Here is a 55,807-nt window from a genome sequence, read left to right on the forward strand (position 1 = left end):
GGTCCGCAACTGTTCGCTGGCCAGCTTGCGCTCGTCCGCCACGCTGACCCGCAGGCGGGTCAGGGCGATGCTCTGCACTTCTCGCAGGTTGTCGGCACCGCCCAGGGCGCCGAGCCAGGCCTGGGCTTCCGTGGCGTCGACGGCGGCCTGCGGCGGGGTCTCCTCGGTCGCGCCGGGGTTGTCCCGCGCCTGTTGCACTTCGCCCGGCTGGGTGGCGAACGGCAGGACGCGGCGGATCTCGTCGGCGATGCTGTCGGCCTGCGGGCCCACCACCACCTGCAGGCTGCCGGCCTTGCCCGGGCGCACCACGGCCATCGCACCGAGGGCCTTGAGCTGGGCGTCCGAGGCCTTGTCGCGATCCACCAGGCGCAGGCGCAGGCGGGTGGTGCAGGCGTCCACCACTTCGAGGTTGGCCGCGCCACCCAGGGCGCGGATGAACGCCGGGGCGCGCTCGGCCTCGGCGTTGTCGCTCGCCTCGCCGCTCGCGTCATCCTCGCGGCCCGGCGTCTTCAGGTTGAAGCGGCGGATGCAGAAGTCGAACACCAGGTAATAGATGCCGGCGTAGAGCAGGCCCAGCGGCCAGAGCATCCAGCCGTGGGTCGAGCGGCCCCAGCCCAGCGCCAGGTCGATGGCGCCGCCGGAGAAGGTGAAGCCGAGGCGGATATCGAGCAGGTCGGTAAGGGCCATGGACAGGCCGGTGAGCAGCGCGTGCAGCAGGTAGAGCAGCGGCGCGAGGAACATGAAGGCGAACTCCACCGGTTCGGTGACGCCGGTGAGGAAGGCGGTCAGGGCCATCGACAGGAGCAGCCCGCCGATCAGCTTGCGCCGCTCCGGGCGGGCGTTGCGGTACATCGCCAGGCAGGCGGCGGGCAGGCCGAACATCATCACCGGGAACATCCCGGCCATGAACTGGCCGCCCTTCGGATCGCCGGCGAAGTAGCGCGCCAGGTCGCCGGTGACGACGCGCCCGGTTTCCGGGTCGGTGAAGCTGCCGAAGACGAACCACACCAGGTTATTGAGGATGTGGTGCAGGCCGGTGACGATCAGCAGGCGGTTCAGCACGCCGAAGGCAAAGGCGCCAAGGCTGCCGCTCTCCAGCATCAGCTGGCCGAGGCCATTGATGCCCTGTTGCAGGGGGGGCCAGACCACCCCGAACAGCAGGCCCAGGCACACCGCGCTGATCCCCGTGGCGATCGGCACGAAGCGGCGCCCGCCGAAGAACGCCAGGTATTCGGGCAGCTTCACGTCCTTGAAGCGGTTGTACAGGGCGCCAGCCACCAGGCCGCTGATGATCCCGGAAAGCACACCCATTTCGATGCCCGGATCGATCACCTTGAGCACCGAGATCATCACCAGGTAGCCGATGGCCCCGGCGAGGCCGGCGGTGCCGTTGTTGTCGCGGGCGAAGCCGACCGCGATGCCGATGGCGAAGATCAGCGCCAGGTTGGCGAAGATCGCCTTGCCGGCGTCATGCACCAGTGGAATGTCGAGCAGGTCGACATCGCCCAGGCGCAGCAGCAGGCCGGCGATCGGCAGGATCGCGATCGGCAGCATCAGGGCGCGGCCCAGGCGTTGCAGGCTTTCGATCAGGAACGGGGGCATGGCGGGGTCTCCGGTTGTTCTTGTCAGGCCAGCGGCCAGTGTTGCAGGCAGGCTTCGCGCACCGCCCGGGCGCTGCCCAGCTCCAGCAGCGAGCGGGCCTTGTGCCGGCAGTCGGAGGCGTCGAGCTGGCGCACCCGCGCCTTGATCTCGCCGACCAGGCCCGGCCCCACGGAAAGCTCCTCGACGCCGAGGCCGACCAGTACCGGCGTCGCCAGCGGGTCCGAGGCCAGCGCCCCGCAGACGCCGACCCAGCGTCCGTGACGGGCGGCGCCGGCGCAGGCCTGGTCGATCAGTCGGAGCAGCGCCGGGTGCAGGGCGTCGATGCGGTCGGCGAGGCCGGCATGGCAGCGATCCATGGCCAGGGCGTACTGCGACAGGTCGTTGGTGCCGATCGAGAGGAAGTCGGCGTGCTCGGCCAACTGGTCGGCGAGCAGGGCGGCGGAAGGCACCTCGATCATCACGCCGAGTTCGGGCAGGCGCGCGATGCCCAGTTGCGCGGCCAGTTCGCCGAGGCGCTGGCGGATGGCGAGCAGTTCGTCGACCTCGCTGACCATCGGCAGCAGGATCCGGCAGCGCTGCAGCGGTTCGACCCGCAGCAGCGCGCGCAGCTGCTGGTCGAGCAGTTCCGGGCGCGCCTGGCCCAGGCGGATGCCGCGCAGGCCCAGCGCCGGGTTTTCCTCGGCGGGCAGCGGCAGGTAGTCGAGCTGCTTGTCGCCGCCGACATCGATGGTGCGGATGATCGCCTTGCGCTCGCCCATGGCGTCCAGGACCTCCTGGTAGGCGCAGCGCTGCTCCTCTTCGTCGGGCGCGGCGCGGCGCTCGAGGAAGAGGAACTCGGTGCGTAGCAGGCCGACCCCGTCGGCACCGTTGGCGAAGGCTTCGGCGGCCTCCTGCGGCGAGGCGACGTTGGCGCCGACTTCGATGCGCCGGCCGTCGCGGGTCAGCGCCTGGCGCTGGGCCTCGGCCTGCTGGCGCTGGCGTTGCTGCGCGCGGCGCCGGACCTCGGCGGCGACCTGCTGCAGTCGTTCGGGCGTGGGCGCCAGTTCCAGGCGGGCCTGCTCGCCGTCGAGCACGACCGGCCGGCCTTCCTCCAGTCCCAGCAGTGACGGGCCGAGCGCCACCAGGCAGGGCAGGCCCTTGCTGCGGGCGAGGATGGCCACGTGGGAGGTGGCGCCGCCTTCGACCATGCACAGGCCGGCGGCGCCGGCCTCGACCAGCGGGCCGAGGTCGGAGGGGGTGAACTCGTGGGCGACGACGATGGCGCCGGCCGGCACCTGCAGTTGCGCGGCGTCGCCGAGGAGCACGCGCAGCGCGCGTTTCTCCAGGTCGCGCAGGTCGTTGGCGCGTTCGGCGAGAAACGGGTTGCCCAGTGCCTGGAGAATCTCGCACTGCGCCTGGATCGCCCGGTGCCAGGCATGGGCGGCGCCGACCCCCTGGTCGATCAGCATGTCGGCGGCATCCAGCAGCCCCGGGTCCTCCAGCAGCGCCAGATGGGCGGAGAAGATCGCCGCTTCGTTTTCGTCGCCGCGCAGCCTGGCCTGCTGCAGGTTGCCCTGGACGTCGTCGCGCACCCGCTGCAGGGCCTGGTCCAGGGCGATGTGCTGCTCCTCGGGCCGATGCGGGCCGCCGTCGGCGGGCAGGTTGACGGCGCCGAGCCGGGCCAGGGGTCCGCTGGCCAGGCCGGGCGCGGCGCAGACCCCGGCCAGGGTACCGGCGGCCGCGGCCTCGGCTGGCGTGGCTGGTGGCGCATGGCGTGGCGAAGCGTCGGACGCTGTGGCCGGGGCGCCACTGGCGAGCGCCGCGAGCAGCGCGTCGAGTGCCGCCTGGCTGTCGTCGCCGCGGCAGATCACTTCCACTTCGTCCTGTTCGGCGACTCCCAGGCCCATGATCCCGACCAGGCTGTCGACGCTGGCCACCTGGCCGGCGAAATGCAGTTCGGCCTGGCTGGAAAAACCTTGCGCGGTCTTGCGCAACAGCGCCGCCGGCCGCGCATGCAGGCCGCCGTGGTGGGCGACCCGCGCAAGGCCCCGGGCCTGGGGCGTTTCGCCCGTGGCGGCGGATGCCGCGGCGGGACGCGCTTCGCTCTTTTCCGGACTCAATTGCAGCAACGGCGCGCCGACCTCCACCGGGTTGGTGGTCAGCGGGCGCACCTGGAAACCTTCGCCGTTGCTCAGGATCATCACCGTGATCAGGCTGCGGCTGCCGCGGGCGACACGGTCCAAGTCGAAGCGCAGCAGGGGCTGGCCCTCGATCACCCGCGCGCCTTCCTCGACCAGTGGCTGGAAGCCTTCGCCCTGCAGTTGCACGGTGTCCAGGCCGACGTGCAGCAGCAGCTCGGCGCCGTTGTCGGCGCGCAGGCTGAGGGCGTGGCGGGTCCGCGCGAGGTGGCTGACCACCCCGGCGCAAGGCGCGTGCAGGCAATCGTTCAGTGGGTCGATGGCGATGCCTTCGCCCAGCGTGCCGCTGGAAAACACCGGATCGGGGACTCGGCTGAGCGGCATCACGGGTCCGCTCAGGGGTGCTTTGAGGGCCAGGTTCTTGTTGTTCATGGGCGGGCGCTCGGGTTCAGTGGGTTCGGGTGACTTTGCTCAGGTGTCGTGGCTGGTCGGGGTCCATGCCGCGGGCTTCGGCCAGGCTGGCGGCCATGACGTAGAAGCTCTGGATCGCGAGGATCGGGTCGAGCGCCGGGTGCGCGGCGCGCAGTAGCGGCAGGTCGCGTCCGGCGACGTCGTCGGGGGCCGCGAGCAGGACCCGCGCGCCGCGCTGGCGCATGTCCTCGGCGAGCGCCAGCAGGCCGTCCTGTTCCGGGCCACGGGGGGCGAACAGCAGCAGCGGATAGCGCTCCTCGACCAGCGCCATCGGCCCATGGCGGACCTCGGCGCTGCTGAAGGCTTCGGCCTGGATCGCCGAGGTTTCCTTGAATTTCAGCGCAGCCTCCTGGGCGATGGCGTAGCCGGCGCCGCGACCGATCACCATCAGTCGCTGGCAGTCGCGCAGGACCTCGATGGCGGGCGACCAGTCGAGCCTGGCGGCCTGCTCCAGGCCGGTCGCCAGTGCCTGGCCGGCGTCCAGCAGGGCGGCATCGCGCTGCCAGTGGGCGAGCAGGCGGGCGCTGGCGGCGAGGGTGGCGATGAAGCTCTTGGTCGCGGCGACGCTGCGTTCCACGCCTGCGCCGAGCGGCACGACGAATTCACTGGCGGCTTCCAGCGGCGAGTCCTCGGCGTTCACCAGGGCGACGCTGAGCGCGCCGCGTTCACGGAGGGTGCGCAGGCTGTCCACCAGGTCGGGGCTCTGCCCGGATTGCGAGAAGGCGAAGGCGACCTGCCCGGCGACCCGCAGCGGCGAGCGGTTGAGGGTCACCACCGACATCGGCAGCGAGGCCACCGGCAGCCCGGCGTGCTGCATGGCCAGGTAGGCGAAGTAGCTGGCCGCGTGGTCGGAGCTGCCGCGCGCGACGGTCAGCGCCAGGTTCGGGTCCACTTCCCGCAGGCGCTGGCCAAGCGCCGGCAGGCGGGCATCGAGCACGGCCAGTTGGCGGCTCGCCACCGCGGCGGCGGAGAGCGCTTCCTCGAGCATCAGCGAAGTCATTCGAGTTCTCCTTCCACCATCACGGCGTCGAGCTCCAGGGAGCGGTCCAGGCGCACCACGTCGGCCCAGGCGCCGGGCGCCAGGCGGCCACGCTCGGCGAGGCCGAGGTAGTCGGCGGGGAACTGCGCGAGGCGTTGCGAGGCTTCCGCCAGCGGCAGGCCGATCTTCACCAGGTTGCGCAGCGCCTGGTCCATGGTCAGGGTGCTGCCGGCCAGGGTGCCGTCGGGCAGCCGCACGCCGCCCAGGCACTTGGTCACGGTGTGGCTGCCGAGCTTGTACTGGCCGTCGGGCATGCCGGCGGCGGCGGTGGAGTCGGTCACGCAGTACAGGCAGGGGATCGAGCGCAGGGCCACCTTGATCGCGCCGGGGTGCACGTGCAGCAGGTCGGGAATCAGCTCGGCGTAGCGCGCATGGGCCAGGGCCGCGCCGACGATGCCCGGTTCGCGGTGATGCAGGCCGGTCATCGCGTTGTAGAGGTGGGTGAAGCTGCTGGCGCCGGCTTCCAGGGCGGCCACGCCGTCCTCGTAGCTGCCCAGGGTATGGCCGACCTGCAGGCGCACGCCGCGTTCGGCGAGGGCGCGGATCAGTGGCTGGTGGCCGGCGATCTCCGGGGCGATGGTGATCACCCGGATCGGCGCGCGGCGCAGGTAGTCATCGACCTCCTCGAGCACCGCGGCGTGGGCGAAGTTGGGTTGCGCGCCGAGTTTTCCGGAGTTGATGTAGGGGCCTTCCAGGTGCACGCCGAGCACTCGTGAACCACCGGCCAGCGGCTTCCGGCAATACTCGCCGAGCTGGCTGAGGATGCCGGCGATTTCCTCGTGCGGGGCGGTCATGGTAGTGGCCAGCAGCGAGGTGGTGCCGAAACGCCGGTGGGTACGGGCGATGGTGGCGAAGGCGTCGCCGCCTTCCATGATGTCGCGGCCGCCGCCGCCATGCACGTGCAGGTCGATGAAGCCCGGCAGCAGATAGGGCAGGGAGTTGCCGGCTGGATCGACGGGATCGCCGTCGATCCGCTGGATGCGACCGTCCTGTATGTGCAGGCGGCCGAGGACCCAGCCTTGAGGGGTGAGGATGTTGCCTTCGAGCATGGCGGCTCCGTATCGGTCAGCGTCGCAGTTCGGCGACGAAGTCGTAGTAGTCGTTGCGGCAGTAGGTGTCGGTCAGCTCGATCGGGGTGTTGTCCTCGAGGTAGCCGATCCGCGTCATCAGCAGCATCGCGGTGCCCGGCTCGATGCCGACCAGCGCGGCATCGGCGGGCGAGGCGTTGATCGCGCGCACGTGCTGCAGGGCGCGGACCACCGGGCGGCCGATGCTGTCCAGGTATTCGTAGAGGGAGTCGCCGATCGCCGTCGGGTCGCTGAGCAGGCGTGCCGGCAGGGTGCTGTGCTCGATCGCCATCACCGTGCCGTCGGCCTTGCGCAGGCGTTTCAGGCGCGCGACCTTCTCGGTGGGCGACAGGCCGAGGCGGATCAGTTCGTCGTGGGTGGGCAGGGCGATGCCGCGCTCCAGCCAGGTGGAGCCGGGAGTGAAGCCTTTCAGGCGGAGCATCTCGCTGAAGCTGGAGAGGCGCGACAGCGGTTGTTCCAGGCGCGGGGTGATGAAGGTACCCGAGCCCTGGTTGCGACGGATCAGGCCCTGCTCGAAGAGGATTTCGAGAGCCTTGCGCGCGGTGACGCGGGAAATGTTCAGGGTTTCGCTGAGGCTGCGTTCGGAGGGCAGCGCTTCCTCGGCCTTCCACTGTCCGGCATGGATCGCGCTTTCGAGATTGCGCGCCAGTTGCAGATAGAGCGGAGTGGGCTGCGCCTCGTCGGGACGCAGGGCCAGGAGCAGGTCGTGGGCTGTCTTCATGGAAAGGTTCCAGTGCGGATTGCGTTGTTGTCGCCCGGTAATGGCGGAAAAATTAATACCACTTGAATACCACGTCAATGCCAGTTGCACGGAGCGCGCGCGTCAGCCTGCCGTCTCCTCGAGCGAGACGGCCTGGGTACGGGATGCAAGGGCTTGACGGAAAAAAGAAAACGCCGCCGGAAAGGTTCGCGGCGGCGTTCGTGGCGTGGCTGACGGCTGACGAGTGGTATCAGCCTGGTTCTGTCAGGGGCGGATCTCGATCAGCGTGCCGTCCTTCACGACGCTCCAGACTTCGCGCATGTCGGTGTTGTTCATGGCGATGCAGCCATTGGTCCAGTCCAGGGTGGAGAAGTACCACTCCGGGTATTCGTCATCCAGCGGGGTGCCGTGGATCATGATCATGCCGCCGGCCGGCAGGCCCTTTTCCCGGGCCTTGGCCACGTCGCGGGCGTTGGGGTAGGAAATGTGCATGGACAGGTTGTAGTTGTTGCTGGTCTTGCGCCAGTCGATCCAGTAGAAGCCTTCCGGCGTGCGGTTGTCGCCTTCGGCCAGCTTCGGCCCGGTGGGGCGCTTGCCCAGCGAGACGCGATAGCTCTTGAGGACGTTGCCTTTGTTGAGGAGCAGCAGTTTTCGCTCGGACTTGAGCACCAGGACCTTGTCCACCTTGCCGTCCAGCGTCGGCGCGGCATTGGCCTGGATCAGACTGGCGAAGGTCAAGCACAGCACAGCAAGCAACCAGCGCATGGAAGTGAGATCCCCGATGTTCCCTTGAGCCGCAACGGCGGCGGTGTTCGAGTGTTTGGCGGTCAGTCTTTCTTATGGGAAGCCAGCATAGGCGTGATGGCTTCGTTGCGCACCGGGAAGCATCCTTCGCGGCGATCGCTGAAGTAGCATTCTAAGGTACGGCCGATGGTCGGAAAAGCCAGCTCCGACCAGGGAATCTCCGCTTCGTCGAAAAGCCGCACTTCCAGGCTCTCGTCGCCCGCGGAGAAATCCAGGTCGAGCAGCTCGGCGCGGAAGAACAGGTAGACCTGGCTGATGTGCGGCAGGTCGAACAGGGTGTAGAGCTGCAGGTCGCCGATCCGCGCGTTGGCTTCTTCCTCTGTCTCGCGGACCGCCGCCTGGGCGAGGGTCTCTCCGTTCTCCATGAAGCCGGCCGGGAGCGTCCAGTAGCCCAGGCGCGGCGCGATGGCGCGACGGCAGAGCAGGACCCGGCCGTCCCGCACCGGCAGGCTGCCGGCGACGATCCGCGGATTCTGGTAGTGCACGGTATGGCAGGCGTCGCAGACGTAGCGCAGGCGGTTGTCGCCGTCCGGGATGCGCTCGACCACCGTGGCGCCGCACTGGCTGCAGAATTTCATGCGGGCTTCTTCTTCGGGAAAAGGCCTATCTTGCTCGGCCGGCCCGGGGGCGACAAGGGGCCTGTACGGAAGGGGTGGGCTGCCCGTGGCTTTCGTGCCATGATCTCGGGGAAACGACAAGACCTCGGAAACCCCGGCAGTATGAACTGCACGCTCGACGAGCTGCGCCAACGCATCGAGGCGCACCGCCCCCGCCAACTGGATACCGACCAGCGCTTCCCCGAAGCGGCCGTGCTGGTGCCCATCACCCGCAGCGACGACCCGGAGCTTGTGCTGACCCTGCGCGCCGCCGGCCTGTCCACCCATGGTGGCGAAGTCGCCTTCCCGGGCGGCCGACGCGACCCGGAAGACGCCGACCTGGTGCGCACCGCCCTGCGCGAGGCGGAGGAGGAGATCGCCCTGCCACCGGGCCTGGTGGAAGTGGTCGGGCCGCTGAGTACCCTGGTCTCCCGGCATGGGATCAAGGTCACACCCTATGTCGCCTTCATTCCCGACTTCGTCGAGTACCAGCCCAACGATGGCGAGATCGCCGCGGTGTTCAACGTGCCGCTGAGTTTCTTTCGCGACGATCCGCGCGAGGTCACCCACCGCATCGATTACTTCGGTCGCAGCTGGTACGTGCCCAGCTATCGTTTCGGCGAGTTCAAGATCTGGGGCCTGACCGCCATCATGGTGGTGGAACTGGTCAACCTGCTTTTCGACGACCCGATCGACCTGCACACGCCACCGGCTTCCTTCATCAAACTGAGTTGACCGACGGGGCGCAGACCCCGGCCACGAGGAGATCGCGATGAAATACCGCCTGGGCGACGCCCGCGTCGAAACCCATCCCGACAGCTGGATCGCCCCCACCGCCGCGGTGATCGGCAAGGTTCGCCTGGACGCCGGCGCCAGCGTCTGGTTCGGCGCGGTGCTGCGCGGCGATAACGAACTGATCCATATCGGCGAGCACAGCAACGTCCAGGACGGCGCGGTGATGCACACCGACATGGGGTATCCGCTGAGCCTCGGCAAGGGCGTCACCGTCGGCCACAACGCCATGCTGCACGGCTGCACGGTGGGCGACTACAGCCTGGTGGGGATCAACGCGGTGATCCTCAACGGGGCGAAGATCGGCAAGTACTGCATCATCGGCGCCAACGCGCTGATTCCCGAGGGCAGGGAAATACCCGACGGCTCGCTGGTGATGGGCTCGCCAGGCAAGGTCGTGCGCGAGCTGAGCGAACCGCAGAGGAAGATGCTCGAGGCCAGCGCCGCCCACTATGTGCACAACGCCCGCCGCTACGCCCGCGACCTCGCCGAGGACCTGGGGTGAACGAGCGGCCGGTGGCTTCGCCCTGCGTCCACGTCTGTGCGCTGGACGAGCAGGATATCTGCATCGGCTGCCAGCGCACGGCGTCCGAGATCACCCGCTGGGGCCTGATGAGCGACGACGAGCGCCGCGAGGTGCTTGGCCGCTGCGTCGCACGCGCCAAGGCGCAAGGCCTGCTCAGCGGTTCCGCCTGAGGTGGAACCCGTTTTCCTTCATTTCCGAGGTTCGTCCATGACCCGTATCGGTACCCCCCTGTCGCCGAGCGCGACCCGCGTCCTCCTCTGTGGCTCCGGCGAGCTGGGCAAGGAGGTCGCCATCGAGCTGCAACGCCTGGGTTGCGAGGTGATCGCCGTCGATCGCTACGACAACGCCCCGGCCATGCAGGTGGCGCATCGCAGCCACGTGATCAGCATGCTCGACGGCGCCGCCCTGCGCGCGGTGATCGAGCAGGAGAAGCCACACTACATAGTCCCGGAGATCGAGGCCATCGCCACCGCCACCCTGGTCGAGCTGGAGGCCGAAGGCTACACCGTGGTGCCCACCGCCCGCGCCGCGCAACTGACCATGAACCGCGAAGGCATCCGTCGGTTGGCTGCCGAGGAACTCGGCCTGCCGACCTCGCCCTATCACTTCGCCGATACCTTCGAGGACTACCGCCTGGGCGTCGAGCGCGTCGGCTACCCCTGCGTGGTGAAGCCGATCATGAGCTCGTCGGGCAAGGGCCAGAGTGTCCTGAAAGGCCCCGACGACCTGCAGGCGGCCTGGGACTACGCCCAGGAAGGTGGGCGCGCCGGCAAGGGCCGGGTGATCGTCGAGGGCTTCATCGATTTCGACTACGAGATCACCCTGCTCACCGTGCGCCATGTCGGCGGTACCACTTTCTGCGCGCCGATCGGTCACCGCCAGGTCAAGGGCGACTACCACGAGTCCTGGCAGCCGCAGGCGATGAGCGCGCAGGCCCTGGCCGAGTCCGAGCGGGTCGCCCGGGCGGTGACCGAGGCCCTCGGCGGACGCGGGCTGTTCGGCGTCGAACTGTTCGTCAAGGGCGACCAGGTGTGGTTCAGCGAGGTGTCGCCGCGCCCGCACGATACCGGCCTGGTGACCCTGATTTCCCAGGATCTTTCCGAGTTCGCCCTGCACGCACGGGCGATCCTCGGCCTGCCGATCCCGCTGATCCGCCAGTTCGGCCCGTCGGCCTCGGCGGTGATCCTGGTGGAAGGCAAGTCCGACCGGGTCGCCTTCGCCAACCTCGGCGCCGCCCTGGGTGAGGCGGATACCGCGCTGCGCCTGTTCGGCAAGCCGGAAGTGGATGGCCAGCGGCGGATGGGGGTGGCCCTGGCGCGCGACGAGTCCATCGATGCCGCGCGGGCCAAGGCGACCCGTGCCGCCCAGGCGGTTCGCGTCGAACTCTGAGATGCGCCGGCTGGCATCGCTGGCCTGGTGGGCGGCGGCTCTGCCGTTGCTCCCACTGGTGGTGCCGCTGGCTATCCGTACCCGCCGCCGGGCCTTGCGCCTGGCGCCCGCGGCGGGACCTCGCGAAGGGCTGGCCGGAGAGCCCGGCAGCGGAGAGCCGCTGCGCTTGCTGTTGTTCGGTGAGTCGACGGTAGCCGGGGTTGGCGCCAGTTGCCTGGACTACGCCCTCGCCGGCCGCCTGGCCGCGGCGCTGGGCGAGCGTCTGCGGCGCCCGGTGGCCTGGCTGGCGCTGGGCGAGAACGGCATCACCAGCGGCGAGGCGCGCGAACGCCTGCTACCGCAGGTGGAAGGACGTTTCTTCGACCGGGTGATCCTGGTCTTCGGCGTCAACGACACCACCGGCCTGCGCTCCCTCGAACGCTGGCGAACCGATTGCGCTGCCCTTATCGGAGCCTTCCAGGCGGCCGGCGCGCAGGTGATCTGCACCGCGGTGCCGCCGCTGCGGCATTTCTCCGCCCTGCCCGGTTTGCTGCGGGCCCTGCTGGGGTGGCGCGGGCGGCTGCTCGACGAGGCGTTGCGCGATCTCGCTGGCGCGGCCGGCGCCGGCTACTGCCCGATCTCGCTGGACCTGCTTCCGGGCTACCTGGCCATCGACGGCTTTCATCCGTCGCAACTGGGCTACCAGGTCTGGGCCTCCTCCCTCGCCGACTGGCTGGCGGCGAGGGAAGAGGGTGGCGCCGCGGACCCCTGAGCGGGATTCAGGGTGCTGCGCCGAGGTCGTTGTCGCGGGTCTCCTTCAGGCACAGTACCGCCAGCAGGCTGAGCAGCGCCGCCGCCGAGACGTAGCCGCCGACCCAGCCCAGGCCGCCGATGCCGACCAGCTTCTGGGCGATGTAGGGCGCCACCGATGCGCCAAGGATGCCGCCCAGGTTGTAGGCCGCCGACGCGCCGGTGTAGCGCACGTGGGTGGGGAAGATTTCCGGCAGCAGCGCGCCCATCGGGGCGAAGGTGACGCCCATCAGGAACAATTCGATGCAGAGGAACAGGGCGACGCTGAATGCCGAGCCCTGGCTCAGCAGCGGCTCCATGGCGAACCCGGAGGCGAGCGCCGCCAGGCTGCCGAGCAGCAGTACCGGCTTGCGCCCGAAGCGGTCGCTGAGCCAGGCCGAGAGTGGCGTGGCGGCGGCCATGAAGAGCACGGCGAGGCACAGCAGACCGAGGAACTCCTCGCGGCTGAAGCCCAGGCTGGCGACTCCGTAGCTCAGCGAGAACACCGTGGAGATATAGAACAGCGCATAGCACACCACCATCGCCAGGGCGCCGAGCAGGGTCGGCCGCCAGTGCTGGGCGAACAGCTCGGCGATCGGCAGGCGGACCCTCTCGTGCCTGGCCATGGCCTTGGCGAACACCGGGGTCTCCGCCAGCTTCAGGCGCACATAGAGGCCGACGATCACCAGCGCCGCGCTGAGCAGGAACGGGATCCGCCAGCCCCACTCACGGAATTGCTCCTCGCTGAGCAGCATCGCCAGGGCCAGGAACAGGCCGTTGGCGGCGAGGAAGCCGATCGACGGGCCGAGCTGGGGAAACATGCCGAACCAGGCGCGTTTGCCGGCCGGCGCGTTCTCCGTAGCCAGCAGTGCGGCGCCGCCCCATTCGCCGCCGAGGCCGAGGCCCTGGCCGAAGCGCAGCAGGCAGAGTAGCAACGGAGCCCAGTAGCCGATGCTGTCGTAGCCGGGGAGGACGCCGATCAGGGTGGTGGAGACCCCCATCAGCAGCAGCGAGGCGACCAGGGTCGACTTGCGCCCGATGCGGTCGCCGAAGTGGCCGAACAGCGCCGAGCCCAGCGGACGGGCGAGAAAGGCGATGCCGAAGGTGAGGAAGGCGCTGAGCATCTGCGCGGTGCCGGATGTCTGCGGGAAGAATACCGGGCCGATCACCAGGGCGGCGGCGGTGGCGTAGACGTAGAAATCGTAGAACTCGATGGCGGTGCCGATGAAGCTGGCGACGGCGACCCGGGTGGTCGAGTTGGCCGCTTCCGGAGTGGGGGCGGCGGCGAGGGTGGCGGCGGTCATGGTGGGGAGGTCCCTGGCAGTCAGGGCAGGACGGAGTGCTTCCGTGCGGCCGGATGGTTATGCCAGCGCGCCGATGCGGCGGCGCGGCGCCCGGGTGGGGCGGACGAGGTCGGTCGCGCAGGGAGGGTGAGCCTGCGCGCCGTGCGCCGGCTGGACCGTCGGCGGTGGGCCGGACGGGCAGGCGGGACTGGCGGGTGACTGGCCGGGGCTCGGGCTGCGGGTAGCGGCGGAGCCGGCGGCAGGGCTGGATAAGCTGGGTCGATTATAGAGCGCCGCGGGGCGGGTTCGGCAATCCCGGATCAGGCCCCGGTGTCGCTCTCCAGCAGTGGGGCCAGGGCGCGGGGATGCCAGGCGCGCACGCTCTTCACGCGGTTTTCCGCCGACTGCTGGATCTCCAGGCAGTAGGGGCCGATACGCAGGCACACCGCGCAGTCGGGAATCTGCTCCAGTGCCTCGGTGACCAGGCCGTTGAGGGTCTTCGGCCCGTCGCAGGGCAATTGCCAGCCGAGCGACTTGTTCAGCTCGCGCAGGTTGGCGCTGCCGTCGATGACGAAGCTGCCGTCTTCCTGGGCCTGGATGTCCGGGTTGTCGAGGCTGTCGAGGTCGTTGAAGTCGCCGACGATCTCTTCGAGGATGTCCTCCAGGGTGACGATGCCGATCACCTCGCCGTATTCGTCCACCACCACGCCGATGCGGCGCTTTTCCTTCTGGAAGTTCACCAGTTGGGTCGACAGCGGCGTGCTTTCCGGCACGAAGTACGGCTCGACGCAAGCCTGGCGGAGGTTGTCCTTGGTCAGCCGGCCCTGGGTCAGCAGGCGCGCGATCTGCCGCATGTGGACGATGCCTTCGATCTGGTTGACGTCGTCGCGGTACACCGGCAGGCGCGTGTGGCTGGTGGTGCGCAACTGCTCGACGATGTCCTCGAGCGGGTCGTCGAGGTCGATGCCTTCGACTTCGTTGCGCGGGATCATCAGGTCGTTGACCGTGACCCGTTCCAGGTCCAGCAGGCCGAGCAGCATGTCCTGGCGGCTGACCTCGGTCGCCTGCGGGTTATCGGCGGGGCGCAGGGCTTCCTCGTCGCGACTGCGGCCCTCGTCGCGCTCCGCCGCGGCGACGCCGAGCAGGCGCAGCAGGGCGTTGCTGAGGGCGGTCAGCAGCCACAGCAGCGGCCAGCACAGGCGTTGCAGCAGGAGCAGCGGCAGGCTCGCCGGCAGCGCCACGTGCTCGGCGCGCAGGGCGCCGTAGCGACGCGGCAGCAGCGCGCCGAACAGCAGCAGGAGCAGGGTCAGGCCGGGGATCGCGACGGCCAGGCCGATGACGCCCCAGTGGCGCACCGCGGCCCAGCTGGCCAGGGCGGCGGCGCTGACATTGACCAGGGTGCGGCCGATCAGCAGGGTGCCGCGCAGGCGGTCGTCGTGCAGCAGCAGCCAACTGCTGCGCCGGGCCCCGCGCAGCCCTTGCTTGGCCTGCAGGCGCAGGCGGTAACGGTCGAGGTTGAGCAGGGCGGTCTCGACGCAGGAGAAGAACGCCGAGCAGGCGACCAGGAGAACCAGCAGGCCGACCAGGTACCCGGGGTGCAGCTCATCCATGAAGGAGGCCCATCAGATGTGCAGGATGAATTCCCGCACCAGCTTGCTGCCGAAATACGCCAACATCAACAGGCAGAAACCGGCCAGGGTCCAGCGGATCGCCTTGTGGCCGCGCCAGCCGAGCTGGTGGCGGCCCCACAGGAGCACGGCGAAGACCACCCAGGCGAAGCAGGAGAGGATGGTCTTGTGCGCCAGGTGCTGGGCGAACAGGTTGTCGACGAACAGCCAGCCGGACAGCAGGGACAGCGAGAGCAGCGACCAGCCACCCCAGAGAAAGCCGAACAGCAGGCTTTCCATGGTCTGCAGCGGTGGGAAGTTGCGGATCAGCCCGGACGGGTGCTTGTGCTTGAGGCGATAGTCCTGGAGCAGCAGCAACAGCGCCTGGAACACCGCGATGGTGAGCAGGCCATAGGCCAGGATCGACAGCAGGATATGGGCGAGGATGCCCGGCTGCTCGTTGATCGGCTCGACGGTGCCGTGGGGGATGAATACCGCCAGCAGGGTGGTGAGGGCGCCCAGCGGGAATAAAAGAAGGAGCAGGTTCTCCACCGGTATCCGCAGGGTCGCCAGCAGGGTCAGGAGGATCACCGCGGCGGCGATCAGGCTGGCGGCGTTGAAGAAGTCCAGCACCAGTCCGGCCGGGGTCAGCAATTGCTGGTAGAGGCTGAAGGCGTGGGCGGCCAGCGCGAGGATGCCGAACCCGAGCAGCAGGGGTTTGCCCGGCGTGGTGCGCCTGGCCAGGCAGGCGCCGTGGTAGGCGGTGGTGCCGAGGTAGAGAACAGCAGCGATGAGGCTGGGCAGCAGGGGATGCATAAGTCCTTGTAATCGCGGGCCCGAAAGGGAGGGAGTTTGGCATAGAACGAGCGTCGCGAGAAAGCCGTTGCGAACAGTTCTCTCGTGCCTGTGGCCGGGTTGGCGGACCGCCTGCCGCGGGCGCCGCGACCTCCTGGCCGGGCAGTCGTCCCGGCAAAGACGGAACGCGTCGGCAAATCAAGGACTTGAGGCTGGCCCCCGGTCGTCGCCGGACACACACTCCGTCTTTCATCGCGTGTCCCGCGACGCGCTCTTGGTTATAATCCGCCGCTTGCCGCAACCCCCGTGGAAGGATCGCGCATGTTCGAAAACCTTACAGACCGCCTCTCGCAGACGCTTCGCCATGTCACCGGCAAGGCCAAGCTGACCGAGGACAACATCAAGGACACTCTGCGCGAAGTGCGCATGGCCCTGCTCGAGGCCGACGTGGCCCTGCCGGTGGTCAAGGACTTCGTCAACAAGGTCAAGGAGCGCGCCGTCGGTACCGAGGTCTCGAAGAGCCTGACCCCGGGACAGGCGTTCGTGAAGATCGTCCGCGCCGAGCTCGAGGAGCTGATGGGCGCGGCCAACGAGGACCTGGCGCTGAGCGTCGCGCCGCCGGCGGTGATCCTGATGGCCGGCCTGCAGGGTGCGGGCAAGACCACCACCGCGGGCAAGCTGGCGCGCTTCCTTAAGGAACGCAAGAAGAAGTCGGTGATGGTGGTTTCCGCCGACGTCTACCGACCCGCCGCGATCAAGCAGCTGGAAACCCTGGCGAGCGAGGTCGGCGTAACCTTCTTCCCTTCCGACGTCAGCCAGAAGCCGGTGGCCATCGCCGAGGCGGCGATCCGCGAGGCGAGGCTGAAGTTCATCGACGTGGTGATCGTCGATACCGCCGGTCGCCTGCACATAGACGCCGACATGATGGACGAGATCAGGCAGGTGCACGCGGCGATCAAGCCGGTGGAGACCCTGTTCGTGGTCGACGCCATGACCGGCCAGGACGCCGCCAATACCGCCAAGGCCTTCAATGACGCCTTGCCGCTGACCGGCGTGGTCCTGACCAAGGTCGACGGCGACGCGCGTGGCGGTGCCGCGCTCTCGGTGCGGGCCATCACCGGCAAGCCGATCAAGTTCCTCGGCATGGGCGAGAAGAGCGAGGCGCTCGATCCGTTCCATCCCGACCGCGTGGCCTCGCGCATCCTCGGCATGGGCGACGTGCTCAGCCTGATCGAGCAGGCCGAGCAGAACCTCGACCGCGACAAGGCCGAGAAGCTGGCGAAGAAGATCAAGAAGGGCAAGGGCTTCGACCTGGAGGACTTCCGCGACCAGCTGCAACAGATGAAGAACATGGGCGGCCTCGGCGGGCTCATGGACAAGCTGCCGATGCTCGGCGGGGTCAACCTGGCGCAGATGGGCAACGCCCAAGGCGCGGCGGAGAAGCAGTTCAAGCAGATGGAGGCGATCATCAACTCGATGACCCCCGGCGAACGGCGCGACCCGGAAATGATCAGCGGCTCGCGCAAGCGCCGCATCGCCCTCGGCTCCGGCACCCAGGTGCAGGACGTCGGCCGGCTGATCAAGCAGCACAAGCAGATGCAGAAGATGATGAAGAAGGTCACCGCCAAGGGCGGCATGGCCAGGATGATGCGAGGCATGGGCAGCATGTTCCCGGGGGGCATGCCCAAGCTTTGATCGGACGCGCGGCCGCTGGCCACGCCGGCGGGTCCGCTCCGTCGGCCGGCGGGCGGACCGCGCGCTTCTCGCGCTCTCCGCGCCGGCCGATGGGTGGCCGAAAAAGAGATTTGCAAATTCCCCGATAATCCTTAGAATATGCGGCCTTTCGGGCCGTGGGCCCAGCGTGCATTCATTTTGTAAGCACCGACTACAGGAACGAAGTTCACATGGTAACCATCCGTCTTGCTCGTGGCGGCTCCAAAAAGCGCCCCTTCTACCACCTGACCGTGACCAACAGCCGCAATGCGCGCGATGGTCGCTTCGTCGAGCGCATCGGTTTCTTCAACCCGGTTGCGACTGGTGGCGAAGTGCGTCTGTCCGTCGACCAGGAGCGTGCCACCTACTGGCTCGGCCAGGGTGCACAGCCGTCTGAGCGCGTCGCTCAGCTGCTCAAGGACGCTGCCAAGGCCAACGCCTAAGCCGTCATGAGTGAAATGCCGACACCCGCCGACGACCTGGTCGTGATCGGCAAGATCGTTTCGGTGTACGGCATCCGCGGTGAGGTGAAGGTGTATTCCTTTACCGACCCGTTGGACAACCTGCTGGACTATCGCCGCTGGACGCTCCGGCGCGACGGCGAGACCCGGCAGGCCGAGCTGGTCAGGGGGCGCCTGCATGGCAAGGTCCTGGCCGCCAAGCTCAAGGGGCTCGACGATCGCGAAGAGGCCCGCACCTTCACCGGTTACGAGATCTGCATCCCGCGTAGCGAGTTGCCCTCTCTCGAGGAAGGTGAGTACTACTGGTACCAGCTGGAAGGCCTGAAGGTGATCGACCAGGGCGGGCAGTTGCTCGGCGTGATCGACCATCTGCTGGAAACCGGTGCCAACGATGTCATGGTGGTCAAGCCCTGCGCGGGCAGCCTGGACGACCGCGAGCGCCTGTTGCCCTATACCGGGCAGTGCGTGCTGTCGATCGACCTGGCCGCTGGCGAGATGCGGGTGGACTGGGACGCGGACTTCTGATCATCCATGGACAAGCGTTTGTGGGTGGGCGTCGTCAGCATCTTTCCGGAGATGTTCCGCGCGATCAGTGACTATGGCATCACCAGCCGTGCGGTAAAGCAGGGGTTGCTCACGCTGACCTGCTGGAATCCACGGGACTACACCGAGGACCGCCACCAGACGGTGGACGACCGGCCCTTCGGCGGTGGCCCGGGCATGGTGATGAAGATCAAGCCTCTGGAGGGCGCGCTGGCGGATGCCAGGCAAGCCGCCGGGGGCAGGAAGGCGAAGGTGATCTACCTTTCGCCGCAAGGCCGCCAGCTGACGCAGGCGGGCGTACGCGAACTGGCCGAAGAGGAAGCGTTGATCCTCATCGCCGGGCGCTACGAAGGCATCGACGAGCGCTTCATCGAAGAGCACGTCGATGAAGAATGGTCGATCGGCGATTATGTCCTGTCCGGCGGTGAATTGCCGGCCATGGTGCTGGTCGATGCAGTGACGCGGTTGCTGCCCGGTGCATTGGGTCATGCAGATTCCGCCGAGGAGGACTCCTTCACGGATGGCCTGCTCGACTGCCCGCACTACACCCGACCCGAGGTGTACGCGGACAAACGTGTTCCTGAAGTGTTGCTCAGTGGCAACCATGAACACATCCGGCGTTGGCGTTTGCAGCAGGCCCTTGGGCGGACCTGGGAACGACGCGCCGATCTTCTGGATAGCCGCTCGCTTTCTGGAGAAGAGCAGAAGCTGCTGGCGGAATATATCCGTCAGCGGGACGATAGTTAACGTATCGATGGCTGGCCGATTGCCGGTCTTAGGAGCACAGCATGACCAACAAGATCATTCAGCAGATCGAAGCTGAACAGATGAACAAAGAGATCCCGGCGTTCGCCCCCGGCGACACCGTGATCGTCCAGGTCAAGGTGAAGGAAGGCGACCGTCAGCGTCTGCAGGCCTTCGAAGGCGTCGTCATCGCCAAGCGCAACCGTGGCCTGAACAGCGCCTTCACCGTGCGCAAGATCTCCAATGGCGTAGGCGTAGAGCGTACCTTCCAGACCTACAGCCCGATCGTCGACAGCCTGAGCGTCAAGCGTCGCGGCGACGTGCGCAAGGCCAAGCTGTACTACCTCCGCGCCCTGTCCGGCAAGGCCGCGCGCATCAAGGAAAAACTGGTCTAATCCGGTTCTTCTCCGAGAAAAGCAGCCCGAGGGCTGCTTTTTTCATGCCTGGCGTTCGCCTTTCCGGCGGCGCTTCCTACTGCCCACGGCAGCGCATAACCAGTACAACATCCGCAGCACCCGGGCAGCCACTCCATCCGGTATTCGTGGCATGACCCCCAGAGAGCAAGAAATCCTGCGTCGCACCGAGCTTTCCGAAACCCGTGTGACCAAGGCGGTATTCCCGCCCACCACCAACCACCACAACACCCTGTTCGGCGGTACCGCGCTGGCCTGGATGGACGAGGTCTCGTTCATCACCGCCACGCGTTTCTGCCGCCTGCCGCTGGTGACCGTTTCCACCGATCGCATCGACTTCAACCATCCGATTCCGGCGGGCTCGATCGTCGAACTGGTCGGCCGGGTGGTCAAGGTCGGCAACACCAGCCTCAAGGTGGAGGTCGAGGTGTACCTGGAAAGCATGTACGCCGACGGCCGCGAGAAGGCCATACACGGCCTGTTCAGCTTCGTCGCCATCGACGATGAAAAACGTCCGGTTCCGGTCCTGCCGGGATTCCCGGCCAGCCAGGCGGCTTGAGCCAGGCAACGAAAAGGCACCTTCGGGTGCCTTTTTTCATGGTCCTGGACGACCAGCCTCGGGCGTTGGATTCAGGGCCGCAGGCTGATCTTCAGGGAGGCCTGGGACAGATCGATCTGCTGCAGGCTCACGCTGCCGAAGGTCTGCTCGCGCGGCGCGCCGGCGATGCGGATGTTGTCGAAACGCACCTCGCCGATACTGCTTGGCAGGCGCAGGTTGACCGAGCCGTCGGGGTTGAGCGTGCTCTGCGTCTTGCCGGTGTCGTAGCGCACGTCGCTCATCGAGGTTTCCGCTTCCAGGCTGTCGAGCACCGGCATCACCAGCTTCGCCAGTTGCTTCACCGCGGCCAGGCCGTCGCCGCCCTCGGCCTTCAGGAACAGGCCCTCGAGGCTTTCATTGAGGCCTTGGGCGTTGACGTTGCTCATCTCGACGTCGGTCAGCGGACGCAGGCTCTTCGGCAGTTCCTGGCGGCCCATGGCCGCTGGCGGCTGCATACGCTGGATGTCGGCGCTGGCCATCTGGAACGGGCTGAGCAGGGCGGCGACCAAGGTCGCGGCAAGGCGCAGGCTGGTCTGCTTCTTCAGTGCCTTCCTCAGTTGCCGTTCGCTCAGCAGGCCCTGTTCGATCAGGGTTTCGCCCAGGCGCTTGCGGTTGGTCAACTGTGCCTGGATCGCGGCGTCCAGTTGGGCGGCGCTGATCAGCCCCTTGTTGATCAGGATCTGGCCCAGACGGGAATGTTGTTGATTGGACATGGTGGTGGCCTGATGAAAAAAGAGGATGATGGCTAGATGCAATCATCCTCTTCGTGTGCTTCGTTTGTCACCCAACCTTGGATAGGGTGACGGCCCTCTTTCGTCGACTCGTTGAAGTCTAGTCGGCGATTTCCGTGGCCTGCGACTTGCTGACTGACGGTTCCGCCTCGATCAGCGAGAGCAGCGTCCAGCCTGTGCCGGGCGTGAGCGTGGTCTGCGGGGTGGCGACGTGCATCCGGCCGTTCGGGTCGCGGGCGAACAGCAGGACCGCCGACTCGCCGTGCAGCGCCTGGTACTCGTTCCAGCCGAAATTGTCAGTCAGCAGGGTGGTGCGCATTTCCGCGCCGCGCGACAGCAGGCTGGCGAACTGCGCGTAGGTCAGCGGCCGCTGGCCAAGCGGGCGGCCACGGTGCTCGTCGCTGGAGCGGTGCTTGTCGGTGCGCTTGGCTTCCTGGCTGGTCGGCAGGCCGAACAACTGGCGGTGGCCGAACTCGTGGCGGAAACGCATCGCCGCCAGGGTGTTCAGCTCGCCGGCCGGGGACACGCCCAGCAGGTGGCCGATACCGACCAGGTCGAGGTGGGCTTCGGCATGCTGCGAGGTGGGATTGCCGAAATAGGTGGGCAGGTTGTCCATCCGCGCGGCGCGGATGTTTTCCCAGCTCGAATCAGTCAGCAGCACGCGGCTGCCGAGGCTCTTCAGGGCCTTGCCGATGGCGCGCCCGACCGGATTGGCGCCGACGATCAGGTAGCCGCTGGGCGAGGGCTCGGCGACCTTCAGCAGGCGGGCCAGGGGGCGCGCGGTGGCGCTTTGCAGGACCACCGTGCCGATGATCACCAGGAAGGTCAGCGGCACCAGCAGCGCCGCCTGGGCATGGCCTTCGGCGCCCAGGCGGATGGCGAAGATCGCCGAGACCGCCGCGGCGACGATCCCGCGCGGGGCGATCCAGCTGAGCAGGGCGCGTTCGCGCCAGCTCAGCGGCGACCCCCAGGTCGACAGCGCCACGTTCAGCGGACGGGCGACGAACTGGATCAGCAGCAGCACCAGCAGCGCCGCCGGGCCCAGGCCGAGCAGGGCATTGATGTCCAGGCGCGCGGCGAGGAGGATGAACAGGCCGGAAATCAGCAGGACGCTGAGGTTCTCCTTGAAGTGCAGGATCTGCCGTACGTCGACGCCCTTCATGTTGGCCAGGCCCATGCCCATCAGGGTCACGGCGAGCAGCCCGGATTCGTGCATCACCCGGTTCGAGGCGATGAACACGCCCAGCACCGCGGCCAGCGTCGCCAGGTTGTGCAGATAGTCCGGCAGCCAGTGGCGACGCAGGACGACGCCCAGCGCCCAGCCACCGAGGATGCCGAACAGACTGCCGCAGAGGATCACCCCGCCGAAGGTCTGCAGGCTGTGCAGCCAGCCGTCGCCTTCGCCGCTGGAGATGATGAAGCTGTACACCACGACCGCCAGCAGCGCACCGATGGGATCGATGACGATGCCTTCCCAGCGCAGGATGTTCGCCACCGCGGCCTTGGGCCGGACCACCCGCAGCATCGGGACTATCACCGTGGGCCCGGTGACCAGGGTCAGGGTGCCGAACAGCAGGGCCATTTCCCAGCTGAAGTCGAGCAGGTAGTGGGCGGCCAGGGCGATCACGCCCCAGGTCGAGAGCGCGCCGATGGTCACCATCCGGTGCACCACGGTGCCGATTTCCTTCCATTCGCTGAAATGCAGGGTCAGGCTGCCCTCGAAGAGGATCAGCGCCACCGCCAGGGATACCAGCGGGAACAGCAGGGGGCCGAACATCTCGTCCGGATCGAGCCAGCCGAGCAGGGGGCCGGCGACGATCCCGGACAGCAGCAGGAAAAGAATGGCTGGCAGGCGCAGGCGCCAGGCCAGCCATTGACTGAGCAGGGCGGCGGCACCGATGCCGCCCAGGGCGAGCAGGATAGCGTTCTGGTCCATCGAGGATTCCTTGTCAGCGTCGCCCCGCTCGTCCTGAGCCGGGGCGAACCATCGAGCCACATGGCTCCGCTTTTTCCCGCGGGCACGGGAAGCCGGCCGACCTCCTGTCGACCGGCCTGACTAACCATTACGTGGCGATGACGGCCAACGCTCGCGATAGCGCCCAGGCTATGAAAGACTAGCCGCGCTTTCATTTGGTTCGCAGCCTTCATCCATGAGTACCCTCGAACATCCCCTGATCGACCGTTTCCTCGACGCCCTGTGGCTGGAAAAAGGCCTCGCCGACAACACCCGCGAGGCTTATCGCAACGACCTCGAGCAGTTCAATGCCTGGCTCGACGGCCACGGTCTGCGCCTGGAAGGGGTGGGCCGCGACGCCATCCTCGACCATCTGGCCTGGCGCCTGGAGCAGGGCTACAAGGCCCGCTCGACGGCGCGCTTCCTTTCCGGCCTGCGCGGTTTCTACCGCTATTGCCTGCGCGACGGCCTGATCGCCGAGGATCCCACCTTGCAGGTGGACCTGCCGCAGTTGGGCAAACCGCTGCCCAAGTCACTGTCGGAAGCGGACGTCGAAGCCCTGCTGGCCGCGCCGGAAGTCGACGATCCGCTCGGCCTGCGCGACCGCACCATGCTCGAGGTGCTGTATGCCTGCGGGCTGCGGGTCAGCGAACTGGTCGGCCTGACCCTCGAGCAGGTCAACCTGCGCCAGGGCGTGGTCAAGGTCTTCGGCAAGGGCAGCAAGGAGCGCCTGGTGCCGCTCGGCGAGGAAGCCATCGGCTGGCTCGAACGCTACCTGCGCGAGGCGCGCGCCGACCTGCTCGGCGGACGCCCCAGCGATGTGCTGTTCCCCAGCCTGCGTGGCGAGCAGATGACCCGCCAGACCTTCTGGCATCGCATCAAGCGCCATGCGCAGGTGGCGGCGATCGGCAAGTCGATCTCGCCGCACACCCTGCGCCATGCCTTCGCCACCCACCTGCTCAACCATGGCGCCGACCTGCGGGTGGTGCAGATGCTGCTCGGCCACAGCGACCTGTCGACCACCCAGATCTACACCCATATCGCCCGGGCCCGCTTGCAGGACCTGCACGCCCGCCATCATCCGCGCGGCTGACGCTTTGTCCGAAAAGTCCGGACCTATCCGAAAAGAGGCGCTTTCGTAGCGTTCTGCGACAAGCGTCGGACCCGTCGGGCCGGCGGTCTATGGTAGGCTTCGCCGACCGCACGACAGGAGTGACACATGCGCGTGACCCGTTTTCTGGCTGCTGCCGCCCTCGGCCTGATCAGTACCCTGGCCCTGGCAGACAATGCCGATCAGAACATCCGCAAGACCCTGCAGGCCCTGCAGCCGGATCTGCCCATCGATTCCATCGCCAGCAGTCCGCTGCCGGGGCTCTACCAGGTGCAGCTGGAGGGCGGCCGGGTGCTCTATGCCAGCGCCGACGGCCAGTTCGTCATGCAGGGCTACCTGTACCAGGTGAAGGACGGCAAGCCGGTCAACCTGACCGAGAAGGCCGAGAGCCAGGCGATCGCCAAGGCGATCAACGGCGTGCCCGCCAGCGAGATGGTGGTCTATCCGGCCAAGGGCCAGGCCAAGGCGCACATCACCGTGTTCACCGACACCACCTGCCCGTACTGCCAGAAGCTGCACGCCGAAGTGCCGGACCTGACCGAACAGGGCATCGAGGTGCGCTACATGGCGTTCCCGCGGCAGGGCCCGCAATCGGCCGGCGACAAGCAATTGCAGGCGGTCTGGTGTGCGAAGGAGCCGACCAAGGCGATGGACGCCATGATGAACGGCAAGGAGGTCAAGTCTTCCGAGTGCAAGAACCCGGTGGACAAGCAGTTCCAGATGGGCCAGATGGTCGGGGTGCAGGGTACGCCGGCGATCGTCCTGGCCAACGGCCAGTTGCTCCCCGGCTACCAGCCGGCCAAGCAGTTGGCCAAGCTGGCGCTGGAGGCCAAGTAGCGCCGGGCCTGCCGAACAATTGACTAATAAAGAGCCGCTTCGTAATGTGCGGCTCTTTTGTTTTCATCATTGGCGATCCCGGCCGCCCTCGGCGGCGGAATCCATCGCCAGGATGCTTCGTGGCCCTTACAGTGGTCGCGTCAAACCTCGATTCGATCGGGGAACCATAGCAGGCCGGCGCGTCCGGCCGTCGTAGGTGAGATGGGGAGTTCCAGCGTGAATCCGGTCAAAGTAGGCATCTGTGGGTTGGGGACCGTCGGTGGCGGTACCTTCAATGTGCTCAAACGCAACGCCGAGGAGATTGCCCGCCGTGCCGGGCGCGGCATTGAGGTTGCGCAGATCGCCGCCCGCCGGCCGAACCCGAAGTGCGACACCGGCGCGACCCCCATCACCGCCGATATCTTCGAGGTGGCCTGCAATCCCGAGATCGATGTGGTCGTCGAGCTGATCGGCGGCTACACCCTGGCCCATGAGCTGGTGCTCAAGGCCATCGAGAACGGCAAGCACGTGGTCACCGCGAACAAGGCGCTGATCGCCGTGCATGGCAACGAGATCTTCGCCAAGGCCCGCGAGAAGGGCGTGATCGTCGCCTTCGAGGCCGCGGTCGCCGGCGGCATCCCGGTGATCAAGGCGATCCGCGAGGGCCTCTCGGCCAACCGTATCAACTGGCTGGCCGGAATCATCAATGGCACCGGCAACTTCATCCTCAGCGAGATGCGCGAGAAGGGCCGGACCTTCGCCGACGTCCTCGCCGAGGCCCAGGCCCTGGGCTACGCCGAGGCCGACCCGACCTTCGACGTGGAAGGCATCGACGCCGCGCACAAGCTGACCATCCTCGCCTCGATCGCCTTCGGCATCCCGCTGCAGTTCGACAAGGCCTACACCGAAGGCATCTCGAAGCTGACCAGCGCCGACGTCAACTACGCCGACGCCCTCGGCTACCGGATCAAGCACCTGGGCGTGGCGCGCCGCACCGAGAGCGGCTTCGAGCTGCGCGTGCACCCGACCCTGATTCCCTCGGACCGCCTGATCGCCAACGTCAACGGCGTGATGAACGCGGTGATGGTCAACGGCGACGCCGTCGGTTCCACCCTCTATTACGGCGCCGGCGCCGGCATGGAGCCGACTGCCTCGTCGGTGGTCGCCGACCTGGTCGACGTGGTCCGCGCCATGACTTCCGATCCGGAGAACCGCGTGCCGCACCTGGCATTCCAGCCGGACGCGCTATCCGATCACCCGATCCTGCCGATCGAGGCCTGCGAAAGCGCCTACTACCTGCGCATCCAGGCCAAGGACCATCCGGGCGTACTGGCCCAGGTGGCCACCATCCTGTCCGAGCGCGGCATCAACATCGAATCGATCATGCAGAAGGAGGCCGAGGAACAGGACGGCCTGGTGCCGATGATCCTGGTTACCCACCGGGTCATCGAACAACGCATCAACGATGCCATCGCCGCCCTGGAAGCGCTGGAAGGCGTGTCCGGGCCGGTGGTGCGCATCCGTGTCGAACAACTGAATTGATCGAGCGCGGGCGCCGTTCGCGGTCCCGCGACCACAGCGAAGGTTTTGAACATGCGTTACATCAGTACCCGCGGCCAAGCGCCCGCCCTGAACTTCGAAGACGTCCTCCTCGCCGGCCTGGCCAGCGACGGCGGTCTCTACGTCCCGGAAAACCTGCCGCGCTTCACCCTCGAGGAGATCGCTTCCTGGGCCGGCCTGCCGTACCACGAGCTGGCCTTCCGGGTGATGCGCCCGTTCGTCGCCGGCAGCATCGCCGACGCCGATTTCAAGAAGATCCTCGAGGAAACCTACGGCGTCTTCGCCCATGACGCGGTGGCGCCGCTGCGCCAGCTGAACGGCAACGAGTGGGTGCTCGAGCTGTTCCATGGCCCGACCCTGGCGTTCAAGGACTTCGCCCTGCAACTGCTCGGCCGCCTGCTCGACCATGTGCTGGCCAAGCGCGGCGAGCGCGTGGTGATCATGGGCGCCACTTCCGGCGATACCGGCTCCGCGGCCATCGAAGGCTGCCGTCGCTGCGACAACGTCGACATCTTCATCATGCACCCGTACAACCGCGTGTCCGAGGTGCAGCGCCGGCAGATGACCACCATCCTCGGCGACAACATCCACAACATCGCCATCGAAGGCAACTTCGACGACTGCCAGGAGATGGTCAAGGCCAGCTTCGCCGACCAGGGCTTCCTCAAGGGTACCCGCCTGGTGGCGGTGAACTCGATCAACTGGGCGCGGATCATGGCCCAGATCGTCTACTACTTCCACGCCGCGCTGCAGCTCGGCGCGCCGCACCGCTCGGTGGCGTTCTCGGTGCCGACCGGCAACTTCGGCGACATCTTCGCCGGCTACCTGGCGCGCAACATGGGTCTGCCGGTCAGCCAACTGATCGTCGCGACCAACCGCAACGACATCCTGCACCGCTTCATGAGCGGCAACCGCTACGACAAGGACACCCTGCACCCGTCGCTGTCGCCGTCGATGGACATCATGGTCTCCTCCAACTTCGAACGCCTGCTGTTCGACCTGCACGGCCGCAACGGCAAGGCCGTCGCCGAGCTGCTGGACGCCTTCAAGGCCAGCGGCAGGCTGTCGGTGGAGGACGAGCGCTGGACCGAGGCGCGCAAGCTGTTCGATTCCCTGGCGGTCAGCGACGAGCAGACCTGCGAGACCATCGCCGAGGTTTACCGCTCCTGTGGCGAGCTGCTCGACCCGCACACCGCCATCGGCGTGCGCGCCGCCCGCGAATGCCGGCGCAGCCTGGGCGTGCCGATGGTGATCCTGGGCACCGCGCACCCGGTCAAGTTCCCCGAGGCGGTGGAGAAGGCCGGTATCGGCCAGGCGCCGGCGCTGCCGGCGCACCTCGCCGATCTGTTCGAGCGCGAGGAGCGCTGCACCGTATTGCCGAACGAGTTGGCCAAGGTACAGGCTTTCGTCAGCCAGCACGGCAATCGCGGCAAGCCGCTCTGAGTCTGTCGTGAAAGGAAGGAGCCCGCCTTGATGGCGGGCTTTTTCATGCCTTCTCTAAGGGCGGCGGGCGTATGCCGCCGCGAGGAGGAAGGCGCGCCAGGCGCCACGCAGGGAGCGATGGCAGACATGAGATCCTCGCTGCTCGATGCGCTGGCGGGAAGGCTCGTTGTCACTACCTGGCGGGCGAGCCCGATATTGCCATTTCAGGTGGGTGAGGGCGTTGCGCGCAGGCGGGATGGTTGGCGCTTTTCGCCGGCATTTCCCTTATGTGCTGGTTCATGGCCTTTTGCCGAATTCTGCCGTTAGTCCGGTAAATTCCTGGTTGGACGAACCCAATTCGCGTTTTTTCGGTCTTTGACGAGTCTTATCGTCGAAACAGGAGACCCGACTTGGACAGCCTGAAGCAACGACTGGCCGATGCCTTCGCTCCCCATCCCTTCACCCTCAGCCAGCCCCGGCCCGATGGCGGGCGGGTGGTGACATTGGTCGACCCACAGGGAGAAACCCTGTTGCAGCGGGTCATCGCCAAGGTGCAGTTGAACGACGAAAGCTATCTCGAGGATGCCGTGCAGACCATTCGCCGCGAATTGCAGGTGCTGGTCGGGCGGATGGAGGAAGACGTGCTGGCAACCTTCCGCGAGCGGGATCACGTGTTGCTGTATTCGTCGCGCTAGCGCCGTCTCGTTCGAGAGGCGCGTTTCGCTTCGGGCCGTCAGGCCGCAGGAGCGCGCCGGTGCAGCGGCTCTTTCCGGATGGCGCCATGGCCGTGGAAATGTGCGGATACCCCCCCCTCTCCCTGGATGGACAGGTGGGGGAGAGGCGCCTGCCGCTGGGCACCGGTAGGGGCTCGCGTATCGTTCAGATAGCGCCTTCCCGGCGCAGGGCGGCGATGCGCTCGGTGTCGTAGCCCAGGCCGGCGAGCAGGGCATCGGTATGCTCGCCCAGTTCCGGCCCTACCCAATCCGCCGAGCCTGGCGTGGCAGACAGCTTGGGTACGATGCCAGGCATGCGGAACGGCTTGCCATCCGGCAAGCGTGCCGAGAGGAACATCTCGCGAGCGAGGAATTGCGGATCGCTGAACATGTCTTCGGCGGAGTAGATTCGGCTGGCCGGCACTTCGGCCCGCGCCAGCACCGCCAGTACCTCGTCCAGTGGCAGCGAGGCGACCCAGCGATCGATCACCCCGTAGAGTTCGTCGCGGCGCGCGTCGCGGCCATCGTTGCTCGCCAGTTGCGGATCTTCGGCCAGGTCGTCGCGGCCGATGGCCTGCATGAAGCGGCGGAAGATCGCGTCGCCGTTGGCGCCGATCTGCACATGGCGGCCGTCGGCGCTGGTATGGATGGAGGAGGGCGTGATGCCGGGCATGATGTTGCCGGTGCGCTCGCGGATGAAGCCGAACACGTCGAACTCCGGGACCATGCTTTCCATCATGGCGAAGATCGCCTCGTAGAGCGCGACGTCGACCACCTGTCCCTGACCGCCGTTGACCTCCCGGTGGCGCAGGGCCATCAGCGCGCCGATGACGCCCCAGAGGGCGGCGATCGAGTCGCCGATGGAGATTCCGGTGCGCACTGGCGGGCGATCCTCGAAGCCGGTGATGTAGCGCAGCCCGCCCATCGACTCACCGACCGCGCCGAAGCCTGGCTGGTCCTTGTAGGGCCCGGTCTGGCCGAAGCCCGACAGGCGCACCATCACCAGGCGCGGGTTCAGCGCGTGGAGGACGTCCCAGCCCAGGCCGAGTTTCTCCAGCACGCCGGGGCGGAAGTTCTCGATCAGGATGTCGGCCTCGCCGAGCAGGCGCTTGAGGATCGCCAGACCTTCGGCGTGCTTGAGATTGAGGGTCAGCGACTGCTTGTTGCGTGCCTGGACGAACCACCACAGCGAGGTGCCTTCGTAGAGCTTGCGCCATTTGCGCAGCGGGTCGCCGCCATCGGGCGATTCGATCTTGATCACCTCGGCGCCGAACTCGGCGCAGATTCGCGAGGCGAAGGGACCGGCGATCAGGGTGCCGAGCTCGACCACCTTCAGGCCGGCCAGCGGTTTGCGCGAATGTTCCATGGAGTGTCCGTCGGGCTGCTGTGTGCGCATAGCCTAGAGCATTTCCCGAAGGGCTGGGCAGGCGTCCCGGTGAAGGTGAGACGTTTCCCATTTTTCCTTCATGCGCTCGGCGGTCCTTCAATTCTTTTTGCATAGAGGGTTTAATGCAGGCGTCGATACAGGATGTAGCGCGCCAACAGTGAGCCAGGGAGGCCCCCATGTCGTTCCGTTCCCCCTTTCCCCTTCAGTTCTCCGACGCTCCGGCAGGTCCGGGGCGTGGTCGTGCGCGTGTTCGAATTTCTTACATGTGAGCTATTGAAGTCTTACATGTAATTTCGTAGTGTGAATCCATGGAACGGAAATCGTCAGCCCATTATCAGCGTGTCTTTCGCCAGCGCCTGCGCGAGCAGGGCCTGGTGAAGAAGGAAGTCTGGATCTTGCCGGAGAACGCCGTGGCGCTCGCCGGCATCGAGCGGATGCTGCGTCGCCCCGCTGCCGGAGCGGCTCATTTGGAGAAGGAGAAAGACATGACGGAAGCCCGGGTATGGAACGCTCGCTCGCTGGCCGAGGCCCTGAGCGGCACCGAGCTGTTCAGCAGCGGCGAGGCCCAGATCGAGCTGATCGAGGGGGCGGAGGCGAGCCTCTACGTGATCATGCGCGAATACGGCGACCTGCCGGTGTTCGTCGCCCCGCAGGGCGAGCAGATCATCGTCGAGGCGCTGCTCTGGCCGGAAAGCGACGTTACCGATGCGGCCGCCTTCAATGAAGAGGTCCTGCTCAGCCGGCAACTGTTCCCGCTGTCGAGCATCGGCCTGCTCAACCTGCCGGGCGAGGAGCGCTGCTACAGCATGTTCGGCGCGTTGAGCACGACTTCGTCGCTGGCCAGCGTGCTGCACGAGATCGAAACCCTGGCCGGCAACGTGATCCGCGCCACGGAAGTCTACGCCGGCTACCTGAAAGCCCGGGCCTGAGGGAGGACACCATCATGACGGTATGGAGCAAGCTGCTGAGCGCACTGCGCGGCGGAGCCAACGAAGTCGGCGAGGCGATCGTCGACAGCCAGGCGCTGCGCATCCTCGACCAGGAAATCCGCGACGCCGATGTCGAGCTGCGCAAGTCGCGGGAGGCGTTGGCCTCGATCATGGCCCGCCACCGCCTGGCCCAGGAGCGGGTCGAGAAGGCTGCGGCCCAGGTCGCCGAATACGAGCAGTACGCGCTCAAGGCACTCGAGGCCGGCAACGAGGAACTGGCCCGCGAAGTGGCGGAGAAGATCGCCACCCTGGAGAGCCAGCTCGAAGGGGAGCGCGCCCAGGTCGCCGAATTCGCCGCCAGCGTGGCGCAGTTGCGCAAGGCGGTGACCCAGGCCGAGGGCAACATCCGCCAGCTCAAGCAGCAGGTGGATACGGTCAAGGCCACCGAAAGCGTGCAGAAGGCACAGATGGCCGTGGCCCAGCGCTACGGCAACTCGAAGAGCAAGCTGCAGACCGCGGTGGACTCCCTGGAACGCATCAAGCAGCGCCAGGCCGAGCGCGCCGCGACCATGGACGCCGCTGCCGAGCTGGCCAGCGCGGCGGCGCCGGACGATGCGCTGGACGCCAAGCTGCGCGCGGCCGGGATCAAGGCTTCGGGCAACAGCGTGGATGGCGTGCTGGCGCGCCTGAAGGAAAAGGGCAAGGCCTGATCGGCCGTCGGCCCGGCGAAGGCGTCCGGGCCTGTTTTTCAGGGATAGAGCGACAATGGAAGGTTTCCTGCAGACGGCGCTGTCGTTCCCGACCGTGCTGTTCAGCTTTCTTCTGATCCTCGCGATCATCTACTGGGGCATCGTCGCCCTGGGCATGGTCGAGATCGACGTGCTCGATCTCGACGCCGAATCGGTCGTCGATGGCGCCGGCCAGGCCGAAGGCCTCGCCGCGCTGCTGGCGAAGCTGAAACTCAACGGCGTACCGGTCACCCTGGTGCTGACCCTGCTGTCCTTCTTCGCCTGGTTCCTCTGCTACTTCGTCCAGCTGTGGCTGCTCAGCGCATTGCCGCTCGGCTGGCTGCGCTACCCGTTGGGTGCCGTGGTGGCGGTGGGCGCGCTGTTCCTGGCGGCGCCGCTGGCCGCCACGCTGTGCCGGCCGTTGCGGCCGCTGTTCCGCAAGCTGGAAAGCACCAGCAGCAAGACGGTTCTGGGGCAGGTCGCGGTGGTGCGCAGCGGGCGGGTGACCCTGCAACATGGCGAGGCGTTGCTGGAAGACGGTGGCGCCGGGCTGATCCTGAAAGTCCGTGCGGAAGAGAACAAAGGCTTCAAGCGCGGCGATCGCGTCGTGCTGCTGGAGTACCTGGAGGCGGAGCACGCCTACCGGGTCGTTACCGAGGAAGAGTTCCGCGGTATCTGACCCGGGCTCGGTGAGAAACAAGGAGAACTGCTGCTATGGATATGACGTCGCTGATGCCCCTCCTGCTGGGAGTAGGCCTGGTCGTTCTGCTGGTCATGGGCCTGCTGGCCCTGTTCAAGGCCTTCTACATCAAGGTCCCGCAAGGCACCGCGCTGATCGTCAACGACATGTCGTCGACGCCCAAGGTGCATTTCACCGGTGCGCTGGTCTATCCGGTGATCCACCTCAAGGAGTTCATGCGCATCTCGCTGATCACCCTGGAGGTGGACCGGCGCGGCAAGGACGGACTGATCTGCCGCGACAACATGCGCGCGGACATCACCGTGGCCTTCTACCTGCGGGTCAACGAGACCCAGGACGACGTGCTCAAGGTGGCCAAGGCCATCGGCGTCGACCGTGCTTCCGACCGTTCGGCGGTGAACGAGCTGTTCAACGCCAAGTTCTCCGAGGCGCTGAAGACCGTCGGCAAGCAATTCGACTTCGTCCAGCTGTTCGAGAATCGCCAGGACTTCCGCGACCGCATCATCGAGGTGATCGGCAACGACCTGAACGGCTATGTCCTGGAAGACGTCGCCATCGACTACCTGGAGCAGACCGCGAAGAACTCGCTGGACCCGAGCAACATCCTCGATGCCGAGGGTATCCGCAAGATCACCGAGCTGACCGCCACCCAGAACGTCATCACCAACGAACTGGAGCGCAACGAAGAGCTGGCGATCAAGAAGAAGAACGTCGAGACCCGCGAGGCGGCCCTGGCCCTGGAGCGCCAGCAGGCGGACGCCGAGGCCCGGCAGAAGCGCGAGATCGAGACCATCCGCGCCCGCGAGGAAGCGGAAACCGCGCGGGTCAAGGAAGAGGAGCGGCTGAAGGCCGAACAGGCGCGGATCCAGGCGCAGCAGGAAATCGACGTGCGCACCGAGAATCACCAGCGCGAGGTCGAGGTGGCGCAGCAGAACCGTCAGCGCGCGGTGGTCATCGAGGTGGAGAAGGTCACCCGCGCCAAGGACCTGGAGATCGTCGCCCGCGAGCGTGAGGTCGAGCTGCAGAAGATCGAGAAGGAAAAGGCGCTGGAAGAGCAGCGCAAGAACATCGCCAATGTGATTCGCGAACGCGTCGCGGTAGAGAAGACCGTGGCCCAGGAAGAGGAGCGGATCAAGGAAGTTCGTGAGGTTTCCGAGGCCGAGCGGGTCAAGCAGGTGATCCTGCTGCAAGCCCAGGCGGAAGCCGAGCAGGAACTGGTGCGCCAGGTCAAGCAGGCGGAAGCCGACGAGGCCCGCTCCAAGCACAAGGCGGTGGAAATCAACACCATGGCCCAGGCCGAGCTGGAGGCCGCGTCGAAGCAGGCCGAGGCGAAGAAGCGCCTGGCCGAGGGGATCGAGGCCGAGCGCGCGGCGCCGGGGCTGGCCGATGCGCGGGTGCTGGAAGTCACCGCCGCGGCGAAGGAAAAGGACGGCCTGGCGGCGGCGCGGGTACGCGCCGAACAGCTGGTCGCCGAAGCCCGCGGCGACGAGGAGCGCGGCCTGGCCGACGCCCGGGTGCTCGAGGCGCAGGCGGCGGCCAAGGAGAAGGACGGCCTGGCTGAAGCCAAGGTGCTGGCCGAGAAGCTCGGCGCCCAGGCGCGTGGCGAGGAACAACTCGGCGCGGCCAAGGCCAAGGCGACCAAGGACCAGGGCAGCGCGGAAGCGGAGATCCTGCTGCAGCGCCTGAATGCCGAGGCCGAGGGCCTGGCGAAGAAGTTCGGCGCACTGGATGCTCTCAGCGACAGCGCCCGCCAGCACGAAGAGTTCCGCATGCAGCTGGAGAAGAGCTTCGAGGAAGCCATGGCGGCCATTGCCGCGAACAAGGACATCGCCAAGGAACAGGCCGAGGTGCTCGCCACCGCGCTGGGCAAGGCGAACATCGAGATCGTCGGCGGCGAGGGCGACTTCTTCAATTCCTTCGCCAAGTCGCTGTCGGTGGGCAAGGCCATCGAGGGCGTGGTCGGCAAGAGTCCGGTGGTGCAGGACGTTCTCGCCCGCCTGCTCAACGGTCGCGGCGCGCCCTCGGTCTCCGTTCCGGAGCGCAAGAGCGGCCACGAAAGCGAGCCGGCGGCGGAAGTCTGAATTGCCGCCCAGCCTCCGCCCTATGCGGCGGAGGCGCTTTGCCCATGCCCTGAACGGCGCCGGCGCGGGCGTCGCCCGCCGGCTGCGCCCGGCACCGGGCGCCCGGGCCGTGTTCCCTCGATGACCGCCGCAGACCCAGGAAGACCAGGATGTCGGACACTCAAGCCGCAACCCCCGCACAGGACATATTGGACAAGGCCGTCGCCGAGGGCGGCGCCTACGAGGTGCTGCACAAGCGCCTGCTGGAGCAGGGGCAGCGCCTGCGGCAGACCGCCGAACGGCTGAACGCCAGTCGCCTGGAGGAGTTCGGCGACAGCCAGATGGACGTGATCGGCCGGGTCCGCATCCGTACCGAGAACAACTGCATCGCCCGCGACATCGTCCAGGTCGGCGACTGCCTGCTGTTCGGCTACAACGTGTTCATCGGCCTGCGCAAGGAAACCGGCGTGGCCGACGTGTTCTCCCTCTATCGCCTGGTGGAGGGCAGCGAGGGCTACGAGGCCGAGCCGGTGCCGCTGGAGGGCAGCTTTCTCGCCGCGCCGGGCTTCGTCAACGATTTCAACGAGCTCTACACCTATTACAAGAACACCCGCCTGCTGCAATTGGCGATCCGCGACGGCAAGCTGCTGGCGAGCTTCCAGATCGGCGAGCGGATCACCGACATCCGCGTGTTCCGCTGGTCGATCTCCAGCGACGGCAGCGAAGTCCGCTACATCGACAACCGCGGCGAGCGCGACATCGCCCTGCCGGCACCGTTCGACTTCGAATGGCAGCGGGCGACCCGCGAGATGGTGGTGGAGGGGCGCTTCCCGCACCTGAATATCCTCGACACCCTGTTCGTCGAGACCATCGGCGGCGACCTGACCATCAAGGTCGAGAACAACACCGAGGTCGGCCTGGGCATCTATCGCGAAGAGGTGATGGACAAGACCCAGTCGCTGGATGACGCGCAGGTCGAGTTCGCCCGCCTCGGCAGCCTGCTGCTGCTCAAGGTCCTGCCCTATCGCGAAGAGCAGTGGCGCTACCTGGTGTTCAACAGCCTGACCGGCAAGGTCGAGCGCATCGACGCCATCGGCCTGGCCTGCATCCAGTTGCCGGAGGACCACGGGATCATCTTCCCCGGCGGCTACTACCTGCAGAACGGCGAGTACCGTACCTTCGAGCAGTCCATGGAGGGCATGCGCTTCAAGCGCTCGGTGCGTTCGCCCAATGGCGAGGACGTGCAGTACATCTTCTACCACCCCGAGCAGGGGCGGAACGTGCTGCTCACCTACAACCTGATCAACCGCCAGTTGCAGAACCCTCTCTTCGGCCACGGCTACGCGCGCCTGGAAGACGGGCGCATGGTGATCTTCGCCGCCGAAGGCGAGGAGCCGACTCGCATCCATCCGATGCAGGTCTGGCAGACGCCGTTCTGCAGCGAGGAGTACGCGGCCCGCCAACCGGCGCGCAGCGGCTTCCTCGGGCGGATCGGCAACGCCGAGCTGGTGCGCGGCGTCTCCGACCTCTACGACCTGTGTCGGGAGATCGAGACCCCGGCGGTTTCGCTCCAGCGTTACTCGCTGCTGTGCCAGAACACCCGGCGCCTGTTCGACGTCTACCACTGGCTCGGCAGCGACCAGCTGGACGGATTGGCGCCGCTGTTGCGCGAAGTGGCGGCGACCGCCGAACTGGTGCTCGACGAATACGAGAAGGTCGAAAGCATCCGCCGCCAGTCGGCCCAGGCGATGGTCGACGCGGAGGAGCGGCACAAGGCCTTGTTGTCCGGACTGCTGCCGGACGGCTGGGACCGGGTGCAGCAGTTCGTCGACGGACTCAACGGCATCACCGCCCAGCGCGGCTTGCTGCTGACCATCCGCGAGTACCGCTACATCGACGTGGCGCGGCTCGACGCCATGGAGGCCGAGCTGCTTGCGGCCCACGAGCGGGTGGCCGCTGCCACCGCGACCTTCCTCGCCAGCGAACAGGCCCTGCAGCCGCTGCTGGAGCGCCTGCAGGCCCTCGACGGCGAGGCGCAGAAGGCCGAGACCGTGGCCCAGCTCGGCGAGCCGCTGGCGGCGCTGGAGGCGATGGCCGGCGACCTCGACATGCTGTCCTCGCTGATGGCTTCGCTGCGCATCGACGACGCTACCCAGCGGACCCGGATCATCGAGTCGATCTCGGAGATCTACGCCCGCCTGAACCAGGCCAAGGCGCGCGCCGAGCAGCGGCGCAAGGGGCTCGGTTCGAGCGAGACCGTGGCCCAGTTCGGCGCCCGGTTCAAACTCTTCGGCCAGGGCATCACCAACGCCCTGGCCCAGGCCCAGGACCCCGAGCGCTGCGACGAGCAACTGTCGCGCCTGCTGGTGCAACTGGAGGAACTGGAAAGCCAGTTCGGCGACCACGAGCAGTTCCTCGGCGACATCCTGGCCAAGCGCGAGGAACTGCTGGAAACCTTCGAGGCGCACAAGCAGACCCTGCTCGACGAGCGCCAGCGCAAGGCCCAGGGCCTGCTCGACGCCGCCCGGCGAATCCTCGACAGCCTGCAACGACGTACCGCGCGCTTCACCGAGGCGGACGAGCTGAATGCGTTCTTCGCCGCCGACCCGCTGATCCTCAAGCTGCGCGAACTGGCCGAACGCCTTCGCGAATTGAAGGACAGCGTCAAGGCCGACGACGTCGAGGCACGCCTGAAGGCCGCGCGCGACCAGGCGGTGCGCGCCCTGCGCGACAAGAGCGAACTGTTCGAGGAGGGCGGCGACGTCATCCGCCTCGGTCCGCGCCATCGCTTCAGTGTGAATACCCAGGACCTCGACCTGACCCTGATGCCGCGCGGCGACGCGCTGTACCTGCACCTGACCGGCACCGACTTCCTCGAACCGCTTCAGGACGCCCGGCTCGACGAGCTGCGCGGGTTCTGGCAGGTCAACCTGGAGTCCGAGTCGGAGACGCTGTACCGCGCCGAATATCTCGCCGGCGAAGTGCTCGCCGCCGCCGACGCGGGACGTGATGGCTTCAGCCTGGAGCGCCTGCAGGCGCTGCTGGCGCAGCCGGACGAGCTGGCGCGGGCGATCCGCGATTTCGCCGCGCCGCGCTACAAGGAGGGCTACGAGAAAGGCATTCACGACCATGATGCGGCGGCGATCCTGGTGCGCCTGCTGCCGTTGCGCGAGAGCGCCGGACTGCTGCGTTACGCGCCCTCGGCGCGGGCCTTCGCCAGCCTGTTCTGGAGCCGCCAGCGCGAGGGACGGGAAATCGCCGGCTGGCCCGAGCGGGCACGCGGCAGCCGCAGCATCCAGCAGATGTTCGGCCGCGACGACGGCCTGCTCGCCCTTCGCGGCGAAGTGGCCGCGGCGATGCGCGCGCTGCTCGCCGAACAACCCATCGCGCTGGACCCGCAGCATATCGACGAGGCGGCCGAGTACCTGGTCTGGGAGTTGTCCGCCGAGCGTCCCGAGTTCACCTTCAGCAAATATGCCCGGCAACTGCAGGAAGGACTCAAGCTGCGCCTGCAAGGCGCGCGTCTGTGGGACGACTACCAGCAGACCCTGGAGCGCCTCGGCGAGCGGCCCGCGGCCCAGTGGGAACTGGCCGGCAACTGGCTGCGCGGGCTCTGCGGAGACGCCGAGTTCCAGCCATTGGCGGCCTACCTGGACGAGGCGGTGGCGCTCTCGTTGCTGGACGAGGAGATGCCACGACGGATCACCGAGGTCGACCTGCGCTTCCAGGTCGACGGCCTGATGGGCGAGCATCCGCGCATCGTCGAACGCGGCCTGGCGCTGGCGGTGGACGATTTCTTCGGCCGCCTGCGCCGCCATCGCCAGCAGTTCCTGCCGGGGCTGCGGCGCTACCAGGCGCTGCGCCAGGAAATCGTCGAACGCGAGCGCGAGGCGCTGCGCCTGGCCGAGTTCAAGCCGCGTCCGCTGTCCTCGTTCGTTCGCAACAAGCTGATCAACGACGTCTACCTGGGTGTCATCGGCGACAACCTGGCCAAGCAGATGGGCACGGTAGGCGAAAACAAGCGCACCGACCTGATGGGCCTGCTGATGCTGATCTCGCCGCCCGGCTACGGCAAGACCACGCTGATGGAGTACGTGGCGCACCGCCTGGGTCTGATCTTCATGAAGATCAACGGCCCGGCGCTGGGCCACGAGGTGCGCTCGCTGGATCCCGGCCAGGCGCCGGACGCGACTTCGCGGCAGGAGCTGGAGAAGCTCAACCTGGCGCTGGAAATGGGCAACAACGTGATGCTCTACGTCGATGACATCCAGCACACCCATCCGGAGTTCCTGCAGAAATTCATTTCCCTCTGCGACGGCACGCGCCGGGTGGAAGGGGTATGGAAGGGACGGACCAGGACCTACGACATGCGCGGGCGGAAATTCTGCGTGGTGATGGCGGGCAATCCCTACACCGAGTCCGGCGAGGTCTTCCGTATTCCCGACATGCTCGCCAACCGCGCCGACATCTACAATCTCGGCGACACCCTCAGCGGCATGCAGGAGGCGTTCTCCCTCAGCTACATCGAGAACGCCCTGACCTCCAACCCGGTTCTCGCGCCGCTGGCCACCCGCGACATGGCCGACGTCTATCGCTTCGTCGCCAAGGCCGAGGGCAAGCCGTTCTCCAGCAACGAGCTGGCCCATGGCTACAGCGGTGCCGAGATCAACGAGATCAGCAGCACCCTGCAACGCCTGATGCAGGTGCGCGACGTGGTGCTCAAGGTCAACCAGCAGTACATCGCCAGCGCCGCCCAGGCCGACCAGTACCGCAGCGAGCCGCCGTTCAAGCTGCAGGGCAGCTACCGCAACATGAACAAGATGGCGGAGAAGATCTCCGCGGTGATGAACGACGCCGAGCTGCTGCAACTGATCGCCGACCACTACCAGGGCGAGTCGCAACTGCTGACCACCGGCGCCGAGGAAAACCTGCTGAAGCTCGCCGAGTTGCGCGGCAACCAGACCCCCGCGCAGGCCGAGCGCTGGGCGCAGATCAAGCGCGACTTCCTGCGCAACAAGGCCATGGGCGGCAGCGACGCCGATGTCGGCGGACGCCTGGTGGCGCAGCTCAACGACCTGGTGGAGAGCGTGCGCGGCCTGGCCCGTGAACCCCAGCCGGTACAACCGGCGCCCTGGGACGAGTTGCTGGCGGGGCTGCGCCAGCTCGGCCAGGGTGCGCCGGCGTTGAACGTCGAGGTCACGGCACCGGCGCAGCCGGGCGTCCAGCAGGTGCTGGAGAGTCTCGCCGAATGCTTGCAGGACAGCTTCCTGCCGCTGATCAAGGTGATGGACCGCAAGATCGACGTCGACCTGCGCACCCATAGCCGTATCAACGAAATATCCAGCCGCCTCGACGAACTGGGCCGGCTGCTGGGCGGCGAGCAGCGACCGCTGGAGAACGGTCAACCCTGAGATGCGAGGAGCGGAAATGGACTTCGACGGATTGGACCGCCAACTGCGTGACAGCCTGGCGGACCTGAAGCTGAGCAATGAGGAACGTGACGAACTGCGCCAGTTGGGCAGCGAGCTGGCGCCCGACCAGGTGCGTTTCCTGCGTAACCGCGCCTTCGACCTGGTGCGCGAGTTGGTTCTCGTCGAGGAGCGGGACGAGCGCATGGCCGCCCTGAAATGGCTGGAGCAGGTGGTGCGCACCCTGGAGGTCACCGCGGCGGCGCCGCGCAGCCGCGCCAGCGCCCACTTCAGCCCCGGCGAGCAGTGTCGGCGGAAGATCCGCGAGCTGTGCCGCCAGGCCCGGCAAAGCCTGGATATCTGCGTGTTCACCATTTCCGACGACCAGCTCAGCGCGGAGATCCTCGCCTGCCACCAGCGCGGCGTGCCGGTGCGGATCGTCAGCGACGACGACAAGCGGTTCGACGAGGGCAGCGATATCCATGCGCTGCGCGAGGCCGGCGTACCGGTGCGGATCGACGACAGTCCCTTCCACATGCACCACAAGTTCGCTCTGGTGGACGGCGCCTGGCTGCTCAACGGCAGCTTCAACTGGACCCGCAGCGCCAGCGTCAACAACGAGGAGAACCTGCTGGTGACCGACGACGCCGTGCTGATCGGCGCCTATCGGCGCGAGTTCGAGGAACTCTGGGGGCGCTACGCGCCGCGTTGATCGGCAAGGATGGGAAAAAGGCCGGGCAGGCGGTCGGCCGGCGGGCCGCACGCCGCCGGGTTTCGGGTTAGACTTGCGCCCTTTCGCTTCCCACGCCGGTATTCCCATGGCCCTGCAATCCACGCCCTACAAAGCCGATATCTCCCTGACCGACCTGGACCGCGGGGTCTACGAGACGTTGCGCCTGACCGTCGCCCGCCACCCCTCCGAGACCGAGGAGCGCCTGGCGGTACGCCTGCTGGCCTATGTGCTGTGGTATGGCGAGCAGATCGCCTTCGGACGCGGCCTGTCGGACGTGGACGAGCCGGCGCTCTGGGAAAAGAGCCTGGACGGCCGGGTCCTGCACTGGATCGAGGTCGGCCAGCCGGACGCCGAGCGCATCACCTGGTGCTCGCGCCGCTGCGAGCGTTTCAGCCTGCTCGCCTACGGCAACCTGCGGGTCTGGCAGACCAAGGTGCTGGACAACGTACGCAGCCTGAAGAACATCAACGTCGCGGCAGTGCCCCAGGAAGCCCTGGAGAACCTCTCCCGCGACCTGCCACGCTCGATCAACTGGACCGTGATGATCAGCGAGGGCACGATCTTCGTCACCGACGAGAACGGCCAGCACGAACTGCAGCTGGAGTGGCTGCAGGGCGAGCGTTGAGCGCCGCCGCTTCCTTCCGTCGAATCGAACGAGTGATCTGATGCGCATCGAACCCCGTCCCCTCCCCGAAACCCTGCCCGATCTCGGCGACCTGCCGCCGTTGCTGGCGCGCCTGTACGCGGCGCGTGGCGTGCGTTGCGCCGAGGAGCTGGACAAGGGCCTGGCGCGGCTGATTCCCTACCAGCGGCTGAAAGGCATCGAGGAGGGCGTGGCGCTGCTGGTGGAGGCCCTGGAGGGCGGCCAGCGGATTCTCATCGTCGGCGACTTCGACGCCGACGGCGCCACTGCCAGCAGCGTCGGCGTGCTGGCCCTGCGCATGCTCGGCGCGAGCTGGGTCGACTACCTGGTGCCGAATCGTTTCGAGTATGGCTATGGCCTGACCCCGGAGATCGTCGGGGTGGCCCTGGAGAAGCGTCCCGACCTGCTGGTGACGGTCGACAACGGCATCTCCAGCGTCGACGGCGTGCAGGCGGCGAAGGCTGCCGGCCTCAAGGTGCTGGTCACCGATCACCACCTGCCCGGCCCGGAACTGCCGGCGGCGGATGCGATCATCAACCCCAACCAGCCGGGCTGCGAGTTTCCCAGCAAGGCGATGGCGGGGGTCGGGGTGATCTTCTACGTGATGCTGGCGTTGCGCGCGCGCCTGCGCGAACTGGGCTGGTTCGATCGGCGTGGCCTGAAGGAGCCGAACCTGGCCGAGCTGCTCGACCTGGTGGCGCTGGGCAGCGTCGCCGACGTGGTGCCGCTGGACGCCAACAACCGCATCCTGGTCCACCAGGGCCTCGCGCGGATCCGCGCCGGCCGTGCCCGGCCCGGGCTGCGCGCGCTGCTGGAGGTCGCCGGACGGCCGCCGGCGCGGATCACCTCCACCGACCTGGGCTTCATCCTCGGCCCGCGGCTGAACGCGGCGGGGCGTCTCGACGACATGTCCCTCGGCATCGAGTGCCTGCTCTGCGAGGACGAGGCGCTGGCCCGCGACATGGCGGTACAGCTCGACCAGTTGAACCAGGACCGCAAGGCCATCGAGCAGGGCATGCAGCGCGAAGCGCTGGCGCAGCTCAAGGACCTGAGCCTGGAACAGCTACCCTTCGGCCTGTGCCTGTTCGACGCCGACTGGCACCAGGGCGTGATCGGGATCCTCGCCTCACGCCTGAAGGAGCGTTACCACCGGCCGACCATCGCCTTCGCCGATGCCGGCGACGGTAGCCTGAAGGGCTCCGCGCGCTCGATTCCCGGCTTCCATATCCGTGACGCGCTGGACGCGGTGGCGGCCCGCCATCCGGGGCTGATCAGCAAGTTCGGTGGCCACGCCATGGCCGCCGGGCTGTCGTTGCCGCAGGAGAACTTCGGTGCCTTTTCCGCAGCCTTCGATGCCGAGGTGCGTCGCCAGCTGGCCGAGGAAGACCTGGCCGGGCGCCTGCTCTCCGATGGCCAGCTGAGCATCCAGGAGTTCCACCTGGAACTGGCCCGCGCGTTGCGCCAGGCCGGACCCTGGGGCCAGCACTTTCCCGAGCCGATGTTCCACGGGGTGTTCCAGCTGGTCCAGCAGCGCATCGTCGGCGAGCGCCATCTGAAGCTGGCGCTGAAGAGCGAGTGCGGCTCGCTGCAACTGGACGGCATCGCCTTCAACGTCGACCGCGAGCAATGGCCGAATCCCACCGTGCGCTGGGCCGAGCTGGCCTATCGGCTCGACGTCAACGAGTTCCGTGGCCAGGAAAGCGTGCAGCTGATGGTCGTCCACCTGGCGCCCCGCTGAAGGCCTGGGGCGGCAGCTGGCCAGCCTAGCTGCTGCTTGCTTTTCTGCTAGCTATTCCCGCGAAAACATACAGATTTGCGGCGAAATCAAGGTCACCTGCCAGTTCTGGCAGGTTTGGCCGCGGGTTCTTTTTGGTACACGAAAGCACCGTCGAACGGGACCGAGCCAGGGGAGTGCAGTTCCTTCCACCCGAAGGACTGATACGGCTGTTCCGATCAGCCCACAAGGCGGCGGTAAGCGTCGGCCGAGTACTTCGGCCTGAAAAAACCAGGAGAACTGAACAAGATGAAGAAGGTTTCCACGCTTGACCTGTTGTTCGTTGCGATCATGGGTGTTTCGCCGGCCGCTTTCGCCGCCGACCTGATCGACGTGTCCAAACTCCCCGACAAGACTGCCCAGGGCGCGCCCGCGCCGGCCACCTTGCAAGCCGCGGTCGGCGCCGGCGGGGCGGATGAGCTGAAGGCTGTACGCAGCACCATCCTGCCCAGCGGCAAGCGGGTCACCCGCTACGAACAGTTCCACAATGGCGTGCGGGTGGTCGGCGAGGCCATCACCGAAGTCAAGTCGCCAGGCAAGAGCGTGGCGGCGCAGCGCAGCGGCCATTTCGTCGCCAACATCGCCGCCGACCTGCCAGGCAACACCACCCCGGCGGTCTCCGCCGAGCAGGTGCTGGCCCAGGCCAAGAGCCTCAAGGCCCAGGGCCGCAAGACCGAGAACGAGAAGGTCGAACTGGTGATCCGCCTGGGCGAGAACAACCTCGCGCAACTGGTCTACAACGTTTCCTACCTGATCCCCGGCGAGGGGCTGTCGCGCCCGCACTTCGTCATCGACGCCAAGACCGGCGAGGTGCTCGAGCAGTGGGAGGGCCTGGCCCACGCCCAGGCCGGCGGACCCGGCGGCAACCAGAAGATCGGCAAGTACAACTACGGCACCGACTACGGTCCGCTGATCGTCAACGACCGCTGCGAGATGGACGATGGCAACGTCATCACCGTCGACATGAACAGCAGCACCGACGACAGCAAGTCCACGCCGTTCCGCTTCGCCTGCCCGACCAATACCTACAAGCAGATCAATGGCGCCTACTCGCCGCTGAACGACGCGCATTTCTTCGGCGGTGTGGTGTTCAAGCTGTACAAGGACTGGTTCGGCGCCAGCCCGCTGACCCACAAGCTGTACATGAAGGTGCACTACGGGCGCAGTGTGGAGAACGCTTACTGGGACGGTACGGCGATGCTGTTCGGCGACGGCGCCACCATGTTCTATCCGCTGGTGTCGCTGGACGTGGCGGCCCACGAGGTCAGCCACGGCTTCACCGAGCAGAACTCCGGCCTGGTCTACCGTGGCCAGTCCGGCGGGATGAACGAGGCGTTCTCCGACATGGCCGGCGAGGCGGCCGAATTCTACATGCGCGGCAAGAACGACTTCCTGATCGGCTACGACATCAAGAAGGGCAGCGGTGCGCTGCGCTACATGGACCAGCCCAGCCGTGACGGGCGTTCCATCGACAACGCCGGGCAGTACTACAACGGTATCGACGTGCACCATTCCAGCGGCGTGTACAACCGCGCCTTCTACCTGCTGGCCAACTCGCCGGGCTGGGATACCCGCAAGGCCTTCGAGGTGTTCGTCGACGCCAACCGCTACTACTGGACCGCGACCAGCACCTTCAACAGCGGCGCCTGCGGGGTGATCCGCTCGGCACAGAACCGCAACTACCCGGCGGCTGACGTCACTCGTGCCTTCAGCACCGTCGGCGTGACCTGTCCGAGCGCGCTCTAAGCGCCCGCGCCGCCCGTCGGCATGCCTCGCGGCGTGCTGGCGGGCGTCCCGCGCCGAGCTTTCCTGCCTGCTGTATGTCGCTTTGCGCGCTGACCTGCGCGATCCCGGTCTAGAGTTCAGAAGTGAGCCTCCATTCCAAGACCGACCGGGAGCCCTGCCATGAGCCTGCTGTTCGAGCCTCTCACCCTCCGTCAGATCACCCTGCCCAACCGTATCGCCGTCTCTCCCATGTGCCAGTATTCGGCACAGGAAGGCCTGGCCAACGACTGGCATCTGGTGCACCTGGGCAGCCGCGCCGTGGGTGGTGCCGGCCTGGTGATCGTCGAGGCCACCGCGGTGCTGCCCGAGGGGCGCATCACCGCCGACGACCTCGGGATCTGGAGCGACGCGCATGTCGAGCCGTTGCACCGCATCACCCGCTTCATCGAGTCCCAGGGCGCCGTCGCCGGGGTCCAGCTGGCCCATGCCGGGCGCAAGGCTAGTACCTGGCGGCCCTGGCTGGGCAAGCACGGCAGCGTGCCGATCGCTGACGGCGGCTGGGTACCGGTGGCGCCCTCGGCGATCCCGTTCGACCCCCAGCACGCGACCCCCGAGGCCTTGAGCGAGGCGCAGATCGAGGCGCTGGTGCAGGCCTTCGTGCGCGCCGCCGAGCGTTCCCTGGCGGCTGGCTTCAAGGTCGCCGAGGTGCATGCGGCGCACGGCTACCTGTTGCACCAGTTCCTCTCGCCGCTGTCCAACCAGCGCCGCGATCAGTACGGCGGCTGCTTCGAGAACCGCATCCGTCTGCTCCTGCAGGTCGCCGCGGCGGTGCGCAAGGCCTGGCCGGAGGCGTTGCCGCTGTTCGTCCGGCTCTCGGCCACCGACTGGGTGGAGGATGGCTGGAATCCCGATGAGACCGTGGAGCTGGCCCGGCGCCTGAAGGAGCTGGGCGTGGACCTGATCGACGTGTCCTCCGGCGGCACCGCGGCGAACGCGGAAATCCCGGTGGGACCGGGCTACCAGACCGAGTTCGCCGAGCGGGTGAGGAAGGAAGCCGGCATCGCCAGCGGCACGGTGGGCATGATCACCGAGCCGGTGCAGGCCGAGCACATCCTGCGCACCGGCCAGGCCGACCTGATCCTGCTGGCCCGCGAGCTGCTGCGTGACCCGTACTGGCCGCTGCATGCCGCCGACGAACTGCGCAACGAGCAGATGCCCTGGCCGCCGCAATACCTGCGTGCCGCCCATCGCAGCACGCCGCCGCGCAAATCCCTGGAAATGCAGTGAGCCGTCGGGCCGTCGGCGCGGCGAGGCGCCGGCGGCCTACCTGATGGAAACCTTTGTCGCCCTGGGCGGTCTGCCTGGAATCAGGAAATCAACCTGAGCGTTTCGCGGGTGATATTGCGTAATGGCAATATGATGTTATTCTCCCGCGACGTTCGCTCCGGACCGCACTTCGAGAAAGGATGCTCGCATGCACGCTACCGCCGGTTCCTCCCACGCTTCCCTGCCTGACAGCGATGTCGCCCTGCTGGCCAACATACTGGTCCTGGCGACGCGCAACATGAACAACATGACGACCATGCTGGCGCACCTTTCGGTGGAACTCAGCCAGAGCGAGGAACCACGCCTGCAGCGGGTCGGCCACCGGGTCCTGAACGAACTCTCGGAACTGGGCGCCGCCCTGGAAACCCAGTGGGACCTGATCGGTGTCCTGTCGCGTTTCTCGCCCCTGCTCGAACGCACGCTGCCGCGCCAGGAGCCGCTGGTCACCGAGATCCACCTCACCGAGCTGCCGGCCCAGGCGTCATCGCCACCGGCCTGACCGCCGGACGCTTCGCTCAGCCCGCGACGGGCCTGCGCGCCCCATGCTCCAGGTAGCAGGCGATGATGTCCACCGAGAGCGCCAGGCGGGTTTCCAGCAGCGCCATCGTCGGCTGGAAGTCGGCCACGCTGAGGGCCTTGAGGAACAGGTCGGCCTTGAGCATCTCGAGAAACTGGCACGCCACCGCATACAGGGTTTCCTCGGCCACCTCGCCGGCCACCGCGGCCAGGCGCCCGGTCAACAGCAGGTAGCTCTGCTGCGGCCCCTGTTCGTAGAAAGTCTTGCCGATCGCGGGAAAACGCGGGGACTCCGCCACCACCAGGCGATACAGGCTCTGGCAGCGCGGGTCGAGCAGGCTGGTGAGGAAACGCCGGCCGAAATGCTCGAGGGTGGCGCGCACCGTGGCGGCGGGGCGGGGCTGGTCGGCGCTGTCGTCGAAGATTTCCTCGATCATGTGGGCGATCACCGCGGCGAACAGTCCTTCCTTGCCGCCGAACGAGCTGTACAGGGTTCCCCGCGAGCCGCCGGCTCGTTCTATCACCATGTCCAGCGTGGTGCCTTCGAAGCCGTGTTCGAGAAACGCCTGGGTGGCGGCGTCGAGCATGGCGCGGCGGCGTTGCCGGCCGCGTTCGGTCAGGCGGGGGGAAGCTTCGTTCATGGGCGGTATCGGGCCTCGCGGGGTGGCGTGCGGGAGGTGCGCATGGTGGGGCGTAGGGACCGCCCGTTCAAGTCTCCCGGCAATTTGCTGAGAACGTTTCTCGTCATGGTTGACGCTGGTCATTTCAGAACTGTATCGTACAGTACTGTTTTGGCAAGTCCTTTCGCCCCCAACCTTGCTTCCACCGCAGGAGTCCGCCCCCATGAATGCCGCCATTCAAAGCCTGTTGGATATCGATGCCTTCCCCCTGGTCCAGGTCCGCGACATGCCGCGCGACCTGCCGGCAGTCGAGCGCTGGCTGGAGGAGGTCGAGGCGGTGCTTGCCGTCGAGCGCGACTTCGCCCTGGTCTATCCACCGTTCCCCGCAGGGGAGGGGGAAGGCGATCAGCGCGCGCGCAAACGCCTGGTCCTGTGGCTCAAGGAAAACCGCCAGCGTTTCGTCGAGCACTGCCGGGGCATCCTGCTCAGCGCCAACGGCCAACCGGACAATCTCGCCGACCTGCAACAGCTGGCCCCGGTGCTACAGGCGGTCTATGGTCCGCCGGTGAGCGTGGCGCCGGACCTCGCGTCCGCCCGCGGCATGGCGAAGGCTCTGCTGAGCGAAGCGGCGAAGGGAATGAACTGGTGAGGTCGGCATGCGCTTGAACACTCCACACAGCAAGCCGGCGCGGGAGGATGGCGACGCCACCACCAGCGCCGTTCCGCGTCCCGCCGGCGGTCGGCGGGGCTGTACCGAGCGCCTGCGCCGCATGGCCCGGCGCAATGCCTGGGACCTGTACGCCGAGCACTTCTACTGATCCGTCTTGGCGGGCCCGCCACTGGTTCGCTCCAGGGAACGCACCGTTCGATTCCTAGGGGCTTTACCTCAAGTTAAGTTGAGCTATCAGAATCCGGGCAACGCGCCTGGCGATCGTGCCGGGCGTCACTCCCTGCCCGGAGGCAACGACGATGGATAGCCCGTCCACTCCCGCACGTCCGCGTACCCAGGCCATGGCGGTCGCCAATCTGATCTTCGCCGGTATCGCCGCGGCTTTGCATGTCGGCAAGGCGTCCATCGCCCTGCCGTCGCTGCAGCAGGACTTCGGCGGCGATCTCGCCGCGCTCGGCTGGATCATGTCTGCCTTTCCCTTCGTCGGCGTGTTCGGTGGCATCGCCGCCGGCATCCTCGTGCGCCGTTGGGGCGATCGCCGGCTGCTTGCCATCGGTTTGGCGATCCTGGGGGGCGCCAGCCTGCTCGGCGCGTCGATGACAGACTTCGCCTGGCTGCTCGGCACCCGTTTCGTCGAGGGACTGGGGTTCCTCATCGTGGTGGTGGCGGCTCCCGCCGTGCTCCACCGGATCACCGCCGAGTCGCGGCGTAGCCTGGTGTTCGGCCTGTGGAGCACCTTCATGGCGGGCGGGATCGCCCTTTCGATGCTGGTCGGGCCGCTGCTCGCCGACTGGCGCGCGGACTGGCTGGCGAGCGCGTTGCCGGTGCTGCTCGCCGCGGCGCTGCTGTTCGTCACGGTGCCCGCCGCGGCTGGCGGGACGGCGGGCGGCCAGCGAGGCGGGCTGGGCGTGCTGCTGCGAAATCCCGCCATCAGCCTGCTGGCGCTGAGTTTCAGCGTCTACAACCTGCAGTTCTTCGCCCTGATGACTTTCCTTCCGGTGTTCCTCATGCAGCGCCTGGGAGTTCCCCTGGAAACCGCCGGGCTCGTCGGGGCGGCCATCGTCGCGGCGAACGCCCTCGGCAATCTCGCGGCGGGCGTCGTCCTGTCCCGCGGGGTCCGTCCCGGAGTCTTGCTGGCGCTGACCGCCGTCCTGATGGGTGTCACCGGGGCGGCCTTCTTCCATGCCGCCACCCCGGCATCGCTGGCGGTCGGGCTGGGCTTCGTCTTCTCGGCGGTCGCCGGCATGCTTCCCACCACGACCCTGGCCAGCGCCCCGCTGGCATCGCCCACGCCCGCGCTGACGCCACTGGCCATCGGCTGGGTGATGCAGGGCAACTACCTGGGACAGGTGGTCGGCCCGCTGCTGATCGGCCTGATCGTCAGCCGCTTCGACTGGTCGGGGGCGATAGGACTGATGCTGGGGGCGGGGGTGGCGGGTGCCGCCCTGGGGGTCTGCCTGCTGCGTACGCTGGGCAATCTGCCAACGGTCGCTTCCACGGATTTCGCGGCTCGTCCCTCGGGCTAGAAGAGCCCCTTGCCTCGTGGAGGCGGTCGAAGGTCGGCGTCGACGTCCGGCTCAGTCGTCGCGGGTCAGTACTTCCAGCAATTCGATCTCGAACAGCAGGTCGGAGTGCGGCTTGATGTGCGCACCGACCTGCCGCTCGCCATAGGCCAGGTGGGCGGGGACGAACAGCCGGCGCTTGCCGCCGACCCTCATGCCCATCAGGCCCTGGTCCCAGCCCTTGATCACCCTGCCGGTGCCGATCACGCACTGGAACGGCCGGCCGCGCTGGTAGGAGGAGTCGAACACCGTGCCATCCTCCAGGGTGCCCTGGTACTGGGTGGTGATCAGGGCGCCCTTGACCACCTCCTTGCCATCGCCCAGCCGGAGGTCTTCGATCCGCAGTTCGTCGTTCATGGGAGCTGTCTGCGCCGCTTGTGGAAAGCCGCGATTCTGCCAGCAACCGCGCCGCCTGTCGCCACGCGGAGCGGGCAGGCGGTGCGCGGGCATTGCCAGGCAAGGCATGGCACGGGCATCATGCCCGCGCCTTTCCACGGAGAAAGGCTCGCCGCCTCTCGCGATCGACGCGTGTCGCGGCAGGACATTCATCTCAGGGATCATTCGAGAACCTATCCGTATGCAAAGACTGTCGCGTATCGGCCGCAACACCCTGGCCGTCTCCGTTTCCACCCTGCTCCTCAGTGCCTGCAACCAGGGCGACGATGCGCCCAGCCCGACGGCAGCCGCGCCGCAACCGGCCGCGCCGAGCATGGCCGCCTTGAGCATTCCGCTGTGCCTGAACGGCCAGTGCGCAGTGATCGACCAGGACGCGAAGCTGCTCATTCCCTTCGACAACGACTACGACAACCTCGTCGCCAGTTCCTTCCAGGGCACCCTGATGGCCGCCCGCGACGAGCGCTGGAACCTGATCCAGGCGAAGGACGGCAAGGTGCTGCGCGACGACATCGGCGAAGCCCTGTCGTTGCTCACCCCCGGCCTCTACGGGTTCGTCCGCGACGACAAGTACGGCGTGGTCGACGGCCAGGGCAAGGAAGTCCAGGCGCCGCGTTTCGACGACATCTACCCCAACAGCGCCAACGAATTCATCATCTACGAGATCGATGGCAAGCGCGGCATCCTCGACGCCAAGGGCAGGCAACTGACCGAGGCGCTCTACGATACCACCCTGGTCAACGGCAGCGTCGCCGAGTACGGCGGCCTGATCAGCGCCGAGCGTGGCGAGGAGAAGTGGATCATCAACCTCGCCAGCGGCGAGCAGAAGTCGGTGGCCTACGACAGCCTGGGCGACCTTCACGATGGCGTGATGACCGCCAGCGTCATAGGCAAGGGCTACCAGCTGGTGGACGCCAAGGGCGACGCGCTCGGCGACGGCAAGAGCTACGACTACCTGGGCACTCCGGCCAATGGCCTGGTGGCGTTCCGCGAGAAGTTCGACAGCCCCTGCGGCTACCTCGACTACCAGGGCAAGGTGGCGATCGCCGCGCAATTCGCCGGCTGCGGCGCCTTCGGCAAGCAGGGCGGGCTGGCCCAGCAACGCCTGGAGGACGGTTCGTCGGGCAAGTACGGCCTGATCGATCGCAGCGGCGCCTGGAAGGTGCAACCGCAGTACGATTCGGCCGACAGCGCCGGACTCACCGCGCTCGGCTACACCACCGAGGTGCCTGGGCTGGCCGCGGTCGGCGTGAGCACCGGCCTGTTCAGCGCCGACTTCGGCATCTTCAACCTCGACGAAGGCAGCGAGTGGGTGAAGCCGGGTTATCCGCAGATCGGCGCGCTGGGCAACGACCTGTTCGTCGTGGCGAAGAAGGGCGGCGCGCAGAAGACGGTCAGCTTCATGGGCTCGGAAAGCCAGGTGCCGGTGGTCGGCCTGATGGACCGCAGCGGCAAGATGCTGCTGGAGCCGGGCGAACTGATCAGTATCCAGTCGGCGCATGATGGCCGCTACCTGGAGGGTATCGACGGGATGGACAATCATGCCCATACCGTCCTGCTCGACCGCCAGGGCCGCACGCTGGTGCCGGCGCTCTGGCAGAAGCTGGAGGTGAACCTGGAGCAGGGCTACGTGCTTGGCTACGAAGTCAGCGGCAGCGGCGACGAAGCCACGGAAACCCTGCGCGCGCTGTACGACCTGAACGGCAAGCCGCGCTTCAGCGTGACCACCACCGAGTGCGGCGCCGAGCAGTTGCTCGATGGCAACGGCAAGGCGATCTGGCCGCAGGATCCGACGCCTTACTGCCACTCGGACGACGACGGGCAGGACGAAGAGAGCGAGCCGGCGCCTACCGAAGAGGACGGGGAAACCAGCGAGGGCTGAGTTCCTCGCGCGCGTCCGTCCCTCATGACGGGCGCGCTGTTTCGCCGTGGCTCGCGGCCACGGCCTTCCTTCATGGGCGATGCCAGAAGTCCGAGTACTCCTCGAGCGGGTAGCGCCGGCCATCGTAGCGTAGCGTGCGCTTCACCGTGCGCAACGGCTTGCCGTCCTCCGTCTCGCCATCGCCGACCCGCGAGGTGACGATCAGGTCGGCGAAGCCGTTGGTGCGCCCCGGGCCGAGCGCCAGGGTCAACTGCGAGACTTCCTGCTCGAAGCCGGGCTCGGCGGAGCAGACCGAACCCTTCAGCGTCCGCCACTGGTCCAGGTAGGTGCTCAGCACCGGGCGCAGCTTGCCGTCGCCGGCCGGTACCACCAGGGTCAGCAGGTTGTCGAAGCCGGCGTCCGGACAACTGGCGCCGCGCGCCACGCTGTGGAAGACCACGCCGAAGGCGCGCACCGTCGGGCTCAGGCGGTAGCGCGCGGTGTCCAGCCAGAGACTATCGCTGCCGACGGCGACGGCGGCGTCCTCCTCGAACTCGCTGTCATGGCGTTCGAGCAGCTTGCCGCTGCGGCTGTCGACCTTGGCCAGCAACAGATGCGGATGGCGTTCGCCTTCCACGGCGGTGTCGCCGGGATCCAGGTAGGCCATGGCGATCACCGTTTGTCCGCGATCGTCCGGCCAGGGCTTGCAGGCCACGGCGGGGAACGGACCGGGGACGTCGTACGTCGGCTCGACCCAGCCGCTGTGGCCGAGCTGCCTGGCCACGGCATCGAGCAGATGGGGCGCGCAGGGTTGCGCTTCTCGGGCCTGCGCCTGGCTGGCAAGCCCCAGCAGCAGGCAACAGGTCCAGGCGCAGAGACGGCGGTCACGGTCCATGTCGAAGGCATCCTTGGTGAGGGCGGGCACGGAGGTGGCCGGCGCTGCGGGACATTCTAGCGCCTGCGCCGGTGCCGCAACGAGCGGCGGCGCGCGTTCAGCGGAGCTCCACCGCCAGGCGCGCCCTGGCCAGCGCATCCGGGCTCACCTCCAGGTCCAGGCTGGTGACTTCCACGCCGCTGCGGCCGAGCGATTCGAACCAGCCGAGCAGGTCGGCGAGCTGGCCCTCCAGGGCCAGGTTCATCCGTCCGCTGCCTTCGCTGTCCATGCGCTCCACGTTCAGCCGCGCTTGCGCGCTGCTGCGCGCCAGCAGGCCGGGCAGCGCCGTGGCGTCGATGCGCGGGCCGCCGCCCGTGTCGCCGGGCAGACGCTGCAGATCGGCGTGCAGACGCAGTTCGTCCTGGTAGTGCCGTTCGGCATCCAGCAAGGCCTGGCGTTGCGGTTGCCAGAGCAGGACCCAGGCCAGGGACAGGCCGAGGAACGCCGCCAGGCCGAGCAGCGCCCGGCGTTCGCGAGTGGGCAGGCGCAGCCAGCGGGCGTGCAGGGCGGAAGGGATGCGGGGCATGGCTCAGTCCTTTATCTGCAGGCGGGCGCTGACGCCATCGTGGCCGCGCACCGCGGAGTCGGCCTGGACGTCCAGGCCCTGGCGCGCCAGGCCTTCGCGCAGGCGCTCGAGATCGGCGAAGGCCGGCGCGCCGACCTCCAGGCTCCAGCCCTCGCCGGCCTGGTAGTCGAGCCGGCGGACCGTGGCGGTGGCGCCGCCACCGGCGCTCCAGGTGTCGGCCAGGCGATCCAGGCGTCGGGCCAGGTCGACCGGCGACTGGCCATCCTGGCGCAGGCGCGCCTGCACCTGGCGGGTCAGGTCGACGACCCGGCCCTCGCTGGGGAAGCGTTGCTGCCAGAGCGCCAGGTTGTCCTGCCGCAGCTCCGCGCTGCGCTGTTCCAGCAGCAGGCGATGGCCGATGTCCTGTCCCATTTGCGCCGCGCCGGCAAGTACCGCGAGCAGCGCCAGCAGGGGCCAGCGAATCCGTTTCGCGGTGTGCGCGGCGAACTCCCCCTGGCGCAGGTCGATGGCCAGTCGCGCGCCTTCGGCGAGCAATGGCCAGGGAGGGGCCTCGCTGCGCCGCAAACCGGGGGGAAGCACCGGGCCGAGGTCCTCCAGGCCGGCGTCGTCCAGCGCCAGCCGCTGCGCGCTGCCGGCGGACACCAGCCAGCGGCCGGCGCAGCGCAGGGCCAGCGGCGGATCGCCCGGCAGGCAGTCGACGTCGACATGGATGTGCTTCGGTCGCAGGTGCCGGGCCGCCAGGCGCGCGAGGCGCTCGCGTAGCCAGTCGCGGCGCACCGCGAACAGCCGGCAGAAACGAGCGTCGCGCAGGCCGCCGCGCGCCAGGTGCAGTTCTTCGAGGTCTTCCAGCAGGCGTTCCTCCAGCGCCGAGTCGAGCGCCTGGCGCAGCCAGCGACCGCTGCGGGCCGGTACTTCGATTTCATGGTGGCTGGTGGCCTCGGCCGGCAGCAGCAGGGTTAGCTCGGCACCGGCCAGGTCAGCGGCGGCCTGCCCGAGGTCGCCGTGGCGGACGTCATGGTCGGCGCGCCACCAGCACAGCGGTGCGTCGTCGGCGGTGGAAGTGAGGTAGAGCCAGGCTTGCACGGTGGTTACTCCGGGAAGGGAAGGTCGGGCGCCGCGAGCCGTCGGCGCAGGACCTGCACCTGGCCGTCGCTGCGGGTGCGCAGGTCGCTGAGCAGGCGTAACCGGTGTTCGCCGAGCTGGACGTCGAGCACGGCGCGGAAGCGCTCGCTGGCCACGGCGAGGCCGTACTGCTCGACCTTGCGCCCGGAAAGCAGCGGCTGCTCGATGAAGGCCTGCACACTGGGATAGCCGTCGGCCGGACGGGCCTGTACCAGGGCCTGGGCGATGCCCGGGTCGAGTCCTTCGAGGCAGGCCAGCTGCTCGGCCGGCGCGGTGTTCAGGTTCAGGCCGGCATCGCGCGTCGCCGCTACCCAGGGACGCAGGCGACGCATGCCGGCGGCGTCCAGCGCTTCGAGGCGCCAGAGTTCGCTGGCGTCGGCGAATGGCAACGGCTTGCCGTCGTGACCGAGCGGTGCCGGGAGCCGGGCCGGGTCGTGCGGGGCCAGGCCGAGCAGGGCCACCAGGCGCTGGTAGCGGGCGCGGCTGATGTGGTCGCGGCCATCGCGCAGGCGGTCGAGGTTGAAGCGTGCGCCGAGGTCTTGCAGCTGGATGCGGATATGGCCGCCCTCGATCTCGAACTCCTGCGCGCCGCTGGCCCAGCGCTGTCCCAGGTGGACGCGAGCGAGGCCGTCGGCATCGCCGAGGTCGGCGAGCAATTGCTGGCGCGCCCAGGCCTCGCCGCTCAGCGCCAGTTGCCAGAGCTGTAGCTGGGCGGACTGGTTGGCGCCGCTGGCCAGGTTCAGGCGCTGGCGGGCGAGCATGTCGCTGATGACCAGGGTGACCAGGGCGGTGATCAGCAGCACGCTGATCAGGGCCACGCCGCGCTGCCCGTGCGTGTCACTCATCGTCGCGCTCCTGGCCGCCGGGCAGCAGGACGACCCGGCGCAGGCCGGGATAGCCGGGCGCGTCGAACTCGATGTCGATCGCCTGTGGCAGGCTCAGCGGCGCGCCGTGGGCGGGCCAGGCGGGGTGCGTGCGGCCGTGGGCGTCGACATAGCCCAGGCGCCTCAGGGCCACCCCCTCGAGCAGCCGCTGGCTGTGGCCGGCGGGCACGTCCTGGTCGCGCTCCGGCGGGCTGCGGTACTCGCGGATCCAGGCGTCGTCCTGCCAGCGGTAGCTCACTTCCAGCACCTCGCTGCGCCTCTGCGCCAGCGGATTGCTCCAGCCGCCGCGCACCAGACGCAGGCCGTCGGCGCGGCCGATCAGCGCCTGGCGGCGGCTCGGGTCGTCGCTCAGCGGCTGGCCGATGGCCTGGCTCAGGTCGCGCTCGAAGATGCCCAGCGCGCGTTGCAGCTGGCGCAGTTGCCGGTCGTGCTGGTCGATGCGCCGCTCGCTGTGCAGGACCCGCTCGAGCAACTGGTAGCAGGCCAGGCCGAGCAGGCTGAACAGGGCCATGGCGATCAGTACCTCGAGCAGGGTGAAGCCGCGCTGTTTCATCGCCGCACCCCGACGAACCCGACCAGCAGCGCGCGTCGCACGGGGCGCGGCCCGGCGAGCGAAACCTCGACGCTGACCCTGCGCAGGCGCGGGTCCGGCGCGGCCTCGACGTCGCTGGCCAGCAGCCAGTCGCGGCCACCGAAGGCGACCTGTTCCTGGCGCCGGCCATCGCCGAGCGGACGCATGCCGGCGCGCAGCTCGCCGAGTCGGTTGTCGGCCAGCCACTGGGCGAGGCTGCGCTCGGTCAGCCCCGCGCTGTTGCCGGCGATGTGCTGGGCGGCGCTGTAGAGCGCGACCGAGAGGACGGCGAAGATAGCCAGGGCGACCATCACCTCGAGCAGGGTGAAGCCCCGTTGCCGCCGGTTTTCACAGCGCTTCAACGCGGACCTCCGCGAGA

The 55,807-nt window shown here is 67.7% G+C and carries 53 protein-coding genes (2 of these 53 only partly in view); 31 read left to right on the forward strand and 22 right to left on the reverse strand.

The features are described from left to right. From nagE to PSPA7_RS06505, 7 genes are all read right to left on the reverse strand, one after another. Positions 1 to 1,602, reverse strand: partial view of an N-acetylglucosamine-specific PTS transporter subunit IIBC gene (nagE, locus tag PSPA7_RS06475; protein ID WP_012074599.1) — the 5' portion only. The gene continues 108 nt to the left of window position 1, outside the view; 1,602 of the gene's 1,710 nt are visible here — the first part of the coding sequence; the start codon lies at positions 1,600 to 1,602; the stop codon falls past the left edge of the window. Between the two features lie 23 nt (positions 1,603 to 1,625). Continuing rightward, positions 1,626 to 4,151 carry a phosphoenolpyruvate--protein phosphotransferase gene (ptsP, locus tag PSPA7_RS06480; protein WP_012074600.1) on the reverse strand — a complete coding sequence of 842 codons (2,526 nt, stop codon included), beginning with the start codon at positions 4,149 to 4,151 and terminating at the stop codon, positions 1,626 to 1,628. A 16-nt stretch (positions 4,152 to 4,167) separates the two neighbouring features. Beyond that, positions 4,168 to 5,190, reverse strand: a complete 1,023-nt coding sequence (locus PSPA7_RS06485; RefSeq protein WP_012074601.1) for an SIS domain-containing protein — start codon at positions 5,188 to 5,190, stop codon at positions 4,168 to 4,170. Further along, entirely contained in the window at positions 5,187 to 6,278 is a 1,092-nt protein-coding gene (gene nagA / locus PSPA7_RS06490) for an N-acetylglucosamine-6-phosphate deacetylase (protein ID WP_012074602.1), read from the reverse strand. Before nagA ends, PSPA7_RS06485 begins: the two co-directional genes overlap by 4 nt. A 16-nt stretch (positions 6,279 to 6,294) precedes the next feature. Beyond that, a complete protein-coding gene (locus PSPA7_RS06495; protein ID WP_003157727.1) occupies positions 6,295 to 7,038 on the reverse strand; it encodes a GntR family transcriptional regulator in 744 nt (247 codons plus the stop codon). Positions 7,039 to 7,281: 243 nt separating this feature from the next. Further along, complete coding sequence (locus tag PSPA7_RS06500) at positions 7,282 to 7,782, reverse strand: L,D-transpeptidase family protein (protein ID WP_012074604.1); 501 nt, start codon at positions 7,780 to 7,782, stop codon at positions 7,282 to 7,284. 62 nt (positions 7,783 to 7,844) lie between these two features. Continuing rightward, positions 7,845 to 8,399 (reverse strand): NUDIX hydrolase, encoded by a 555-nt coding sequence (locus PSPA7_RS06505; protein WP_003157725.1) that lies wholly within the window; start codon positions 8,397 to 8,399, stop codon positions 7,845 to 7,847. 141 nt (positions 8,400 to 8,540) lie between these two features. On the opposite strand from PSPA7_RS06505, the gene PSPA7_RS06510 reads away from it, so the two are divergent. The 5 genes from PSPA7_RS06510 to PSPA7_RS06530 are packed head-to-tail and all read left to right on the forward strand — an operon-like array spanning position 8,541 to position 11,875. After that, a complete protein-coding gene (locus tag PSPA7_RS06510; protein ID WP_003157724.1) occupies positions 8,541 to 9,152 on the forward strand; it encodes a CoA pyrophosphatase in 612 nt (203 codons plus the stop codon). Between the two features lie 37 nt (positions 9,153 to 9,189). Then, positions 9,190 to 9,714: a gamma carbonic anhydrase family protein gene (locus tag PSPA7_RS06515; protein ID WP_003157723.1), complete on the forward strand. Its 525-nt coding sequence runs from the start codon at positions 9,190 to 9,192 to the stop codon at positions 9,712 to 9,714. Next, on the forward strand, positions 9,711 to 9,905 hold the full coding sequence (locus PSPA7_RS06520; RefSeq protein WP_012074605.1) for a DUF1289 domain-containing protein: 195 nt from the start codon (positions 9,711 to 9,713) through the stop codon (positions 9,903 to 9,905). The genes PSPA7_RS06515 and PSPA7_RS06520 overlap by 4 nt, the downstream gene beginning before the upstream one ends. Before the next feature lie 37 nt (positions 9,906 to 9,942). Further along, on the forward strand, positions 9,943 to 11,124 hold the full coding sequence (purT, locus tag PSPA7_RS06525; RefSeq protein ID WP_012074606.1) for a formate-dependent phosphoribosylglycinamide formyltransferase: 1,182 nt from the start codon (positions 9,943 to 9,945) through the stop codon (positions 11,122 to 11,124). Position 11,125: 1 nt separating this feature from the next. Beyond that, positions 11,126 to 11,875, forward strand: a complete 750-nt coding sequence (locus PSPA7_RS06530; protein ID WP_012074607.1) for an SGNH/GDSL hydrolase family protein — start codon at positions 11,126 to 11,128, stop codon at positions 11,873 to 11,875. Between the two features lie 7 nt (positions 11,876 to 11,882). On the opposite strand, the gene PSPA7_RS06535 is transcribed toward PSPA7_RS06530, so the two are convergent. The 3 genes from PSPA7_RS06535 to PSPA7_RS06545 form a co-directional block, all read right to left on the reverse strand. Then, positions 11,883 to 13,196 (reverse strand): MFS transporter, encoded by a 1,314-nt coding sequence (locus tag PSPA7_RS06535; RefSeq protein ID WP_012074608.1) that lies wholly within the window; start codon positions 13,194 to 13,196, stop codon positions 11,883 to 11,885. A gap of 299 nt (positions 13,197 to 13,495) precedes the next feature. Beyond that, positions 13,496 to 14,785, reverse strand: coding sequence for an HlyC/CorC family transporter (locus PSPA7_RS06540; RefSeq protein ID WP_012074609.1), 1,290 nt, complete (start codon positions 14,783 to 14,785; stop codon positions 13,496 to 13,498). A 12-nt stretch (positions 14,786 to 14,797) separates the two neighbouring features. After that, complete coding sequence (locus tag PSPA7_RS06545) at positions 14,798 to 15,598, reverse strand: cytochrome C assembly family protein (RefSeq protein WP_012074610.1); 801 nt, start codon at positions 15,596 to 15,598, stop codon at positions 14,798 to 14,800. A gap of 300 nt (positions 15,599 to 15,898) precedes the next feature. Between PSPA7_RS06545 and ffh the strand changes: the two genes are divergently transcribed. The 6 genes from ffh to PSPA7_RS06575 all read left to right on the forward strand — a co-directional run bounded on the left by ffh (position 15,899) and on the right by PSPA7_RS06575 (position 20,010). Further along, positions 15,899 to 17,272, forward strand: coding sequence for a signal recognition particle protein (gene ffh / locus PSPA7_RS06550; RefSeq protein ID WP_003153961.1), 1,374 nt, complete (start codon positions 15,899 to 15,901; stop codon positions 17,270 to 17,272). A gap of 209 nt (positions 17,273 to 17,481) precedes the next feature. Beyond that, positions 17,482 to 17,733 (forward strand): 30S ribosomal protein S16, encoded by a 252-nt coding sequence (gene rpsP, locus PSPA7_RS06555; RefSeq protein ID WP_003092643.1) that lies wholly within the window; start codon positions 17,482 to 17,484, stop codon positions 17,731 to 17,733. 15 nt (positions 17,734 to 17,748) lie between these two features. Then, entirely contained in the window at positions 17,749 to 18,276 is a 528-nt protein-coding gene (rimM, locus tag PSPA7_RS06560; protein WP_012074611.1) for a ribosome maturation factor RimM, read from the forward strand. Positions 18,277 to 18,282: 6 nt separating this feature from the next. Beyond that, a complete protein-coding gene (trmD, locus tag PSPA7_RS06565) occupies positions 18,283 to 19,041 on the forward strand; it encodes a tRNA (guanosine(37)-N1)-methyltransferase TrmD (protein WP_003119312.1) in 759 nt (252 codons plus the stop codon). 41 nt (positions 19,042 to 19,082) lie between these two features. Beyond that, on the forward strand, positions 19,083 to 19,433 hold the full coding sequence (gene rplS, locus PSPA7_RS06570; protein WP_003092637.1) for a 50S ribosomal protein L19: 351 nt from the start codon (positions 19,083 to 19,085) through the stop codon (positions 19,431 to 19,433). Between the two features lie 151 nt (positions 19,434 to 19,584). Next, positions 19,585 to 20,010, forward strand: a complete 426-nt coding sequence (locus PSPA7_RS06575) for an acyl-CoA thioesterase (protein ID WP_003092635.1) — start codon at positions 19,585 to 19,587, stop codon at positions 20,008 to 20,010. A gap of 71 nt (positions 20,011 to 20,081) precedes the next feature. Here PSPA7_RS06575 and PSPA7_RS06580 read toward each other — a convergent pair whose 3' ends face one another. Then, positions 20,082 to 20,762 (reverse strand): cyclic di-GMP-binding domain-containing protein, MshE-related, encoded by a 681-nt coding sequence (locus PSPA7_RS06580; RefSeq protein WP_003153965.1) that lies wholly within the window; start codon positions 20,760 to 20,762, stop codon positions 20,082 to 20,084. Positions 20,763 to 20,880: 118 nt separating this feature from the next. Continuing rightward, positions 20,881 to 22,716, reverse strand: a complete 1,836-nt coding sequence (locus PSPA7_RS06585; RefSeq protein WP_012074613.1) for a cation:proton antiporter — start codon at positions 22,714 to 22,716, stop codon at positions 20,881 to 20,883. 214 nt (positions 22,717 to 22,930) lie between these two features. Between PSPA7_RS06585 and xerD the strand changes: the two genes are divergently transcribed. The 5 genes from xerD (at position 22,931) to PSPA7_RS06610 (ending at position 28,338) form a co-directional block, all read left to right on the forward strand. Further along, positions 22,931 to 23,827, forward strand: a complete 897-nt coding sequence (gene xerD / locus PSPA7_RS06590; RefSeq protein ID WP_012074614.1) for a site-specific tyrosine recombinase XerD — start codon at positions 22,931 to 22,933, stop codon at positions 23,825 to 23,827. Between the two features lie 126 nt (positions 23,828 to 23,953). After that, positions 23,954 to 24,682 carry a bifunctional protein-disulfide isomerase/oxidoreductase DsbC gene (dsbC, locus tag PSPA7_RS06595; RefSeq protein WP_012074615.1) on the forward strand — a complete coding sequence of 243 codons (729 nt, stop codon included), beginning with the start codon at positions 23,954 to 23,956 and terminating at the stop codon, positions 24,680 to 24,682. A gap of 216 nt (positions 24,683 to 24,898) precedes the next feature. Continuing rightward, positions 24,899 to 26,203, forward strand: a complete 1,305-nt coding sequence (locus PSPA7_RS06600) for a homoserine dehydrogenase (RefSeq protein ID WP_003153969.1) — start codon at positions 24,899 to 24,901, stop codon at positions 26,201 to 26,203. Between the two features lie 51 nt (positions 26,204 to 26,254). Continuing rightward, positions 26,255 to 27,664, forward strand: a complete 1,410-nt coding sequence (gene thrC / locus PSPA7_RS06605) for a threonine synthase (RefSeq protein ID WP_003153970.1) — start codon at positions 26,255 to 26,257, stop codon at positions 27,662 to 27,664. A gap of 389 nt (positions 27,665 to 28,053) precedes the next feature. Beyond that, entirely contained in the window at positions 28,054 to 28,338 is a 285-nt protein-coding gene (locus PSPA7_RS06610; RefSeq protein ID WP_003092618.1) for a DUF3509 domain-containing protein, read from the forward strand. A gap of 184 nt (positions 28,339 to 28,522) precedes the next feature. Here the strand turns inward: PSPA7_RS06610 and PSPA7_RS06615 are convergent, their stop codons facing one another. Beyond that, positions 28,523 to 29,752: a CaiB/BaiF CoA transferase family protein gene (locus PSPA7_RS06615; RefSeq protein ID WP_074197352.1), complete on the reverse strand. Its 1,230-nt coding sequence runs from the start codon at positions 29,750 to 29,752 to the stop codon at positions 28,523 to 28,525. A gap of 299 nt (positions 29,753 to 30,051) precedes the next feature. On the opposite strand from PSPA7_RS06615, the gene bacA reads away from it, so the two are divergent. From bacA to PSPA7_RS06670, 11 genes are all read left to right on the forward strand, one after another. Then, positions 30,052 to 30,672 carry a biofilm formation regulator BacA gene (gene bacA / locus PSPA7_RS06620; RefSeq protein ID WP_012074617.1) on the forward strand — a complete coding sequence of 207 codons (621 nt, stop codon included), beginning with the start codon at positions 30,052 to 30,054 and terminating at the stop codon, positions 30,670 to 30,672. Between the two features lie 14 nt (positions 30,673 to 30,686). Then, on the forward strand, positions 30,687 to 31,382 hold the full coding sequence (locus PSPA7_RS06625) for a PspA/IM30 family protein (protein WP_012074618.1): 696 nt from the start codon (positions 30,687 to 30,689) through the stop codon (positions 31,380 to 31,382). A gap of 55 nt (positions 31,383 to 31,437) precedes the next feature. Continuing rightward, entirely contained in the window at positions 31,438 to 32,079 is a 642-nt protein-coding gene (locus tag PSPA7_RS06630; protein WP_003149990.1) for a hypothetical protein, read from the forward strand. A 35-nt stretch (positions 32,080 to 32,114) separates the two neighbouring features. Further along, positions 32,115 to 34,181, forward strand: coding sequence for a flotillin family protein (locus tag PSPA7_RS06635; RefSeq protein WP_012074619.1), 2,067 nt, complete (start codon positions 32,115 to 32,117; stop codon positions 34,179 to 34,181). A gap of 149 nt (positions 34,182 to 34,330) precedes the next feature. Next, positions 34,331 to 39,571, forward strand: coding sequence for a DNA repair ATPase (locus PSPA7_RS06640; RefSeq protein WP_041025298.1), 5,241 nt, complete (start codon positions 34,331 to 34,333; stop codon positions 39,569 to 39,571). 16 nt (positions 39,572 to 39,587) lie between these two features. Then, a complete protein-coding gene (locus PSPA7_RS06645; RefSeq protein ID WP_012074622.1) occupies positions 39,588 to 40,280 on the forward strand; it encodes a phospholipase D-like domain-containing protein in 693 nt (230 codons plus the stop codon). A 106-nt stretch (positions 40,281 to 40,386) separates the two neighbouring features. Beyond that, a complete protein-coding gene (locus tag PSPA7_RS06650; protein ID WP_012074623.1) occupies positions 40,387 to 40,926 on the forward strand; it encodes a YaeQ family protein in 540 nt (179 codons plus the stop codon). A 40-nt stretch (positions 40,927 to 40,966) separates the two neighbouring features. Next, positions 40,967 to 42,682: a single-stranded-DNA-specific exonuclease RecJ gene (gene recJ, locus PSPA7_RS06655; RefSeq protein ID WP_012074624.1), complete on the forward strand. Its 1,716-nt coding sequence runs from the start codon at positions 40,967 to 40,969 to the stop codon at positions 42,680 to 42,682. A 285-nt stretch (positions 42,683 to 42,967) separates the two neighbouring features. After that, positions 42,968 to 44,464, forward strand: a complete 1,497-nt coding sequence (gene lasB / locus PSPA7_RS06660; protein WP_012074626.1) for a M4 family elastase LasB — start codon at positions 42,968 to 42,970, stop codon at positions 44,462 to 44,464. A 159-nt stretch (positions 44,465 to 44,623) separates the two neighbouring features. Continuing rightward, on the forward strand, positions 44,624 to 45,730 hold the full coding sequence (locus PSPA7_RS06665) for an NADH:flavin oxidoreductase/NADH oxidase (RefSeq protein ID WP_012074627.1): 1,107 nt from the start codon (positions 44,624 to 44,626) through the stop codon (positions 45,728 to 45,730). Between the two features lie 187 nt (positions 45,731 to 45,917). Continuing rightward, positions 45,918 to 46,268: a hypothetical protein gene (locus tag PSPA7_RS06670; RefSeq protein ID WP_012074628.1), complete on the forward strand. Its 351-nt coding sequence runs from the start codon at positions 45,918 to 45,920 to the stop codon at positions 46,266 to 46,268. Between the two features lie 16 nt (positions 46,269 to 46,284). On the opposite strand, the gene PSPA7_RS06675 is transcribed toward PSPA7_RS06670, so the two are convergent. Then, positions 46,285 to 46,926 (reverse strand): TetR/AcrR family transcriptional regulator, encoded by a 642-nt coding sequence (locus tag PSPA7_RS06675; RefSeq protein ID WP_012074629.1) that lies wholly within the window; start codon positions 46,924 to 46,926, stop codon positions 46,285 to 46,287. A 202-nt stretch (positions 46,927 to 47,128) separates the two neighbouring features. Between PSPA7_RS06675 and PSPA7_RS06680 the strand changes: the two genes are divergently transcribed. The 3 genes from PSPA7_RS06680 (at position 47,129) to PSPA7_RS06690 (ending at position 49,101) form a co-directional block, all read left to right on the forward strand. Beyond that, positions 47,129 to 47,554 (forward strand): hypothetical protein, encoded by a 426-nt coding sequence (locus PSPA7_RS06680; RefSeq protein WP_003157922.1) that lies wholly within the window; start codon positions 47,129 to 47,131, stop codon positions 47,552 to 47,554. A 7-nt stretch (positions 47,555 to 47,561) separates the two neighbouring features. Further along, complete coding sequence (locus PSPA7_RS32375; protein ID WP_012074630.1) at positions 47,562 to 47,723, forward strand: hypothetical protein; 162 nt, start codon at positions 47,562 to 47,564, stop codon at positions 47,721 to 47,723. A gap of 151 nt (positions 47,724 to 47,874) precedes the next feature. Then, positions 47,875 to 49,101 (forward strand): MFS transporter, encoded by a 1,227-nt coding sequence (locus tag PSPA7_RS06690; RefSeq protein ID WP_012074631.1) that lies wholly within the window; start codon positions 47,875 to 47,877, stop codon positions 49,099 to 49,101. A 51-nt stretch (positions 49,102 to 49,152) separates the two neighbouring features. On the opposite strand, the gene PSPA7_RS06695 is transcribed toward PSPA7_RS06690, so the two are convergent. Further along, entirely contained in the window at positions 49,153 to 49,494 is a 342-nt protein-coding gene (locus tag PSPA7_RS06695; protein WP_012074632.1) for an FKBP-type peptidyl-prolyl cis-trans isomerase, read from the reverse strand. A gap of 220 nt (positions 49,495 to 49,714) precedes the next feature. On the opposite strand from PSPA7_RS06695, the gene PSPA7_RS06700 reads away from it, so the two are divergent. Next, entirely contained in the window at positions 49,715 to 51,412 is a 1,698-nt protein-coding gene (locus PSPA7_RS06700; RefSeq protein WP_012074633.1) for a WG repeat-containing protein, read from the forward strand. Positions 51,413 to 51,482: 70 nt separating this feature from the next. On the opposite strand, the gene PSPA7_RS06705 is transcribed toward PSPA7_RS06700, so the two are convergent. The 7 genes from PSPA7_RS06705 to gspH form a co-directional block, all read right to left on the reverse strand. Continuing rightward, positions 51,483 to 52,286, reverse strand: a complete 804-nt coding sequence (locus PSPA7_RS06705; protein ID WP_012074634.1) for a PA3715 family protein — start codon at positions 52,284 to 52,286, stop codon at positions 51,483 to 51,485. Between the two features lie 97 nt (positions 52,287 to 52,383). Continuing rightward, a complete protein-coding gene (locus PSPA7_RS06710) occupies positions 52,384 to 52,851 on the reverse strand; it encodes a type II secretion system protein M (RefSeq protein ID WP_012074635.1) in 468 nt (155 codons plus the stop codon). A 3-nt stretch (positions 52,852 to 52,854) separates the two neighbouring features. Beyond that, on the reverse strand, positions 52,855 to 53,934 hold the full coding sequence (gspL, locus tag PSPA7_RS06715) for a type II secretion system protein GspL (protein WP_012074636.1): 1,080 nt from the start codon (positions 53,932 to 53,934) through the stop codon (positions 52,855 to 52,857). A 5-nt stretch (positions 53,935 to 53,939) separates the two neighbouring features. Further along, on the reverse strand, positions 53,940 to 54,818 hold the full coding sequence (gspK, locus tag PSPA7_RS06720) for a type II secretion system minor pseudopilin GspK (RefSeq protein ID WP_012074637.1): 879 nt from the start codon (positions 54,816 to 54,818) through the stop codon (positions 53,940 to 53,942). After that, entirely contained in the window at positions 54,811 to 55,410 is a 600-nt protein-coding gene (gspJ, locus tag PSPA7_RS06725; RefSeq protein ID WP_012074638.1) for a type II secretion system minor pseudopilin GspJ, read from the reverse strand. Before gspJ ends, gspK begins: the two co-directional genes overlap by 8 nt. Next, entirely contained in the window at positions 55,407 to 55,790 is a 384-nt protein-coding gene (gene gspI / locus PSPA7_RS06730) for a type II secretion system minor pseudopilin GspI (RefSeq protein ID WP_012074639.1), read from the reverse strand. The genes gspJ and gspI overlap by 4 nt, the downstream gene beginning before the upstream one ends. Beyond that, positions 55,777 to 55,807, reverse strand: partial view of a type II secretion system minor pseudopilin GspH gene (gene gspH, locus PSPA7_RS06735; protein ID WP_012074640.1) — the final stretch only. It continues 476 nt past the right edge of the window; only the last 31 of its 507 coding nucleotides appear in the window; the start codon falls outside the window, past its right edge; the stop codon is at positions 55,777 to 55,779. The genes gspI and gspH overlap by 14 nt, the downstream gene beginning before the upstream one ends.

It is taken from the genome of Pseudomonas paraeruginosa PA7 (assembly GCF_000017205.1).
Classification (GTDB): domain Bacteria; phylum Pseudomonadota; class Gammaproteobacteria; order Pseudomonadales; family Pseudomonadaceae; genus Pseudomonas; species Pseudomonas paraeruginosa.

Coding starts and splice junctions, on each gene's coding strand:
- ptsP (WP_012074600.1), bottom strand. CDS start 4,151: ATGAACAACAAGAACCTGGCCCTCAAAGCACCCCTGAGCGGACCCGTG.
- PSPA7_RS06485 (WP_012074601.1), bottom strand. CDS start 5,190: ATGACTTCGCTGATGCTCGAGGAAGCGCTCTCCGCCGCCGCGGTGGCG.
- nagA (WP_012074602.1), bottom strand. CDS start 6,278: ATGCTCGAAGGCAACATCCTCACCCCTCAAGGCTGGGTCCTCGGCCGC.
- PSPA7_RS06495 (WP_003157727.1), bottom strand. CDS start 7,038: ATGAAGACAGCCCACGACCTGCTCCTGGCCCTGCGTCCCGACGAGGCG.
- PSPA7_RS06500 (WP_012074604.1), bottom strand. CDS start 7,782: ATGCGCTGGTTGCTTGCTGTGCTGTGCTTGACCTTCGCCAGTCTGATC.
- PSPA7_RS06505 (WP_003157725.1), bottom strand. CDS start 8,399: ATGAAATTCTGCAGCCAGTGCGGCGCCACGGTGGTCGAGCGCATCCCG.
- PSPA7_RS06510 (WP_003157724.1), top strand. CDS start 8,541: ATGAACTGCACGCTCGACGAGCTGCGCCAACGCATCGAGGCGCACCGC.
- PSPA7_RS06515 (WP_003157723.1), top strand. CDS start 9,190: ATGAAATACCGCCTGGGCGACGCCCGCGTCGAAACCCATCCCGACAGC.
- purT (WP_012074606.1), top strand. CDS start 9,943: ATGACCCGTATCGGTACCCCCCTGTCGCCGAGCGCGACCCGCGTCCTC.
- PSPA7_RS06530 (WP_012074607.1), top strand. CDS start 11,126: ATGCGCCGGCTGGCATCGCTGGCCTGGTGGGCGGCGGCTCTGCCGTTG.
- PSPA7_RS06535 (WP_012074608.1), bottom strand. CDS start 13,196: ATGACCGCCGCCACCCTCGCCGCCGCCCCCACTCCGGAAGCGGCCAAC.
- PSPA7_RS06540 (WP_012074609.1), bottom strand. CDS start 14,785: ATGGATGAGCTGCACCCCGGGTACCTGGTCGGCCTGCTGGTTCTCCTG.
- PSPA7_RS06545 (WP_012074610.1), bottom strand. CDS start 15,598: ATGCATCCCCTGCTGCCCAGCCTCATCGCTGCTGTTCTCTACCTCGGC.
- ffh (WP_003153961.1), top strand. CDS start 15,899: ATGTTCGAAAACCTTACAGACCGCCTCTCGCAGACGCTTCGCCATGTC.
- rpsP (WP_003092643.1), top strand. CDS start 17,482: ATGGTAACCATCCGTCTTGCTCGTGGCGGCTCCAAAAAGCGCCCCTTC.
- rimM (WP_012074611.1), top strand. CDS start 17,749: ATGCCGACACCCGCCGACGACCTGGTCGTGATCGGCAAGATCGTTTCG.
- trmD (WP_003119312.1), top strand. CDS start 18,283: ATGGACAAGCGTTTGTGGGTGGGCGTCGTCAGCATCTTTCCGGAGATG.
- rplS (WP_003092637.1), top strand. CDS start 19,083: ATGACCAACAAGATCATTCAGCAGATCGAAGCTGAACAGATGAACAAA.
- PSPA7_RS06575 (WP_003092635.1), top strand. CDS start 19,585: ATGACCCCCAGAGAGCAAGAAATCCTGCGTCGCACCGAGCTTTCCGAA.
- PSPA7_RS06580 (WP_003153965.1), bottom strand. CDS start 20,762: ATGTCCAATCAACAACATTCCCGTCTGGGCCAGATCCTGATCAACAAG.
- PSPA7_RS06585 (WP_012074613.1), bottom strand. CDS start 22,716: ATGGACCAGAACGCTATCCTGCTCGCCCTGGGCGGCATCGGTGCCGCC.
- xerD (WP_012074614.1), top strand. CDS start 22,931: ATGAGTACCCTCGAACATCCCCTGATCGACCGTTTCCTCGACGCCCTG.
- dsbC (WP_012074615.1), top strand. CDS start 23,954: ATGCGCGTGACCCGTTTTCTGGCTGCTGCCGCCCTCGGCCTGATCAGT.
- thrC (WP_003153970.1), top strand. CDS start 26,255: ATGCGTTACATCAGTACCCGCGGCCAAGCGCCCGCCCTGAACTTCGAA.
- PSPA7_RS06615 (WP_074197352.1), bottom strand. CDS start 29,752: ATGCGCACACAGCAGCCCGACGGACACTCCATGGAACATTCGCGCAAA.
- bacA (WP_012074617.1), top strand. CDS start 30,052: ATGGAACGGAAATCGTCAGCCCATTATCAGCGTGTCTTTCGCCAGCGC.
- PSPA7_RS06625 (WP_012074618.1), top strand. CDS start 30,687: ATGACGGTATGGAGCAAGCTGCTGAGCGCACTGCGCGGCGGAGCCAAC.
- PSPA7_RS06630 (WP_003149990.1), top strand. CDS start 31,438: ATGGAAGGTTTCCTGCAGACGGCGCTGTCGTTCCCGACCGTGCTGTTC.
- PSPA7_RS06635 (WP_012074619.1), top strand. CDS start 32,115: ATGGATATGACGTCGCTGATGCCCCTCCTGCTGGGAGTAGGCCTGGTC.
- PSPA7_RS06640 (WP_041025298.1), top strand. CDS start 34,331: ATGTCGGACACTCAAGCCGCAACCCCCGCACAGGACATATTGGACAAG.
- PSPA7_RS06645 (WP_012074622.1), top strand. CDS start 39,588: ATGGACTTCGACGGATTGGACCGCCAACTGCGTGACAGCCTGGCGGAC.
- PSPA7_RS06650 (WP_012074623.1), top strand. CDS start 40,387: ATGGCCCTGCAATCCACGCCCTACAAAGCCGATATCTCCCTGACCGAC.
- recJ (WP_012074624.1), top strand. CDS start 40,967: ATGCGCATCGAACCCCGTCCCCTCCCCGAAACCCTGCCCGATCTCGGC.
- lasB (WP_012074626.1), top strand. CDS start 42,968: ATGAAGAAGGTTTCCACGCTTGACCTGTTGTTCGTTGCGATCATGGGT.
- PSPA7_RS06665 (WP_012074627.1), top strand. CDS start 44,624: ATGAGCCTGCTGTTCGAGCCTCTCACCCTCCGTCAGATCACCCTGCCC.
- PSPA7_RS06670 (WP_012074628.1), top strand. CDS start 45,918: ATGCACGCTACCGCCGGTTCCTCCCACGCTTCCCTGCCTGACAGCGAT.
- PSPA7_RS06675 (WP_012074629.1), bottom strand. CDS start 46,926: ATGAACGAAGCTTCCCCCCGCCTGACCGAACGCGGCCGGCAACGCCGC.
- PSPA7_RS06680 (WP_003157922.1), top strand. CDS start 47,129: ATGAATGCCGCCATTCAAAGCCTGTTGGATATCGATGCCTTCCCCCTG.
- PSPA7_RS32375 (WP_012074630.1), top strand. CDS start 47,562: ATGCGCTTGAACACTCCACACAGCAAGCCGGCGCGGGAGGATGGCGAC.
- PSPA7_RS06690 (WP_012074631.1), top strand. CDS start 47,875: ATGGATAGCCCGTCCACTCCCGCACGTCCGCGTACCCAGGCCATGGCG.
- PSPA7_RS06695 (WP_012074632.1), bottom strand. CDS start 49,494: ATGAACGACGAACTGCGGATCGAAGACCTCCGGCTGGGCGATGGCAAG.
- PSPA7_RS06700 (WP_012074633.1), top strand. CDS start 49,715: ATGCAAAGACTGTCGCGTATCGGCCGCAACACCCTGGCCGTCTCCGTT.
- PSPA7_RS06705 (WP_012074634.1), bottom strand. CDS start 52,286: ATGGACCGTGACCGCCGTCTCTGCGCCTGGACCTGTTGCCTGCTGCTG.
- PSPA7_RS06710 (WP_012074635.1), bottom strand. CDS start 52,851: ATGCCCCGCATCCCTTCCGCCCTGCACGCCCGCTGGCTGCGCCTGCCC.
- gspK (WP_012074637.1), bottom strand. CDS start 54,818: ATGAGTGACACGCACGGGCAGCGCGGCGTGGCCCTGATCAGCGTGCTG.
- gspJ (WP_012074638.1), bottom strand. CDS start 55,410: ATGAAACAGCGCGGCTTCACCCTGCTCGAGGTACTGATCGCCATGGCC.